Origin of the sequence: Micromonospora sp. L32, assembly GCF_052068055.1 — a bacterium.
Lineage (GTDB): Bacteria > Actinomycetota > Actinomycetes > Mycobacteriales > Micromonosporaceae > Micromonospora > Micromonospora purpureochromogenes.
This window is the reverse complement of sequence record NZ_JBQHDD010000001.1, coordinates 671942-728838: the sequence shown is the minus strand read 5'-3', so window position 1 is coordinate 728838 and position 56897 is coordinate 671942. Positions and strand designations below refer to the sequence as shown.

47 protein-coding genes and 2 pseudogenes (2 of these 49 running past the window's edge) are annotated in these 56897 nt (G+C 72.4%); 26 read left to right on the top strand and 23 right to left on the bottom strand.

Annotation, left to right across the window (positions count from 1 at the left end; translation table 11 throughout):
• The 4 genes from ACTMTB_RS03580 to valS form a co-directional block, all read left to right on the top strand.
• Positions 1 to 590: the 3' end of an ABC transporter ATP-binding protein gene (locus ACTMTB_RS03580; RefSeq protein ID WP_441142413.1), read on the top strand. 1216 nt of this gene lie to the left of the window's left edge; the window shows 590 of its 1806 coding nt (coding positions 1217–1806); the start codon falls outside the window, past its left edge; its stop codon occupies positions 588 to 590.
• Positions 587 to 2461: an ABC transporter ATP-binding protein gene (locus tag ACTMTB_RS03575; protein WP_441142412.1), complete on the top strand. Its 1875-nt coding sequence runs from the start codon at positions 587 to 589 to the stop codon at positions 2459 to 2461. Before ACTMTB_RS03580 ends, ACTMTB_RS03575 begins: the two co-directional genes overlap by 4 nt.
• Positions 2462 to 2654: 193 nt before the next feature.
• Entirely contained in the window at positions 2655 to 4199 is a 1545-nt protein-coding gene (locus ACTMTB_RS03570; protein ID WP_441142411.1) for a trypsin-like serine protease, read from the top strand.
• A gap of 55 nt (positions 4200 to 4254) precedes the next feature.
• The gene (gene valS / locus ACTMTB_RS03565) at positions 4255 to 6819 is read left to right on the top strand and encodes a valine--tRNA ligase (protein ID WP_441142410.1); all 2565 of its coding nucleotides are present in this window, start codon (positions 4255 to 4257) and stop codon (positions 6817 to 6819) included.
• A 52-nt stretch (positions 6820 to 6871) separates the two neighbouring features.
• On the opposite strand, the gene ACTMTB_RS03560 is transcribed toward valS, so the two are convergent.
• Genes ACTMTB_RS03560 through ACTMTB_RS03545 form a run of 4 tightly spaced genes read right to left on the bottom strand, consistent with a single transcriptional unit; the run spans position 6872 to position 10326 of the window.
• Positions 6872 to 7582, bottom strand: coding sequence for an ABC transporter permease subunit (locus ACTMTB_RS03560; RefSeq protein WP_441142409.1), 711 nt, complete (start codon positions 7580 to 7582; stop codon positions 6872 to 6874).
• The gene (locus tag ACTMTB_RS03555) at positions 7582 to 8541 is read right to left on the bottom strand and encodes an ABC transporter ATP-binding protein (RefSeq protein WP_441142408.1); all 960 of its coding nucleotides are present in this window, start codon (positions 8539 to 8541) and stop codon (positions 7582 to 7584) included. The genes ACTMTB_RS03560 and ACTMTB_RS03555 overlap by 1 nt, the downstream gene beginning before the upstream one ends.
• Entirely contained in the window at positions 8538 to 9419 is an 882-nt protein-coding gene (locus ACTMTB_RS03550) for an ABC transporter permease (protein WP_441142407.1), read from the bottom strand. The genes ACTMTB_RS03555 and ACTMTB_RS03550 overlap by 4 nt, the downstream gene beginning before the upstream one ends.
• Positions 9412 to 10326: an ABC transporter ATP-binding protein gene (locus tag ACTMTB_RS03545; protein ID WP_210779485.1), complete on the bottom strand. Its 915-nt coding sequence runs from the start codon at positions 10324 to 10326 to the stop codon at positions 9412 to 9414. Before ACTMTB_RS03545 ends, ACTMTB_RS03550 begins: the two co-directional genes overlap by 8 nt.
• A 177-nt stretch (positions 10327 to 10503) precedes the next feature.
• Between ACTMTB_RS03545 and ACTMTB_RS03540 the strand changes: the two genes are divergently transcribed.
• The 4 genes from ACTMTB_RS03540 (at position 10504) to galT (ending at position 14698) form a co-directional block, all read left to right on the top strand.
• Positions 10504 to 11082: a DM13 domain-containing protein gene (locus tag ACTMTB_RS03540; protein ID WP_441142406.1), complete on the top strand. Its 579-nt coding sequence runs from the start codon at positions 10504 to 10506 to the stop codon at positions 11080 to 11082.
• A gap of 97 nt (positions 11083 to 11179) precedes the next feature.
• Positions 11180 to 12709 carry an adenylyl-sulfate kinase gene (cysC, locus tag ACTMTB_RS03535; protein WP_441142405.1) on the top strand — a complete coding sequence of 510 codons (1530 nt, stop codon included), beginning with the start codon at positions 11180 to 11182 and terminating at the stop codon, positions 12707 to 12709.
• 109 nt (positions 12710 to 12818) lie between these two features.
• Entirely contained in the window at positions 12819 to 13625 is an 807-nt protein-coding gene (locus tag ACTMTB_RS03530) for a DeoR/GlpR family DNA-binding transcription regulator (RefSeq protein ID WP_441142404.1), read from the top strand.
• The gene (gene galT / locus ACTMTB_RS03525; RefSeq protein WP_441142403.1) at positions 13622 to 14698 is read left to right on the top strand and encodes a galactose-1-phosphate uridylyltransferase; all 1077 of its coding nucleotides are present in this window, start codon (positions 13622 to 13624) and stop codon (positions 14696 to 14698) included. Before ACTMTB_RS03530 ends, galT begins: the two co-directional genes overlap by 4 nt.
• A gap of 386 nt (positions 14699 to 15084) precedes the next feature.
• Here the strand turns inward: galT and ACTMTB_RS03520 are convergent, their stop codons facing one another.
• On the bottom strand, positions 15085 to 16302 hold the full coding sequence (locus ACTMTB_RS03520; RefSeq protein WP_441142402.1) for an NADP-dependent isocitrate dehydrogenase: 1218 nt from the start codon (positions 16300 to 16302) through the stop codon (positions 15085 to 15087).
• 135 nt (positions 16303 to 16437) lie between these two features.
• Here ACTMTB_RS03520 and ACTMTB_RS03515 point away from each other — a divergent pair, with 135 nt between their 5' ends.
• A complete protein-coding gene (locus ACTMTB_RS03515; RefSeq protein WP_441142401.1) occupies positions 16438 to 17244 on the top strand; it encodes an MBL fold metallo-hydrolase in 807 nt (268 codons plus the stop codon).
• A gap of 234 nt (positions 17245 to 17478) precedes the next feature.
• On the opposite strand, the gene ACTMTB_RS03510 is transcribed toward ACTMTB_RS03515, so the two are convergent.
• Both ACTMTB_RS03510 and ACTMTB_RS03505 read right to left on the bottom strand, forming a co-directional pair.
• Entirely contained in the window at positions 17479 to 18429 is a 951-nt protein-coding gene (locus tag ACTMTB_RS03510; protein WP_154942076.1) for a malate dehydrogenase, read from the bottom strand.
• Between the two features lie 101 nt (positions 18430 to 18530).
• Entirely contained in the window at positions 18531 to 19391 is an 861-nt protein-coding gene (locus ACTMTB_RS03505; RefSeq protein ID WP_441142400.1) for a bifunctional methylenetetrahydrofolate dehydrogenase/methenyltetrahydrofolate cyclohydrolase, read from the bottom strand.
• Positions 19392 to 19805: 414 nt separating this feature from the next.
• Between ACTMTB_RS03505 and ACTMTB_RS03500 the strand changes: the two genes are divergently transcribed.
• The 5 genes from ACTMTB_RS03500 to ACTMTB_RS03480 all read left to right on the top strand — a co-directional run bounded on the left by ACTMTB_RS03500 (position 19806) and on the right by ACTMTB_RS03480 (position 25437).
• Positions 19806 to 21410 carry a peptide ABC transporter substrate-binding protein gene (locus ACTMTB_RS03500; RefSeq protein ID WP_441142399.1) on the top strand — a complete coding sequence of 535 codons (1605 nt, stop codon included), beginning with the start codon at positions 19806 to 19808 and terminating at the stop codon, positions 21408 to 21410.
• 79 nt (positions 21411 to 21489) lie between these two features.
• Complete coding sequence (locus tag ACTMTB_RS03495) at positions 21490 to 22428, top strand: ABC transporter permease (protein WP_154941917.1); 939 nt, start codon at positions 21490 to 21492, stop codon at positions 22426 to 22428.
• A complete protein-coding gene (locus ACTMTB_RS03490) occupies positions 22421 to 23377 on the top strand; it encodes an ABC transporter permease (RefSeq protein WP_210779652.1) in 957 nt (318 codons plus the stop codon). The genes ACTMTB_RS03495 and ACTMTB_RS03490 overlap by 8 nt, the downstream gene beginning before the upstream one ends.
• Before the next feature lie 7 nt (positions 23378 to 23384).
• Complete coding sequence (locus tag ACTMTB_RS03485) at positions 23385 to 24422, top strand: ABC transporter ATP-binding protein (protein ID WP_210779651.1); 1038 nt, start codon at positions 23385 to 23387, stop codon at positions 24420 to 24422.
• Positions 24406 to 25437, top strand: coding sequence for an ABC transporter ATP-binding protein (locus tag ACTMTB_RS03480; protein WP_088960363.1), 1032 nt, complete (start codon positions 24406 to 24408; stop codon positions 25435 to 25437). The genes ACTMTB_RS03485 and ACTMTB_RS03480 overlap by 17 nt, the downstream gene beginning before the upstream one ends.
• Positions 25438 to 25589: 152 nt before the next feature.
• Here ACTMTB_RS03480 and purH read toward each other — a convergent pair whose 3' ends face one another.
• Together purH and purN are read right to left on the bottom strand one after the other, a co-directional pair.
• Complete coding sequence (gene purH, locus ACTMTB_RS03475; protein ID WP_441142398.1) at positions 25590 to 27161, bottom strand: bifunctional phosphoribosylaminoimidazolecarboxamide formyltransferase/IMP cyclohydrolase; 1572 nt, start codon at positions 27159 to 27161, stop codon at positions 25590 to 25592.
• A complete protein-coding gene (gene purN / locus ACTMTB_RS03470) occupies positions 27158 to 27778 on the bottom strand; it encodes a phosphoribosylglycinamide formyltransferase (protein ID WP_350799964.1) in 621 nt (206 codons plus the stop codon). Before purN ends, purH begins: the two co-directional genes overlap by 4 nt.
• A gap of 178 nt (positions 27779 to 27956) precedes the next feature.
• On the opposite strand from purN, the gene ACTMTB_RS03465 reads away from it, so the two are divergent.
• Both ACTMTB_RS03465 and ACTMTB_RS03460 read left to right on the top strand, forming a co-directional pair.
• Complete coding sequence (locus ACTMTB_RS03465; RefSeq protein WP_441142397.1) at positions 27957 to 28262, top strand: CD225/dispanin family protein; 306 nt, start codon at positions 27957 to 27959, stop codon at positions 28260 to 28262.
• Between the two features lie 26 nt (positions 28263 to 28288).
• Positions 28289 to 28927, top strand: coding sequence for a DUF4190 domain-containing protein (locus tag ACTMTB_RS03460; protein WP_441142396.1), 639 nt, complete (start codon positions 28289 to 28291; stop codon positions 28925 to 28927).
• A 229-nt stretch (positions 28928 to 29156) separates the two neighbouring features.
• Here ACTMTB_RS03460 and ACTMTB_RS03455 read toward each other — a convergent pair whose 3' ends face one another.
• The gene (locus tag ACTMTB_RS03455) at positions 29157 to 30575 is read right to left on the bottom strand and encodes a cell division protein PerM (RefSeq protein WP_441142395.1); all 1419 of its coding nucleotides are present in this window, start codon (positions 30573 to 30575) and stop codon (positions 29157 to 29159) included.
• Between the two features lie 156 nt (positions 30576 to 30731).
• Between ACTMTB_RS03455 and ACTMTB_RS03450 the strand changes: the two genes are divergently transcribed.
• Positions 30732 to 30995, top strand: coding sequence for a DUF4190 domain-containing protein (locus ACTMTB_RS03450; protein ID WP_154941910.1), 264 nt, complete (start codon positions 30732 to 30734; stop codon positions 30993 to 30995).
• A 108-nt stretch (positions 30996 to 31103) separates the two neighbouring features.
• Here the strand turns inward: ACTMTB_RS03450 and sucD are convergent, their stop codons facing one another.
• The 3 genes from sucD to ACTMTB_RS03435 all read right to left on the bottom strand — a co-directional run bounded on the left by sucD (position 31104) and on the right by ACTMTB_RS03435 (position 34119).
• Positions 31104 to 31991, bottom strand: a complete 888-nt coding sequence (gene sucD, locus ACTMTB_RS03445; RefSeq protein ID WP_441142394.1) for a succinate--CoA ligase subunit alpha — start codon at positions 31989 to 31991, stop codon at positions 31104 to 31106.
• 2 nt (positions 31992 to 31993) lie between these two features.
• Entirely contained in the window at positions 31994 to 33172 is a 1179-nt protein-coding gene (sucC, locus tag ACTMTB_RS03440; RefSeq protein WP_441142393.1) for an ADP-forming succinate--CoA ligase subunit beta, read from the bottom strand.
• Positions 33173 to 33714: 542 nt separating this feature from the next.
• Entirely contained in the window at positions 33715 to 34119 is a 405-nt protein-coding gene (locus ACTMTB_RS03435) for a cobalamin B12-binding domain-containing protein (RefSeq protein WP_154941907.1), read from the bottom strand.
• Positions 34120 to 34506: 387 nt separating this feature from the next.
• Here ACTMTB_RS03435 and ACTMTB_RS03430 point away from each other — a divergent pair, with 387 nt between their 5' ends.
• The 3 genes from ACTMTB_RS03430 to ACTMTB_RS03420 all read left to right on the top strand — a co-directional run bounded on the left by ACTMTB_RS03430 (position 34507) and on the right by ACTMTB_RS03420 (position 37124).
• A complete protein-coding gene (locus ACTMTB_RS03430) occupies positions 34507 to 35223 on the top strand; it encodes a M23 family metallopeptidase (protein ID WP_210778427.1) in 717 nt (238 codons plus the stop codon).
• 262 nt (positions 35224 to 35485) lie between these two features.
• Positions 35486 to 36259 (top strand): M23 family metallopeptidase, encoded by a 774-nt coding sequence (locus tag ACTMTB_RS03425; RefSeq protein ID WP_441142392.1) that lies wholly within the window; start codon positions 35486 to 35488, stop codon positions 36257 to 36259.
• Positions 36260 to 36377: 118 nt separating this feature from the next.
• The gene (locus ACTMTB_RS03420; protein ID WP_441142391.1) at positions 36378 to 37124 is read left to right on the top strand and encodes a hypothetical protein; all 747 of its coding nucleotides are present in this window, start codon (positions 36378 to 36380) and stop codon (positions 37122 to 37124) included.
• A 255-nt stretch (positions 37125 to 37379) separates the two neighbouring features.
• Here ACTMTB_RS03420 and pcrA read toward each other — a convergent pair whose 3' ends face one another.
• Positions 37380 to 39785, bottom strand: coding sequence for a DNA helicase PcrA (pcrA, locus tag ACTMTB_RS03415; protein WP_441142390.1), 2406 nt, complete (start codon positions 39783 to 39785; stop codon positions 37380 to 37382).
• 201 nt (positions 39786 to 39986) lie between these two features.
• On the opposite strand from pcrA, the gene ACTMTB_RS03410 reads away from it, so the two are divergent.
• Together ACTMTB_RS03410 and ACTMTB_RS03405 are read left to right on the top strand one after the other, a co-directional pair.
• Positions 39987 to 41840, top strand: coding sequence for a bifunctional metallophosphatase/5'-nucleotidase (locus ACTMTB_RS03410; protein WP_441142389.1), 1854 nt, complete (start codon positions 39987 to 39989; stop codon positions 41838 to 41840).
• Positions 41841 to 42101: 261 nt separating this feature from the next.
• A complete protein-coding gene (locus ACTMTB_RS03405; RefSeq protein ID WP_154941902.1) occupies positions 42102 to 42443 on the top strand; it encodes a chorismate mutase in 342 nt (113 codons plus the stop codon).
• A gap of 187 nt (positions 42444 to 42630) precedes the next feature.
• Here ACTMTB_RS03405 and ACTMTB_RS03400 read toward each other — a convergent pair whose 3' ends face one another.
• From ACTMTB_RS03400 to ACTMTB_RS03380, 5 genes are all read right to left on the bottom strand, one after another.
• Positions 42631 to 43644: an ABC transporter ATP-binding protein gene (locus ACTMTB_RS03400; protein WP_441142388.1), complete on the bottom strand. Its 1014-nt coding sequence runs from the start codon at positions 43642 to 43644 to the stop codon at positions 42631 to 42633.
• A complete protein-coding gene (locus ACTMTB_RS03395) occupies positions 43637 to 44665 on the bottom strand; it encodes an ABC transporter ATP-binding protein (protein ID WP_441142630.1) in 1029 nt (342 codons plus the stop codon). Before ACTMTB_RS03395 ends, ACTMTB_RS03400 begins: the two co-directional genes overlap by 8 nt.
• Before the next feature lie 26 nt (positions 44666 to 44691).
• Positions 44692 to 45666: an ABC transporter permease gene (locus ACTMTB_RS03390; protein WP_441142387.1), complete on the bottom strand. Its 975-nt coding sequence runs from the start codon at positions 45664 to 45666 to the stop codon at positions 44692 to 44694.
• Positions 45659 to 46585, bottom strand: coding sequence for an ABC transporter permease (locus tag ACTMTB_RS03385; RefSeq protein ID WP_441142386.1), 927 nt, complete (start codon positions 46583 to 46585; stop codon positions 45659 to 45661). The genes ACTMTB_RS03390 and ACTMTB_RS03385 overlap by 8 nt, the downstream gene beginning before the upstream one ends.
• A 146-nt stretch (positions 46586 to 46731) precedes the next feature.
• The gene (locus ACTMTB_RS03380) at positions 46732 to 48372 is read right to left on the bottom strand and encodes a peptide ABC transporter substrate-binding protein (protein WP_441142385.1); all 1641 of its coding nucleotides are present in this window, start codon (positions 48370 to 48372) and stop codon (positions 46732 to 46734) included.
• Positions 48373 to 48789: 417 nt separating this feature from the next.
• Between ACTMTB_RS03380 and ACTMTB_RS03375 the strand changes: the two are divergent.
• Positions 48790 to 48918, top strand: a pseudogene (locus ACTMTB_RS03375) (hypothetical protein); the annotation flags it as partial.
• A gap of 176 nt (positions 48919 to 49094) precedes the next feature.
• On the opposite strand, the gene ACTMTB_RS03370 reads toward ACTMTB_RS03375, so the two are convergent.
• The 3 genes from ACTMTB_RS03370 to ACTMTB_RS03360 form a co-directional block, all read right to left on the bottom strand.
• Positions 49095 to 50267, bottom strand: a complete 1173-nt coding sequence (locus tag ACTMTB_RS03370) for a thioester domain-containing protein (protein WP_441142384.1) — start codon at positions 50265 to 50267, stop codon at positions 49095 to 49097.
• A 183-nt stretch (positions 50268 to 50450) separates the two neighbouring features.
• Complete coding sequence (locus ACTMTB_RS03365) at positions 50451 to 51137, bottom strand: response regulator (RefSeq protein WP_210778416.1); 687 nt, start codon at positions 51135 to 51137, stop codon at positions 50451 to 50453.
• 2 nt (positions 51138 to 51139) lie between these two features.
• A complete protein-coding gene (locus ACTMTB_RS03360) occupies positions 51140 to 52333 on the bottom strand; it encodes a PspC domain-containing protein (protein WP_435819927.1) in 1194 nt (397 codons plus the stop codon).
• 243 nt (positions 52334 to 52576) lie between these two features.
• On the opposite strand from ACTMTB_RS03360, the gene ACTMTB_RS03355 reads away from it, so the two are divergent.
• The 3 genes and pseudogenes from ACTMTB_RS03355 (at position 52577) to ACTMTB_RS03345 (ending at position 56416) form a co-directional block, all read left to right on the top strand.
• Positions 52577 to 54166 (top strand): PspC domain-containing protein, encoded by a 1590-nt coding sequence (locus ACTMTB_RS03355; protein WP_441142383.1) that lies wholly within the window; start codon positions 52577 to 52579, stop codon positions 54164 to 54166.
• Positions 54163 to 54402, top strand: a pseudogene (locus tag ACTMTB_RS03350) (hypothetical protein); the annotation flags it as partial. The gene ACTMTB_RS03355 and the pseudogene ACTMTB_RS03350, both read left to right, overlap by 4 nt.
• Before the next feature lie 766 nt (positions 54403 to 55168).
• Positions 55169 to 56416 (top strand): phosphatidylserine decarboxylase, encoded by a 1248-nt coding sequence (locus ACTMTB_RS03345; protein ID WP_441142382.1) that lies wholly within the window; start codon positions 55169 to 55171, stop codon positions 56414 to 56416.
• 58 nt (positions 56417 to 56474) lie between these two features.
• Here ACTMTB_RS03345 and ACTMTB_RS03340 read toward each other — a convergent pair whose 3' ends face one another.
• On the bottom strand, positions 56475 to 56897 hold the 3' portion of the coding sequence (locus ACTMTB_RS03340; protein WP_441142628.1) for a CDP-alcohol phosphatidyltransferase family protein. It continues 408 nt past the right edge of the window; only the last 423 of its 831 coding nucleotides appear in the window; the start codon falls outside the window, past its right edge; the stop codon is at positions 56475 to 56477.

The window sequence follows — 56897 nt, the reverse complement described above, 5'->3', positions numbered from 1 at the left end:
TGCACGAGGTGACCGGCGGGCGGATCACGCTGGACGGGCACGACCTGCGCGACCTGCGGCTGGCCTCGCTGCGCCGGCTGGTCGGGGTGGCCTTCGAGGAGCCGACGTTGTTCTCCATGTCGGTCTGGGAGAACCTCACCCTGGGCCGCCCCGACGCCGACGAGGAGGAGGTCCGGGCCGCGCTGGCGCTGGCCCAGGCCGAGTTCGCGTACGACCTGCCGTGGGGGCTGGCGACCCGGGTCGGCGAGCAGGGACTGTCGCTCTCCGGCGGGCAGCGGCAACGGCTCGCGCTGGCCCGGGCGGTGCTCGGCCGGCCCGCGCTGCTCGTGCTGGACGACCCGCTCTCCGCCCTCGACGTGCACACCGAGGCGCTGGTCGAGGCGGCGCTGAGACGGGTGCTGCGGGACACCACCGCGCTGCTGGTGGTGCACCGCCCGTCGACCGTCGCGCTGGCCGACCGGGTGGCGCTGCTCGACGGGGGCCGGATCGTCGCGGTGGGGCGGCACTCCGAGCTGCTCGCCACCGTGCCGGCGTACCGGGCGGTGCTCTCCGCGGAGCCGAACTCCGCGCCCGGTCTGGTGCACTCATGACACTCCGGCTGCCCCGGCAGCGGGCCGAGCCACCCGAGGAGTCCCGCTGGCGGGGGTTGGCCACCGACCCGGACGCCGACCGCAGCCGCGCCGAGGACACCGCACCCGAGGCGGTGGCCCACCTGCGCGCCCGCAGCCGGGCGCTGCTGGGCGAGCTGCTGCGCCCGCACCGGGGCCGGCTGGGCCTGGCGGTGGGCCTGCTGCTGGCGCAGAACGCGGCCGCCATGTCCGGGCCGTACCTGGTCATGCTCGGCATCGACCGGGCCATCGCGCCGCTGCGGGCCGGCGACGCGCGCCCGCTGGCCGCCGTCGCCGGCGCCTTCGTGGTCGCGGCCGTGACCGAGTACGCGGCCCGGCGCGGCTTCCTCACCCTCTCCGCGCGGATCGGCCAGGCCGTCCTGCTGGAGCTGCGCCGGCGGGTGTACGGGCACTTCCTGCGCCTCTCCGTCGGCTTCCACGAGCGCTACACCTCCGGCCGGGTGGTGTCCCGGCTGACCAGCGACCTGGAGTCCATCGCCGAGCTGGTCGACGGCGGCATCGACAGCCTGGTGACCGCCGCACTGTCGGTGCTCTCCGTGGCCGCCATCCTGCTCTGGCTGGACCTGCCGCTGGCCGCGGTCACCCTGCTCGCCTTCCCGTTCCTCTACCTGCTGTCGCGCTGGTTCGCCCGCGCGTCCGCCGACGCGTACCGGCGCAGCCGGGAGGCGGTGGCGCTGGTCATCGTGCACTTCGTGGAGTCGCTGCGGGGCATCCGCGCCGTGCAGGCGTACCGGCGGGAACCGCGCAACCAGCAGATCTTCGGGGCGGTCAACGACGGGTACCGGCGGGCCAACCTGCGGGCGTTCCGGCTGATCGCCACCTACTCGCCGGGGATCAAGGTGATCGGCAACGTCACCGTCGCGGTGGTGCTCGGGTACGGCGGCTGGCGGGTGCTCGGCGGCGCGACGGAGGTGGGGGTGCTCGCCGCCTTCCTGCTCTACCTGCGCCGCTTCTTCGAGCCGATGCAGGAGCTGAGCCAGTTCTACAACTCGTTGCAGTCGGCGACGGCGGCGCTGGAGAAGCTGGCCGGGGTGCTCGACGAGCGGCCCGGCGTACCCGAACCGGCACAGCCGGTGCCGCTGCCCACCGGGCCGGGGCGCGGGGCGGTGGCGTTCCGGTCGGTCTCCTTCGGCTACCGGCCGGGCACGCCGATCCTGGTCGGGCTGGACCTGCGGGTGCCGGCCGGGCAGACGGTCGCGCTGATCGGGCCGACCGGGGCGGGCAAGTCCACCGTCGCCAAGCTGCTGGCCCGCTTTCACGACCCGGACAGCGGCGCCGTCGAGCTGGACGGGATCGACCTGCGCGACCTGGCCGACCCGGAACTGCGCCGCGCGGTGGTGCTGGTGACCCAGGAGAACCACCTGTTCAGCGACACGGTGGCGGAGAACATCCGGTTCGGCCGCCCCGGCGCCGACGACGCGGCGGTGCAGGCCGCCGCGCGGGCGATCGGCGCGCACGACTTCATCGCCGCGCTCGGAGACGGGTACGCCACCGAGGTGCACCGGCGCGGCGGCCGGCTCTCCGCCGGGCAGCGGCAGCTCGTCGCGTTCGCCCGGGCGTTCCTGGCCGACCCGCGGGTGCTGATCCTCGACGAGGCGACCTCGTCGCTGGACGTGCCGACCGAGCGGCTGGTGCAGCGGGCGCTCGCCACCGTGCTGCGCGACCGCACCGCGCTGGTGATCGCGCACCGGCTCTCCACGGTCGAGACCGCCGACCGGGTGCTGGTCCTCGACGGGGGTCGGGTGGTGGAGGACGGACCGCCCGCGCGGCTCGCCGCCGCCGGTGGCCGGTACGCCGCCCTGCACCGGCAGTGGCGCGACTCGCTGGTCTGAACCGCCGGTCCCCGGGCGCTGTCGCGACGACGCGGGCAACCCGGGGACCCGTCCCCCGGCTAGACTGCCGGGCGTCGATCGGCCCGGCGATCGCCCGAGGGCGACGCCCGGTGGGACCGGTCAGGCACAGCCGAACACACGGGGAGGTTGCGGCGTGCGGATCCGACGACGAGTGGTTGTCGCGGCGGCATTGGTGATCAGCACGGTGGGCGCGGCGACGGTCGCGCTGACCAGGGAGGGCGACGCCGGTGCCACACCGACCGCCGTCTCGGCGGCCGGCGACCTGTCGGCGACGGCCGGTGCCGCCCCGGCGGACACGCCGCCCAGCGCGGACAGCGGCATCGGCAGTCGAGCCGGGGCGACGCGCTCCACGTCGGACGCCCGACCGGTCACCGCGGTCGGGCGGCCCGCCGGGGAGGTGGCGAAGGACGCGCCGGCCTCGGTGGCCTACCTGAGCGACCGCTACCGGGTCAGCCAGGACGAGGCGGCCCGCCGGGTCGCTCTCCAGGAACTTTCCGCGCCGCTCGCGGCCACCCTCGCCGCGAGGTACCCCGCCGAGTACGCCGGCATGTGGCTGGACCAGGCCGGCGGCGGCGTCCTCACCATCGCGGCCACCGACCCGGCCCCGGTCGCGAAGGCGGTCACCGGGGTGCCGGACGCCGCCCACGTGAAGGTCGTCCCGGTGCGCCACTCGCTGCGCGAGCTCACCGAGGCGGCGACCCGCGTGGCCGGCGCGCTCGGTGCGACCGCGGGCACCGACGTGGTGGTCGACGAGCAGGCCAACGAGGTCCTGGTCCTCACCGGCGGCGCGGTCGCGGCGGACGACGCCCGACTGGCCGGCGCGCTCGAGTCCGCCGGGGTGCCGGCCCGGACCCGGCAGCTCCCGCCCTCGATCGAGAAGGCGCCGTGCGACCCGCGCTACTGCGCCCAGGCGCCGATGCGCGGCGGCATCCGGCTGGACGTGCCCCGCGACGACGACACGGTCGGCGGCTGCACCAGCGGCTTCAACCTGCGGGCGCGGTCCGGGCGGTACTACGTGCTGACCGCCGGGCACTGCGTGGTCGGCGGGCGGCACACAGAGCTCGACCGGACCTGGCACCAGTTCCTCGGACCGAAGGTGCCGGTCGGCGTGGAGTCCACCAGCCCGGTGCTCGCCGAGAACAACACTACCTACGACTACGCGGTGATCCCGTACCAGAACGGCGCGATCGACCGGTGGGCGTACCCGCGGCGGAGCGGCGGCGACCAGGCCAGCCTGGTCAACTACTGGTGCGTGACGGACAACCCGGCCTGCGCCACCAAGGGCAGCCGCGACGTGAAGATCACCGGGTACACCCCCTACAGCGCGGTGCAGGTCGGCTGGGTCGTCTGCGCGACCGGCTCGGCCTACACCCCCAAGGCGGGCGAGGTGTACGTCGACTCGGGGGCGGGCGAGGGTTACGTTCCGGGTACCCGCTGCGGCACGGTCACCAGCAAGACCAACGGCCGTATCAACGTGCGGGTCTGCGCCCGCCCCGGTGACAGCGGCGGCCCGCTCTTCACCGAGTCGGACGGCCGGGCGCTCGGCATCCTGAACGACGGGGACCCGGGCAGCGGCGCCTGCACGAACCCGAACGAGCAGAACTACTACATGCCGGTCTCCACCATCCTGGACCGGGTGAACGCCAACACCGGCCTCGGCATCCAGCTCGCCACCCGCGGCCCGCTGCTCAACCCGATCGGCTCCTCGAACCGTTAGGCGACACCCCGGATAAGCCGTGGGCAGGGCGACGTGGGCTGCCTACGATCGACCGATGACTGATACGGCGAGGACGGCCCGCGCCGGCGTCCCCGAGCGTCCGACCCTGGACGGGCTCGAGGAGACCTGGGCGCGCCACTGGCAGGAGGAGGGCACGTACGCGTTCGACCGCTCGAAGGAGCGGTCGGACGTGTACGCGATCGACACCCCGCCGCCGACCGTATCGGGCGAGCTGCACATGGGGCACGTCTTCTCGTACACGCACACCGACATGGTGGCCCGCTTCCAGCGGATGCGCGGCCGGACGGTCTTCTACCCGATGGGCTGGGACGACAACGGCCTGCCCACCGAGCGCCGGGTGCAGAACGTCTACGGGGTGCGCTGCGACCCGTCGCTGCCGTACGACCCGCACTGGCAACCGCCGGCGACGCCGGTGAGCGAGGAGCGGCGCAAGGACCCGACACCGATCGACCGGCGCAACTTCGTGGCACTGTGCGAGCGGCTGACCGCCGCCGACGAGCAGGTCTTCGAGGCGCTGTGGCGGCGGCTCGGGCTGTCGGTGGACTGGTCGCTGACGTACACGACGATCGGGCGGGTGGCGCGGGCGACGAGCCAGCGGGCGTTCCTGCGCAACCTGGCCCGGGGCGAGGCGTACCAGGCGGAGGCGCCGACGCTCTGGGACGTCGGCTTCGCCACCGCGGTGGCCCAGGCGGAGCTGGAGGACCGGGAGCGGCCCGGGGCGTACCACCGGCTCCGGTTCACCGGGCCGGGCGGGCGCGAGGTGCTGATCGACACCACCCGCCCGGAGCTGCTGCCGGCCTGTGTGGCGCTGGTCTGCCACCCCGACGACGAGCGATACGCGGACCTGGTGGGCAGCTCGGTGCGTAGCCCGGTCTTCGCGGTCGAGGTGCCGGTGCGCGCGCATCCGGTGGCGGACCCGGCCAAGGGCACCGGCATCGCCATGGTCTGCACCTTCGGCGACCTGACGGACGTGACCTGGTGGCGGGAGCTGCAGCTGGACACCCGGGTGGTGATCGGCCGGGACGGCCGGCTGCTGCCGGAGCCGCCGCACGGGGTGCCGGCCGAGCCGTACGCCGCCCTGGCCGGGCAGACCGTCAACGGGGCCCGGCGGACCATGGTGCAGCTGCTGGCCGACGCCGGTGACCTGGTCGGCGAGCCGCGCGCGATCACCCACCCGGTGAAGTTCTACGAGCGCGGCGACCGGCCACTGGAGATCGTCTCGACCCGCCAGTGGTACCTGCGCAACGGCGGGCGGGACGCCGGCCTGCGGGAGCAGCTGCTGGCCCGGGGCGGCGAGCTGCGCTGGGTGCCGGAGCACATGAAGCACCGGTACGACCACTGGGTGGGCGGGCTGACCGGTGACTGGCTGGTCAGTCGGCAGCGCTTCTTCGGGGTGCCGGTGCCGGTGTGGTACCGGCTCGACGACGTTGGCGAGCCGGACTTGTCCCACCCTCTCACACCGGACGAGGCGATGTTGCCGGTCGATCCGTCCAGCGATCCGGCGCCCGGTTTCGAGGAGTCGCAGCGCGGGCTGCCGGGTGGCTTCGTCGGCGACCCGGACGTGCTGGACACCTGGGCGACCTCCTCGCTGACCCCGCAGATCGTCGGCGGGTGGGAGACCGACCCGGACCTGTTCAGCCGGGTCTTCCCGATGGACCTGCGCCCGCAGGGGCAGGAGATCATCCGGACCTGGCTCTTCTCCACTGTGGTCCGTGCCCACCTGGAGCACGGCGTGCTGCCCTGGCGGGACGCGGTGCTCTCCGGCTGGATCCTCGACCCGGACCGGAAGAAGATGTCCAAGTCCAAGGGGAACGTGGTCACCCCGATGGCGCTGCTGGAGCAGCACGGCTCCGACGCGGTGCGGTACTGGGCGGCCAACGGCAAGCCCGGCATGGACCTGGCCTTCGACCCGGCGCAGATCAAGGTGGGCCGGCGGCTCGCCACCAAACTGCTCAACGCCTCCCGGTTCGCCCTGGGGCTGGGCGCCGCGGACGCGTTGCGCGCCCCGGCGACCGCGCCGCTGGACACCGCCATGCTCGCCGAACTCTCCGGCGTGGTCGCCGCCGCGACCTCCGCCTTCGACTCGTACGACCACACGGCGGCGCTCCAGGTCACCGAGGCGTTCTTCTGGCGGTTCTGCGACGACTACATCGAGTTGGTGAAGGAGCGCGCCTACGGCTCCGGGCCGGGTGCCGAGTCGGCACGGGCGGCGCTGGCCACCGCGCTGTCGGTGCAGTTGCGGCTCTTCGCCCCGGTGCTGCCGTACGTGGCCGAGGAGGTCTGGTCCTGGTGGCGGTACGGCTCGGTGCACCGGGCCACCTGGCCGACCACCTACGAGGTGGGGCGGGCGGTCGAGGGCACCGCCGACCCGCACCTGCTGCGGCTGGCCGGGGACGCGCTCGGCCAGGTGCGCCGGGCCAAGTCGGAACGGAAGCTGTCGATGAAGGCGGAGGTGCCGCTGGCCGAGGCGCTCGGCCCCGCCGCCCTGCTGGAGCAGCTCACCCTCATCGCCGACGACCTCCGCGCCGCCGGCCGCATCGCCAAACTCGACCTGCTCCCCGACCGCACCCCCGAACTCGTCATCGCCTGCGCCTTCTAACCCCCACCGCCCCGCCCCGCTTCGCTTCGGCGGGGCGGGGCGGTGCGGGCGGTCAGCTGGTTTCGCCGGCCATGGAGAAGGAGCGGAGGCGGTCGATCGCCAGGACGGTGAAGCCGACCGCGACGACGCCGGTCAGCACCGCCGCGACGGGGACGGAGACGGTGGCCGACAGCAGGTCGGTGGGGGCCATCCGGTCGGCCATGGCGACCACCCACTGCTGGACCGAGAGCACCTTCGTGCCGCTGACGAAGTTGCCCAGCAGCCCCTCCCAGATCAGCACGTAGACCAGCCCGAGCAGGACCGGCCGCCGGGTGAGCAGGCTCAGCGCCAGGAACAGCGCCGAGTACGCCAGCGCGCCGAGCGCCGAGGCGGCGGCGAGGGCCAGCCCGAGGCGTACCGAATCGGCGAGCACGCCCGCGACGAAGAGCGGCACGGCGACGGTGGTCGCGCTGACCACGGCGGCCACCGCCAGCTTCGGCAGCACGATCTGCCAGCGCGGCAGCGGCTTGGTGAGGATGTGCACCACGGTGCCGTCGTCGATCTCGGCGCCCAGCACGCCGGTGCCCACGATCAGGGCGACCACCGGCAGCACCACGGCCAGGCCGAGGCCGACCAGCACCGGCGGCCCCCAGTCACCCGGCTGGACCCCGAGCGACCGGCAGAGCATCGCCAGCCCGAGCAGCAGGAGCGGCAACGGCAGCAGGATCAGGAAGCGACGCCGGCCGAACAGCCCGCGCGCGGTGATCCAGGAAACGGTCGACATCAGGCCTCCACCAGGTAGGAGAAGACGCTCTCCAGGGACTCGTCCTCGGGCAGCAACTGCCGGACCCGGACGCCGTGGGCCAGCGCGATCTTCGGCAGCGCCCGGGTGAAGGCGCCGTAGTCGCCGGCCTTGACGGTCAGGCCGGTGCGGTCCAGCTCGACGCCGGTGACCGAGGGCTCGGCCATCAGCGCGACCGCCAACCCCCGGTCGTCGGTGGAGCGGACGGTGAACACGTGCGGCCGGTTGGTCATCAGCCGGCGAATGGTCCGGAAGTCCCCGGAGGCGGCGAGCCGGCCGGCCACCATCACCTGCACGGTGCCGGAGACCTGCTCGACCTCCTCCAGGATGTGCGAGCTGAACAGGATCGTCCGGCCCGCGTCGCCGAGGGAGTGCAGCAGCCCCATCATGTGCAGCCGCTGGCGCGGGTCCATCCCGTTGAACGGCTCGTCGAGCAGCAGCACCTGCGGGTCGTGCACCAGCGCCGCGGCGACCCGGGCGCGCTGCCGCATGCCCTTCGAGTACGTCCCGATCCGCCGGTCCTGGGCCCCCTCCAGCTCGACCAGGGCGATCGCCCGTCGGGCTGCCGCCGCCGGGTCGGGCAGCCGGTGCAGCTTCGCGCTGGCCAGCACGAACTCGTACGCGGTGAGGAAGGTGTGCACCGCCTCCCGCTCGCTGACCAGCCCGAGCCGGCGGTAGACCTCCGGGTGGCGCCAGGTCGGCTCGCCGTCCAGGGTCACCGCGCCCCGGGACGGGGCGAGGAAGCCGGCCATCATGTGCAGCAGGGTCGTCTTGCCGGCGCCGTTCGGGCCGAGCAGGCCGGTGACCCCGGGGCCCAGCCGCATGGTGATGTCGTTGACCGCCACCACGTTGCCGTACCAGCGGGACACCCCGGCCAGGTCGAGGGTGCTGGTGGCGGTGGTCGGGACGCTCGCCGTGGGATCGGCGCTGATCGTGGTCATCGGGCGGCCACCTTCCGGTATCGCAGCAGCAGCAGGGCGACGCAGCCGGCGACCAGCAGCATGGCGGCGAGGGCGTAGACCGGGCCGAAGCCGCCGATGTCCGGTCCACCCTGGTCCTCGGAGACCAGCAGGTCGCCCAGCGACCAGATGCCGACCCCCTGCACGATGGTCGACGGCGAGCCGAGTCCGGCCAGCTCGTTGACGGTGCGGGAGGGCAGGATGGACAGGGTGCCGACGATCGGGGTGGTCATCAGGAAGACCGCCACGATCCCGCCGGCCGCGAACGCCCGCTTGCCGGTGAGCGAGGCGACCAGCAGGCCGACCGAGGCGAAGACGACCGCCCAGAGGCCCGCGTAGAGCAGCCCCGGCAGCAGGTCGAGCAGCTCGTTCCAGACGCCGCGCATCCCGTCGCCGGTGGTGAACGCCGCGCCGAGGAACATCACCAGCTGCGGCGCGCCGAGCAGCAGCCAGAGCGCGCTGACCAGGGCCAGCAGCTTCGCCAGGGCGTAGTCGCCGCGCGGCAGCGGCCGGGAGAAGTACAGCGGCAGCACGCCGCTGCGCAGGTCCCGGGAGACCAGTTCCGGCGCGGCCACCGCGGCGAAGAAGATGACCAGCCAGCTCATCGAGTCGGCGAACTGGGCGTACGTCATCACCACCTCGCCGATCTGGCTGCGGACCGCGGTGGCGCCGGCGGCCACCAGGGTGACGATGCCGACCACCAACCAGGGGAAGATCTTGGCCTTGGCGCTGCGGCCCAGCCCGAAGGCGGTCCGCAGACCGTGCAGGTAGAGCGCGCCGAAGACGTGCCGGCGGCCGAGGCGGGGGCCGGTGTAGCGCTGGTAGCCGATGTCGTGGATGACGCCGGTCGGCTCAGACATGACTGGGCTCCCTCGTGGCGAAGAGTTCGGCCACCCGGTGCCGCCGCTGGTCGAGCCGGTGCAGCGGCAGGTCCAGCTCGGCGACCGCGCCGAGGATCAGGTCGTAGGTGGCCTCGTCGGCGAGCGGGACGAGCAGCATCCGCCCGTCCCGGCTGACCGGCAGGTCGAGCGCGGCGAGCCGGGTGGCCAGTTCCTCCGTACCCTCGCTGACCTCGACGGCGAGCACGTCGGTGGCGGAGGTCATGGCGGCGATCGGGCCGGCCCGCAGCAGCCGCCCGCCGTCGATGGCGACCAGCGTGTCGCAGATCCGCTCCACCTCGCCGAGCAGGTGCGAGCAGACCAGCACGGAGATGCCGAACTCGGTGCCGATCCGGTGCACCAGCGCGAGCATGTCGTCCCGGCCGGCCGGGTCGAGGCCGTTGGTCGGCTCGTCGAGCAGCAGCAGGTCCGGGTCGTGCACCAGGGCCTGGGCCAGCTTGACCCGCTGCTTCATGCCGGTCGAGTAGCCGCCGACCGGCCGGTAGCGCTCCTCGTAGAGGCCGACGTGCCGCAGCGCCTCGGACGCCCGCTCGCGGGCCGTCGTCCGGGGCAGGCCGCTGATCCGGCCGAGGTGGGTGACCAGCTCGGCGGCGGTGAGGTCGGGCGGCAGCGCGTCGTGCTCGGGCATGTAACCCACCCGGGCCCGTACGGCCGCCGGGTCGGTGGTCGGGTCGAGGCCGAGGACGGAGACCCGGCCGCTGGTCGGGGCGAGCAGGCCCAGCAGGATCTTGATGAGGGTCGACTTGCCGGCGCCGTTCGCGCCCACCAGGCCGATGATCCCGGGCTCCACCGCGACGGTCAGGTCGGCCAACGCGGTGATCCGACCCCCGTACGTCTTGGTCAGCGACTCGGTCGCTATGAGTGTCACGCCCGTCAGCGTAGGAAGCCGACGCCCGTGGGGGTATCAGGAATCGCCCGGGGTCGTCCCTGAGAACCCGTCCGGGGGACACGCCAGATTCCGCGCCTCGGGCGCGAGCGGCCGGTAAGGGTTTCGTAACCCGGCGGCGCGATGACCGGGGCGGCCCGGCCCGGCAGACTGGACGACGTGGTCACTCGCCTGCTGCGTACTCCGCTGACCTGGGCCGTCGTCGTCGTGCTCGCCGCCGGGGCGGCCGTCGGGCTGTGGTGGTTCCAGCCCTGGAAGGCGGTCACCGACACCCGGGTCGCCGAGCGGCTGTCCGACGTGGACGTGGCCGCCACGCCGTCGGTCGGTCCCACGCCCACGGGGGGCGCGGGACCGACCGGGCCGACGCCGACCCCGGCGGGGCCGACGCTGCTCAGCCGGGGAGAGTTCGTCACCCACGAGCACGACACCTCGGGCGCCGCCCGGGTCGTCCGCGCCGGCGACGGGCGGCACCGGCTGGAACTGGTGGGCCTGGCCACCTCCAACGGCCCCGACCTGCGGGTCTGGCTGACCGACCAGCCGGTACGCGCCGGCCGGGCCGGCTGGGACGTCTTCGACGACGGCCGGTGGGTCGAGCTGGGCCGGCTCAAGGGCAACCGTGGCGACCAGGCGTACGACATCCCGCCGGGCACGGATCTGGCCGGGCTGACCAGCGTGTCCATCTGGTGCAAGCGGTTCGCGGTCTCGTTCGGGGCCGCCCCGCTCACCCCGACCGGTTGAGCCGTTCCCAACCGCCCGGGCGGCAGTGGAGTGGCGCTCTCGACCGATCGCCGGTCGGCTGCGAAACTGTGTGCCGGTCAGCGAGTGAGGGGTACGGATGAGCAACGGGTGGGTGCTGCCCGACGAGGTGCTTCGGGACGCGCCGGCGTACACGCCGCGCCCGGGTGAGCTGGCCGATCTGGAGCTGTTGCTGACCGGGGCGTACGCGCCGCTGGTCGGCTTCATGACCCGCGCCGACCTGGCCTCGCTGCAGCGTCGCGGCCGGCTCGCCGACGGCACGCCGTGGCCGGTGCCGGTGACCCTCCAGGTGCCGGCGGCGCTGGCCGCCGGGCTGGACCCGACCGACCCGGGACGCCGCACGGTGGTGCTCAGCGACGGCGAGGGCGCACCGGTCGCCGCGCTGGAGGTCGCCGACGTCTGGGCGGCCCGCGAGGGCGTGGCCGGGGTGGGCGGCCCGGTCCGCCGGCTCGGCGACGGCGGGCACGGCCCGTTCCAGCGGCTGCGCCGCAACCCGGAGGAGGTTCGGGCGCTGCTGCCCCCGGGCCGGGTGCTCGGCGTGATCGCCGACCGGCCCCTGCACCGGCCGCAGCTGGCGCAGATCGCGCACGCCGCCCGTACCCTGGGCGCCCACCTGCTGGTGATGATCCCGGTGGGTGAGGGCGGCTCCGGCGGCGTGCCGCCGGAGGCCCTGGTGCGCAGCGTCTTCGCCGCCCGCGACCGGATGCCCCCGGCGACCCTGGTCGCGGTGCCGATGCCGCGCGGTCGCGACGAGATCGGCGACGCCCTGCTGCGGGCCCGGATCTCCGCCGCGTACGGGGTGACCCACCTGCTCTCCACCGGCGAGATGCTCTCCGGCGCCGGCCTGCGGGTGCTGGTCCCCCGCGAGCTGGCCTACGACAACCGGGACGGGCAGTGGCGCTGGCGGGAGGACATCCCGCCGCGCAACCGGCGGCTGGCGCTGCGCCAGGAGGAGATCGACGACCTGCTGGACCGGGGCTTCCCGCTGCCCGAGTGGCACACCCCGCCGGCGGTGGCGAAGGAGCTGAGTCGGGCCCGCCCGCCGCGGCGGCACCGGGGCCTGGTGGTCTTCCTGACCGGCCTGTCCGGCTCCGGCAAGTCGACCATCGCCCGCGGGCTGGCGGACGTGCTGCGGGAGCAGGGCGACCGGACGGTGACCCTGCTCGACGGCGACGTGGTGCGCCGGGAACTGTCGGCGGGGCTCGGTTTCAGCCGGGCGGACCGGGACGCCAACGTCCGCCGGATCGGCTGGGTGGCCGCCGAGGTCGCCCGGCACCGGGGGGTGGGCATCTGCTGCCCGATCGCCCCGTACGCCCAGGCGCGGGCGACCGCCCGGGAGATGGCGCTGGCGGCCGGGGCCGGTTTCGTGCTGGTCCACGTGGCCACCCCGCTGGAGGTCTGCGAGCGGCGTGACCGCAAGGGCCTGTACGCCCGGGCCCGGGCCGGCCTGCTCACCGGGATGACCGGCGTCGACGACCCGTACGAGGAGCCGACCGACGCCGAGATCGTGGTCGACACCACCGACCTGACCGTCGACGAGGCGGTCCTGTCGGTGATGAACCACCTCACCGAGACCGGCTGGGTGGAGCCCCGCCTCCAGTCCGCCTGATTCCCGCCAGGGTCACCTTCCGTCGCTGCCCCCTGCGCGCTAGTGTTCATCTTTGTTGGAACACGTTTGAGCGCGTGTGAGAGTGCGCGGGAGCCGGAGGTACGGACGGATGCTGGCGCGGCAGCGGCAGGCGGCCATCCTCGACCGGGTCCGCACCACCGGCGGCGTCCGCGTCACCGAGCTGGCGGCGGAGTTCGGCGTCTCCGACATGACGATCCGACGTGACCTGGAGACGCTGCACGAGCAGGGCCTGCTGGCCAAGGTGCACGGCGGCGCCACCGTCCCCGGCCCCAGCTCCACCGACGAGCCGGGCTTCCACGCCAAGTCGGTGCGGCAGCTCGCGGAGAAGGCCGCCATCGCCGGCCGGGCCGCCGAGCTGGTCCGCCCCGGCGCGGCGGTCGCGCTGTCGGCCGGCACCACCACCGCCGAGCTGGCCCGCCGCCTGGTCGAGGTGCCCGGGCTGACCGTGGTGACCAACTCGCTGCCGGTGGCCGAGATCCTGCACGCGCAGGGCCGCACCGACCAGACCGTGGTGCTCACCGGTGGGGTGCGCACCCCGTCCGACGCGCTGGTCGGCCCACTTGCCGTGGAGGCGATCCGCTCGCTGCACCTGGACCTGCTCTTCCTCGGCGTACACGGGATCACCGAGCGGGCCGGCTTCACCACGCCGAACCTGATGGAGGCGGAGACCGACCGGGCCCTGGTGGCCGCCGCCGACCGGTTGGTGGTGCTGGCCGACCACACCAAGTGGGGCACCGTGGGCATCTCCTCGATCGTCGGCCTCACCGCGGCCGACGTGCTGGTCACCGACGACCGGCTGGCTCCCGAGGCGCGCCGGGTACTGGACGAGAAGGTGGGAGAGCTGGTGGTCGTGGCGAGCACGGGCCGGGCGACGACGGAGAGGACGGCGCGGTGAAGCGTACGGCGATCGAACTGGCGGACGGCCGCGAGCTGATCTACTTCGACGAACGGGACGACGCGGTCCGCGACCAGCCGGACCGGCGCGAGCTGCCCCCTCCCCCGCCCGCCTCCCAGCTGCGGTACGACCCGCTGACCGACGAGTGGGTGGCGGTGGCGGTGCACCGGCAGACCCGCACCTTCCTCCCCCCGGCCGACCAGTGCCCGCTCTGCCCCACCCGGGGCGACCGGCTCAGCGAGATTCCGGCCCCCGACTACGACGTGGCCGTGTTCGAGAACCGGTTCCCCTCGCTGAGCCAGCGGGTGGCCGACGAGCCGGCCGAGATCACCCCGTTCACCCCGGTACGCCCGGGCCGGGGCCGCTGCGAGGTGGTCTGCTTCACCGACGACCACAACGCCTCGTTCGCCGGCCTGCCGCCGCGCCGGGTGCGCACCGTGCTGGACGCGCTCGCCGACCGGACCGTGGCCCTCGCCGAGCTGGCCGGCGTCGAGCAGGTGTTCTGCTTCGAGAACCGGGGCGTGGAGATCGGGGTGACCCTGCACCACCCGCACGGGCAGATCTACGCGTACCCCTTCGTCACGCCGCGGACCCGGTCGCTGCTGGCCGCCGCCCGCCGGCACGCCGAGCGCACCGGCGGGGGCAACCTCTACGCCGACGTGCTCGCCGCCGAGCGGGCCGCCGGCGACCGGGTGGTCACCAGCAACGAGCACTGGACGGCGTACGTCCCGGCGGCGGCCCGCTGGCCGTTCGAGGTGCACGTGGCGCCGCACCGGCCGGTGCCCGACATCCCGGCGTTGACCGACGCCGAGCGGGACGCGTTCGGCCCGCTCTACCTGGACGTGCTGCGCCGCTTCGACGGGCTCTTCGACCTGCCGATGCCGTACATCGCGGCCTGGCACCAGGCGCCGGTGCGGATCGACCGGGAGCTGGGTCACCTGCACCTTCAGCTGTTCAGCATCCGGCGGGCCAAGGACAAGCTGAAGTACCTGGCCGGCTCGGAGTCCGGCATGGGCGTCTTCATCAACGACATCGCGCCCGAGCGGGCCGCGGAGCTGCTCCGCGCCGCCTGACCCCGGCCCGCGTCCGGGCGGCGAGTGCGGCAGCGCCCGGGGAACAGGGCGCGGGGGGCCCGGGACAGGGCCCCCCGCAGGGAAGGGACGGCTGGCTGTGCGCGACAGCCGGGAAGGTTGGCTGATCGGCACTCGTGCCGCGAGGCGACCGCGGTCAACCTTCCTGGACGAGACTGGCATCACGTCCACCCACTTCAACGACCCACGCCCACCCCGGTGACGTCGGGGGCTGCGGCCACGGATTGATCGCCACCGTTTGCGGCGTGTCGCGCGATCCGCTCGCTCGGACACCGCGACTCGCCGCGAACCGCGCGACGGCCGGGCCCCGGGTACGACGGAGCCCGCCGGCGGAGGCCGGCGGGCTCGGTCGGTGACGCGTACGAGGATCAGGCGGAGAGCTTGCGCGCCAGGTTCTCGTCGAGCGCGTTCATGAACTCGTCGGTGGTCAGCCACGGGGCGTCCCGCGAGATGAGCAGCGAGAGGTCCTTGGTCATCTGGCCGCCCTCGACGGTGTCCACGATGACCTGCTCCAGGGTGTTGGCGAACTCGGTGACCGCCGGGGTGCCGTCCAGCTTGCCCCGGTGGGCCAGGCCCCGGGTCCAGGCGTAGATCGACGCGATCGGGTTGGTCGACGTCTTCTCGCCCTTCTGCCACTGCCGGTAGTGCCGGGTGACCGTGCCGTGCGCGGCCTCGGCCTCGACGGTACGGCCGTCCGGGGAGAGCAGGACCGAGGTCATCAGGCCGAGGGAGCCGAAGCCCTGCGCGACGGTGTCCGACTGCACGTCACCGTCGTAGTTCTTGCAGGCCCAGACGTAGCCGCCCTCCCACTTGAGCGCGGCGGCGACCATGTCGTCGATCAGCCGGTGCTCGTAGGTGATGCCGGCGGCCTCGAACTCGGCCTTGAACTCGTTCTCGAACACCTCGGCGAAGATGTCCTTGAACCGGCCGTCGTACGCCTTGAGGATGGTGTTCTTGGTGGACAGGTAGACCGGGTAGTTGCGGTCCAGGCCGTACCGGAACGAGGCCCGGGCGAAGTCCCGGATCGACTCGTCGAAGTTGTACATGCCCATGGCGATGCCGCCGCCGGGGAAGTTGGCGACCTCCATCTCCATCGGGGCGGAGCCGTCGGCCGGGGTGTAGGTGACGGTCACCTTGCCGGGGCCGGGGACGACGAAGTCGGTGGCCTTGTACTGGTCACCGTGGGCGTGCCGGCCGATGATGATCGGCTTGGTCCAGCCGGGGACGAGCCGCGGCACGTTGGACATGATGATCGGCTCGCGGAAGACGACGCCGCCGAGGATGTTGCGGATGGTGCCGTTCGGCGACCGCCACATCTTCTTCAGGCCGAACTCCTCCACCCGGGCCTCGTCCGGGGTGATGGTCGCGCACTTGACGCCGACGCCGTGCTCCTTGATGGCGTTGGCGGCGTCGACGGTGACCTGGTCGTTCGTCTCGTCGCGGTGCTGGATCGAGAGGTCGTAGTAGTGCAGGTCGACGTCGAGGTAGGGCAGGATCAGCTGCTCACGGATCTGCTTCCAGATGATCCGGGTCATCTCGTCGCCGTCGAGCTCCACGACCGGGTTGTTTACCTTGATCTTCGCCATCGACCGGCGCTCCTCTCGGGGGACACGTGCTCAAGCAGTACGAGCGTACTGGAAACGGGCCGGCACCCCCCAGCCGGCCTCGGTCGGCCGGATAACCGGATGCCCGGCACGGGAGTTCACTGGCACCATCGCCCGATGCCACTGAGCCGCACCCTCGGGTCTATCACGGTCACCGCGCTCACCGACGGCGAGGGGGCGTTCTTCCAGCCCCGCACCGAGGCGTTCCCCGACGCCACCGCGGCGCACTGGCGCGAGGCGGACCGGCGCGACCCCACCTCGGTCACCGCGGACGGCCGCTGGTGGCTGCCGTTCCGCAGCTTCGCGGTGCGCGCCGGCGACGGGCCGGTCACGCTGGTCGACGCCGGCATCGGACCGGCCGGCTCGCCCGCCGCGAGCTGGGCCCCGGTGCCGGGGCGGCTCCCCGCCGAACTGGCCGCCGCCGGCATCGACCCCGCCGACGTGCGCACCGTCGTCCTCACCCACCTGCACAGCGACCACATCGGCTGGGCGGTCACCGGTACGCCCGGCCGCCCGTACTTCCCGCACGCCGACTACCTGGTGCAGCGGGCCGAGCTGGACGCGATGGAGACGATCAACCCGGAGCTGCCGGCCGGTCTGGTCGCGCCGTTGCGCGCCGCCGGCCAGCTCCGGGTGGTCGACGGCGACACCCCGCTCACCCCGGGGGTACGCCTGCTGAGCACGCCCGGGCACACCCCCGGCCACCAGTCGGTGCTCATCGACTCCGGCGACGAGCGCCTCCTGCTCACCGGCGACCTCCTGGTGCACGCCGTCCAACTCGTCGACCCCGACCTGGCCTACGCCCACGAGGAGGACCCGGCAACGGCCCGCGAGTCACGGGTCGCGCTGCTGCGCGCCCTGACCACCCACGGCCCGGTGGTCCTGGCCACCCCCCACCTCGGCACCCCCTTCACCACGCTGTAACCGCCCCCGCCCCCAGCCGCCGCCCCCACGCCCCGACGTGTTGATCAAGAAGTTTGCGTCAAAAATCGGCTCCCGTAAGGGCCAAAACTTCTTGATCACCGGGCGGCGGGTGGCAAGTGGAGGGGGCGGTGCGGGGTGCGGCCGGGCCGGCCGGGCCGGGCCGGGCCCTGCCCCGCGGACGCGGAGAGGGCACGCCGGCGGTGCCGGCGTGCCCTCTCGGGGGTCCTGGTCGGGTCACATGTTGGCGACGTCGGCCTGCTTGGCGCGGACGGCCTCGGCGGCCTCCTTCAGGCTGGCCAGCTCGTCGGCGTCCAGGTCGGTCTCGACGACCCGCTTGACGCCCTCGGCGCCGATCTCGGCCTCGACACCCAGGTAGACGCCGGCGATGCCGTACTCGCCGTCGACCCAGGCGCAGACCGGCATGACCTCGCCGGAGTCCTCCGCGACGGCCTTGGCCATCCGGGCGGCGGCGGCCGACGGGGCGTAGTACGCCGAGCCGGTCTTCAGCAGCGCCACCACCTCGGCGCCACCGTTGCGGGTCTTGACGACCAGCTCCTCGATCTGCTCGGCCGGCATCGCGTCGCGCAGCGGCTTGCCGTTCACCGTGCTCTTCGACGGCACCGGGACCATGGTGTCGCCGTGCGAGCCGAGGGTCAGGGTCTTGACCGACTTCACCGGCACCTGGAGGGCCTCGGCGACGAAGTTGGTGAACCGGGCGGTGTCGAGCATGCCGGCCTGGCCGAGCACCCGGTTCTTCGGGAACTGGGTGGCGAGCTGGGCCAGCGCGGTCATCTCGTCCAGCGGGTTGGAGACCACGATGACGACCGCGTTCGGGGCGTACTTGGCGACGTTCTCGGACACCTGGCGGACGATCTTGGCGTTCGTCTCCAGCAGGTCCATCCGGCTCATGCCCGGCTTGCGCGGGAGGCCGGCGGTGATGACGACGACGTCCGAGCCCTCGATGGCCTCGTAGCCCTCGCCGTTCGGGCCGGTGGTGACGCCGACGACCTTGGTCTCGAAGCCCTCGACCGCGCGGGACTGGTTGAGGTCCAGCGCGAGACCCGCCGGCTTGCCCTCCACGATGTCGGTGATCACGACGGTGTCGAAGACGTCGTACTCGGCCAGGCGCTGTGCGGTGGTGGAGCCGTAGAAGCCGGCCCCGACGACAGTGACCTTCTTACCCATGGTCGTCCCACTCCCTGCTACCAGTCGGTTTTCCGGACCGTATCAGCCATCCTGGCACCGATCAGGGCAGGGGCGGACAGTTATGACACCGATGGGCGTCCTCAGCCCCGCTCGGCCCGTTCCACCACGTTGGTGAGCAGCATGGCGCGGGTCATCGGCCCGACACCACCGGGCATCGGGACCACCTTGCCGGCCGCCTCGGCCACCTCCGGGTCCACGTCTCCGGTGTACCGGCCCTTGCCGTCCGCGCCGATCACCCGGGTGATGCCGACATCGACCACGGTCGCGCCCGGGGTGATCATGTCGGCGGTGAGCAGCCCGGGTACGCCCGCGGCGACGATCACGATGTCGACGGCGCGGGTGTGCGAGGCGAGGTCGAGGGTGCCGGTGTGGCACAGGGTCACGGTGGCGTTCTCGCTGCGCCGGGTGAGCAGCAGCCCCAGCGGGCGGCCGACGGTGTTGCCCCGGCCGACCACGGCGACCGTCGCGCCGCGCAGCGGTACGTCGTGCCGGCGGAGCAGCTCGACGATCCCGCGCGGGGTGCAGGGCAGCGGGGCGTCGTAGCCGAGCACCAGCCGGCCGAGGTTGACCGGGTGCAGGCCGTCGGCGTCCTTGTCCGGGTCGATCATCTCCAGCACGCGCTGGGTGTCCAGGTGGGCCGGGAGCGGCAGCTGGACGATGTAGCCGTGACAGGCCGGATCGGCGTTCAGCTCGGCGAGGACCGCGTCGACCTGCTGCTGGGTGGCGTCGGCGGGCAGCTCGCGGCGGATGGAGGCGATCCCGACCTCGGCGCAGTCCCGGTGCTTGCCGTTGACGTACGCCTGGGAGCCCGGGTCGGCCCCGACCAGGACGGTGCCGAGGCCCGGGGTGATGCCCCGCTCCGCGAGTGCCTTGACCCGCGTCCGCAACTCGTCCTTGATCTCCGCCGCGGTCGCCTTGCCGTCCAGGATCGTCGCCGTCACGTCCAGATCGTCTCACGGCGACAGCCGCAGGTTGGGACGACGACCAACCGTGACTTTCCGTTAGGTGGCTCTAATCACCCAGAGTGACCATGTGTGGAGTCGACCACAGCTCGGGACGGACAGCCGATCAGGAAACCGCACAGAGCGGACGGCGGGCCGGCAACCACGCAGGGCGGCCCGGAGCGCGCCCCCGGGCGCGGGGCGCCGGCCTCGAAACCGACATTGAACAGCAGCTTCACCGCACCGCTCATAGCAGAGGGGTGGAAGGGCGACAAGACGAGGGCGGGCTTTCCGTTACTGGTTCGCAACGCTCTCGTTGCCGAACAGCCAGCCGCGACCTACCGTTGCCCAACGTTGCGCAGCGTTACCCAGCACCGGGCCAGACTGCGCAGCGTGAGGAGATGAGGAGACTCAATGCGAGTTCGTAGGCTTGCCGCCTGGACCGCTCTCCCGCTCGCGGTGACGCTTGGCCTGGTGGCCTGCGGCTCGGGCGGCGACGGCGGATCAGGGCAGAGCGACCCCAACGCGGCCGTGCGGATCGAGATCGCCGAGCCGCAGCACCTGGTGCCCACCAACACCAACGAGACCAGTGGTTCGCAGGTGCTCGCCGCCCTGTTCAGCCCGCTGGTCGACTACGACGAGGCCAACAAGCCGTACGAGGTGGCGGCCGAGTCGGTGACGTCGTCGGACAACAAGGTCTGGACGATCAAGCTGAAGGACGGCTACACCTTCCACAACGGCGAGAAGGTCACGGCCGAGAACTACATCGACGCCTGGAACTACGGCGCTTACGCCCCCAACGGCCAGAACTCGAGCTATTTCTTCGAGAAGGTCGCCGGCTACGCGGACCTGCAGGGCGAGAAGCCGGCCGCGAAGACACTGTCCGGGCTGAAGAAGGTCGACGACCTCACCTTCACCGTGACGTTGGCCGAGCCGTACAGCGAGTTCAAGACGATGCTCGGCTACACGGCCTTCTACCCGCTGCCGAAGGCGGCCTTCTCCGCCCCGGGCGTGCTGGCCGAGGGCTACGAGCAGGCGCCGGTCGGTCAGGGCCCGTTCAAGATCAAGGGCACCTGGCAGCACGACGCCAAGGTCGAGGTCGAGAAGTACGACGCCTTCCCCGGCCAGCAGCCGAAGGTGGCCGGCGTCGAGTTCCGGATCTACCAGCAGCCGACCGCGGCCTACGCGGACGTGCTGTCGGACAACCTGGACGTCATCAAGACCCTCCCGACCGAGAGCCTGTCGACGGCCGCCACCGACCTCGGTGACCGGTTCCAGCAGAGCCCGGCCTCGTCGCTGCAGGTGCTGGCGTTCCCGACGTTCCAGAAGGAATTCAGCAAGCCGGAGGTCCGCAAGGCGATCTCCATGGCGATCGACCGGGACGAGATCACCAAGTCGATCTTCAAGGACTCGCAGCAGCCGGCCCGTTCCTTCGTCTCGCCGGTCGTGGCCGGCTACCGGGAGAACACCATCGGCGCGGCGGGCGAGTTCGACCCGGCCAAGGCCAAGGCGATGTACCAGGCCGCGGGTGGCCCGTCCAAGATCGAGCTGTCGTACAACGGTGACGGCGGCCACAAGGACTGGATCGACGCGACCTGCAACCAGCTCAAGGCCAACCTGGGCGTGGAGTGCGTCGGCACCGCCGAGCCCAAGTTCGCGGACCTGCTGACCAAGCTCAAGGCGAAGCAGCCGGTCGGCCTGTTCCGGATGGGCTGGGTCATGGACTACCCGTCCATGGAGAACTACCTGGGCCCGCTGTACAGCACCAACGGTTCCTCGAACTACTACGGCTACAGCAACCCCGAGTTCGACAAGCTGCTGGCCGAGGGCGCCAAGGCGCCGAGCGAGGAAGAGGCGATCAAGAAGTACCAGGCGGCGGAGGACCTCCTGGCCGAGGACCTGCCGGTGATTCCGCTGCGGTACGGCCAGAACAACTTCGGGCACTCGACCAAGGTCAAGAACGTGGAGATGGATCTCTTCGACCGGGTCGACCTGCTGAAGATCGAGGCCGTCAAGTAAAAGCGCTGGTCGGGTCGGGCCACCGCGAGGTGGTCCGACCCACCACGCCCTTCGCCCCTTTTCAGAGAGACTTCACAGTATGTTCCGCTTTATTCTGCGGCGACTGCTCCAGATGGTCCTCGCCTTCTTCGGGACCACGCTGATCGTCTACGCACTGATGTTCGCCGGTCAGGGCGACCCGATCCAGGCGCTCGCCGGCGAGCGCCCGGTCACCGCCGCCCAGCGGGCATACCTGACAGAGAAGTTCCACCTCGACCAGACCGGGGTCGGCGGCTTCTTCTACCGCTACTTCGACTACATCAAGAACCTGCTCCAGGGTGACCTCGGGCAGTCGCTGACCGGCCGCCAGATCGGCGACATCCTCGCCGCCGCCTGGCCGGTGACGGTCAAGCTGGCGCTCATCGCGATGGCCGTGACGATCCTGTTCGGCGTCACCGCGGGCGTGCTCGCCGGCATCCGCCGGGCCAGCATCTTCGACAACTCGACGCTGGTGCTGACCCTGCTGGTGCTCGGCATCCCGACCATCGTGCTGGCCCCGCTGGCGCAGTACCTCCTCGGCGTCAAGTGGCAGCTCTTCCCGCCCACCGCCGGCGCCGAGCCCGACCTGTACGCGCTGCTGCTCCCCGGCATCGTGCTCGGCTCGCTCTCGCTGGCCACCGCGCTGCGGCTGACCCGGACCTCGGTGGCGGAGAACCTGCGCGCCGACTACGTCCGGACGGCCCGGTCGAAGGGCCTGGTCAAGCGGCGGATCGTCAGCGTGCACGTGCTGCGCAACTCGCTCATCCCGGTGGTCACCTTCCTCGGCGTCGAGCTGGGCAACCTGATGAGCGGCGCGATCATCACCGAGGGCGTGTTCAACATCCCCGGCGTCGGCTTCAACCTGTTCCGCGGCATCCGCACCGAGGACGGCCCGCTGGTGGTGGGCATCGTCAGCGTGCTCGTCGTGGTCTACCTCCTGTCCAACCTGGTGGTGGACGTCCTGTACGCCGTACTCGACCCGAGGATCCGCTATGAGTGACTTCGAGACCGTGGCGGCCACGGAGAACCAGGCCGCGCGGCGGGGCGTGTCCGGCGAGCCCGGAGCGCCCAACCAGATCGGCGCGCCGCAGAAGGCCCGCAGCCTGGCCGGTGACGCCTGGCGCGACCTGCGCCGCAATCCGATCTTCTGGATCAGCCTCACCCTGGTCGTGGTGGTCGCCGCGATGGCCGCCGTACCCTCGCTCTTCACCGCCAACGACCCGCGCGACTGCCTGCTCTCCCGGCAGCACGACGGGGCGTCCGGCGGGGCCATCTTCGGGTACGACTTCCAGGGCTGCGACACGTACGCCCGGGCGGTCTACGGCGCCCGCGCCTCGCTGCTGGTCGGCGCGCTCTCCGCGCTGATCACCGGCATCATCGCGCTGGTCATCGGCATGCTGGCCGGTTACTTCGGCCGCTGGGTCGACGCGGTGCTCTCCCGCGTGATCGACATCGTGCTCGGCATCCCGCTGCTGCTCGCCGCGATCGTGCTGCTCAAGCGGGTGAGCACCAGCAGCGACAACGTCCGGCTGTTCGCGGTGATCTTCGTGCTGGCGGTGCTCGGCTGGACCACCGCCGCCCGGGTGGTCCGCTCCTCGGTGATCACCGCCAAGGAGCAGGACTACGTGGCGGCGGCCCGGATGCTCGGCGCCGGCAACGGCCGGATCATGTGGCGGCACATCCTGCCGAACGCGCTCGCCCCGGCGATCGTGGTGCTCACCATCGCGCTCGGCTCGTTCATCGCCGCCGAGGCGACGCTGAGCTTCCTCGGCATCGGTCTCAAGGCCCCGACCATCTCGTGGGGCATCGACATCGACGCCGGCCGGGTGCACATGCGCGAGTCGGCGACGCCGCTGGTCGTCCCGTCCGCCTTCCTCGCGCTGACCGTCCTCGCCTTCATCATGCTGGGCGACGCCATCCGCGACGCCTTCGACCCGAAGCTCCGGTGAGAACCTCATGACCCAGTCCGCTGTCCACCCGACGCCGGCCTCCCCCACGCCCGAGGGCGGCCACCTGCTCGACATCCGGGACCTGCACGTCGAGTTCCGGACGAGCGAGGGCGTCGCCAAGGTGATCAACGGCGTCTCCTACCACCTGGACGCCGGCGAGACCCTCGCGGTGCTCGGCGAGTCCGGCTCCGGCAAGTCGGTCACCGCCCAGGCGATCATGGGCATCCTCGACACGCCGCCGGCGGTGATCCGCTCCGGTCAGATCCTCTACCAGGGTCGGGACCTGCTGAAGCAGTCGGAGGAGCAGCGCCGCCAGGTGCGGGGCAAGGAGATCGCGATGATCTTCCAGGACGCCCTCTCCGCGCTGAACCCGGTCTTCGGAGTCGGCTGGCAGATCGGCGAGACGCTGCGCCAGCGCGAGGGGATGTCCAAGGCGGACGCCCGCCGGCGCGCGGTCGAGCTGATGGACCTGGTCCGGATCCCGGCCGCGGCGAAGCGCCTGGGCGACTACCCGCACCAGTTCTCCGGCGGCATGCGGCAGCGCGTCATGATCGCGATGGCGCTGGCGATGAACCCGAAGGTGCTGATCGCCGACGAGCCCACCACCGCGCTGGACGTCACCGTGCAGGCCCAGATCATGGACCTGCTGGCCGACCTGCGCCGGGACCTCAACATGGCGATGATCCTGATCACCCACGACCTCGGCGTGGTCGCCGGCGTCGCGGACCGGATCGCGGTCATGTACGCCGGTCGGATCGTCGAGCACGCCGACGTCCGGTCGCTGTACCGGTCGCCCGCCCACCCGTACACCAAGGGTCTGCTGGAGTCGATCCCGCGCATGGACGTGCGCGGCCAGGAGTTGTCGACGATCAAGGGGCTGCCGCCGAACCTGATGCGGATCCCCTCCGGCTGCCCGTTCCACCCCCGGTGCCCGTACGTGCAGCAGGTCTGCGTGGACGTGGTGCCACACGACCTGGTCCTCGGCGACGGCCGGACCAGCGCGTGCCACTTCGCGCAGGAGGTCCGAGATGACAGCGCCCGCTAGCCCGACCAAGGTCCGCGGCGAGACCATCCTCTCCGTCGACAACCTGGTCAAGCACTTCCCGATCACCCAGGGCGTGCTGTTCCAGAAGCAGACCGGCGCGGTCCGGGCCGTCGACGGGGTGAGCTTCGAGCTGCGCCGGGGCGAGACCCTGGGCATCGTGGGCGAGTCCGGCTGCGGCAAGTCCACGCTGGCCCGACTGCTGATGCGGCTGGAGACGCCCACGTCCGGCGGGGCCACCCTGGAGGGGAAGGATCTGTTCAAGGCCTCCGGGGCCGAGCTACGCCGGCTGCGGCGCAACATGCAGATGGTGATGCAGGACCCGTACACCTCGCTCAACCCGCGGATGACGGTCGGCGACATCATCGGCGAGCCGTTCGACATCCACCCGGAGGCGGCGCCGAAGGGCAGCAAGCAGCGGCGGGTGCAGGAGCTGCTGGACGTGGTCGGGCTCAACCCGGAGCACGTCAACCGCTACCCGCACCAGTTCTCCGGCGGCCAGCGCCAGCGCATCGGCATCGCCCGGGCGCTCGCCCTGCGGCCCGAGGTGATCGTCTGCGACGAGCCGGTCTCCGCGCTGGACGTCTCGATCCAGGCGCAGGTGATCAACCTACTGGAGCAGCTCCAGGACGAGTTCGGGCTCTCGTACATCTTCATCGCGCACGACCTGTCGGTGGTCCGGCACATCTCGGACCGGGTCGCGGTGATGTACCTCGGCAAGATCGTGGAGATCGGCACCGAGGACGAGATCTACGAGCGGGCCACCCACCCGTACACCCAGGCGCTGCTCTCGGCGGTGCCGGTGCCGGACCCGGACGTCCGCAACGACCGGACCATCATCCGGCTCACCGGTGACGTGCCGAGCCCGGCCGATCCGCCGTCCGGCTGCCGCTTCCGTACCCGCTGCTGGAAGGCCCAGGAGGTCTGCGCCCGCGAGGAACCCCTGTCGGTCTCCCGCGCCGCCGACCCCCACCCGTCCGCCTGCCACTTCGCCGAACTCCGCCCGTCCCTCCCCTGACCCACCCACGGTTCCCGCCGTCGATCATGAAGTTGTTGTCTCGACACGCCGCGGTACCGGACAACAACTTCATGATCGACAGGTTCAGGGCGGGGGCGGCGTCCGCCCGCGGCGGACCGCCGGGGGCCGCGTGGCCCCCGGCGGTGTCGTCGTCAGTGGAAGAAGTGCCGCGTGCCGGTGAGGTACATGGTCACGCCGGCCTCCTTGCACGCGGCGATGACCTCCTCGTCGCGGATGGAGCCGCCGGGCTGCACGATCGCGCGTACCCCCGCCTCGATGAGGATCTTCGGGCCGTCGGCGAACGGGAAGAACGCGTCCGAGGCGCAGACCGCGTCGCGGGCCCGCTCGGCGCCGGCCCGGTCGACCGCCAACCGTGCCGAGTCCACCCGGTTGACCTGCCCCATGCCGACCCCGACCGTGGCGCCGTCCTTGGCCAGCAGGATCGCGTTGCTCTTCACCGCGCGGACCGCCCGCCAGGCGAAGGCCAGGTCCCGCAGGGTGGCCTCGTCGGCCGGGTCGCCGGTGGCCAGCCGCCAGTTCGCCGGATCGTCGCCCTCGGCGTCGACCTTGTCCCGCAGCTGCACCAGGACACCGCCGGTGACCTGCCGCCACTCCGCCGGCAGCGGGTCGAAGGCCGGGGCGTGCAGCAGCCGGATGTTCTTCTTGGCCTGCAGGATCTCCGCCGCGCCCTCGTCGTACCCGGGGGCGACCACGACCTCGGTGAAGATCTCGGCCACCTGCCGGGCCATCTCCACGCTGACCGGCCGGTTGACGGCGATCACCCCGCCGTACGCCGACACCGGGTCACAGGCGTGCGCCCGGCGGTGCGCCTCGGCCACGTCCGCGCCGACCGCGATGCCGCACGGGTTGGCGTGCTTGATGATCGCCACCGCCGGCTGGTCGGTGAAGTCGTTCGCGGCCCGCCAGGCCGCGTCGGCGTCGACGTAGTTGTTGTAGGACATCTCCTTGCCGTGCAGCTGCTCGGCCTGGGCCAGGCCGGCGGGGCTGGACGGGTCGGCGTAGACGGCCGCCGCCTGGTGCGGGTTCTCCCCGTAGCGCAGCACCGCCCGGCGGCGCAGGCTCAGCCCGGCGAACTGCGGCCACCCGTCGGCGGCCGGAGCCAGCGTGGTGGCGAACCACTCGGCCACGGCGACGTCGTAGTCGGCGATGTCGGCGAAGGCGCGGGCGGCGAGCGCCCGACGCTGCGCCAGCGTGAAGCCACCGTCGGCGAGGGCGGCCACCAGGGCCGGGTACGCCGCCGGGTCGGTCACCACCGCGACCGACGCGTGGTTCTTGGCGGCGGCCCGGACCATCGCCGGCCCGCCGATGTCGATCTGCTCCACGCACTCGTCCTGGCTCGCGCCGGAGGCGACCGTGGCCTGGAACGGGTAGAGGTTGGAGACCAGCAGGTCGATCCCGGCGATGCCGTGCTCGTCGAGCTGGGCGGCGTGGGTGTCCTTGCGCAGGTCGGCCAGGAGACCCCCGTGGATCTTCGGGTGCAGGGTCTTCACCCGGCCGTCGAGGATCTCCGGAAAGCCGGTCACCTGCTCGACCGGGGTCACCGGCACCCCCGCGCCCGAGATGGTGGACGCGGTGCTGCCGGTCGAGACGATCTCCACCCCGGCGTCGTGCAGGGCCCGGGCCAGCTCGACCAGGCCGCTCTTGTCGTAGACGCTGACCAGTGCCCGCCTGATCGGGCGACGCTCGTCCTGAGTGGAACTCACGGGACCGTGACCTTTCTTCCGGTGATCGTCCAACCTTCGCGGACCAGCCGACCGACCTGCTCGACGAGCTGGCGCCGCTCGGCCTCCTTGATGCGCTCGGTGAGCGTCTCCACGTCGTCGTCGTCGCGTACCGGCACGGCGACCTGCGCGACGATCGGGCCGGTGTCCATCCCGGCGTCGACGAAGAAGAGCGTGGCCCCGGTGACCTTGACGCCGTAGGCGAGCGCGTCCCGGGGGCCGTGGATGCCGGGGAACGCCGGCAGCAGGGTGTTGTGCGTGTTCAGGTAGCGGTCACCGAAGGCGGCCAGGAAGTGCGGCCCGACCAGCTTCAGGAAGCCGGCCGAGATCACCAGGTCGGGTCGGTGCTCGGCGACGTGCGCGGTGAGCGCGAGGTCCCAGTCCTCCCGCGACGGGTGGTCCTTGACCCGGTCGACGAAGGTCGGCACCCCGGCGGCGGCGGCCCGGTCCAGGCCGGCGATCCCGTCGCGGTCGGCGCCGACGGCCACCACCCGGGCCCCGTACGCGGGGTCGGTGGTGGCGTCGAGCAGCGCCTGGAGGTTGCTGCCGGAGCCGGAGACGAGGACGACGAGGCGGGCGACGGACGCGGGCTCGGTCACGCGGCCACCCTATCGGGCAGGTCAGGACTCCCAACGATCGGGCAGCGGCGATTCGGGTGATCACGCGAGTGGCACGTACGCGATACGCTGCCCGTCGCTCGGTGGCTGCCGTCCGGCCCGCCGCCGCACCCTTCACACAAGATCAGGCACGGACAGTGCCGACGGAGCGAGGAGCACCATGCAGCCCGGTTACCCCAACCCCGCGCAGCAGCCGCCGATCAACAACAACATGACGATGTCCATCGTGGCCATCTTCTTCTTCTGGCCGCTGGCCATCCCGGCCATCATCAACGCCTCCAAGGTCAACCCGCTGCTGCAGCAGGGTGACTACGCGGGCGCCCAGGCGGCGGCGAACGAGTCGAAGAAGTGGTCGAAGTGGGCCATCATCATCGGCGCCGTCTGGCTCGTGATCGTCCTGCTGTGCTGCCTCGCCGGTGGTCTGGCCGGGATCATGGGCTCCGACACCAGCGCCAGCAGCTACTGACGATCATCGACTGAGGAGCATCCGCCATGCAGCCCGGACCCCCCGGTCAGGACCCGTACGGCCAGCAGCCCCCGCACGACCCGTACGGCCAGCCCGCCTCCGGGCAGCCCTACGGGCAGCCGTACGGGCAGCCGCAGGACCCGTACGCACCGCCCCCGCAGGCGCCGTACGGGCAGCAGCCGCACGATCCGTACGCCCCGCCGCCGCAGGCCCCGTACGGCCAGCAGCCCACCTCGGGCCAGCCGTACGGGCAGCCGGTCTCCGGTGACCCCTACGGCCAGCCCACCTCGGGCCAGCCCTACGGGGCGCCGGGCCAGCCGTACGGGCAGCAGCCCTACCAGGATCCGTACGGCCAGCAGCCCTACGGCATGCCGGCGTACCCGAACGCGGGCTACCCGCAGCCCCAGGGCCAGCAGAACACGCTGGGCCTGGTGTCGATGATCCTGGGCATCGTCTCCATCCCGATGGTCTGCTGCTACCTCGGCATCCCGCTGGGCATCGCCGCGGTGGTCACCGGGTGGCTGGGCCGGCAGAAGGCGGCCCAGGGGCTGGCCAGCAACGGCGGTCAGGCCCTCGCGGGTCTGATCTGCGGCGGAATCGGTCTGGCGCTCGGGCTGCTGCAGATCGTGGCGCTCGCCGCCAACATCTCCTTGCCGAACTCCTGAGCCGACACCCGGAAGGGGCGTCCCGGATCTCCGGGGCGCCCCTTCCGTCGTCCCGGCCCCGCGCGCGCCGGTCGTTGTGGGGACACGTCGCACGCGGCAGCAGCCGGGTGAGCGGCCCAAGCGCGGGTGAGCGGCCCGGGCGTGGGTCAGCGGGTCAGGCGCGGGAGGCCCGGGCGGGTCGGGTGTGGCCGCGCGGCCAGCAGCCGGGTGAGCGGGCCGGATCGGCGGGTCAGGCGCGGGGTGCCGGGCGGGCGAGCACCCGGGCGGCGGCGGCCCCGAGCAGCGCGCCGACCGTGACCACCGCGGTGGAGACGGCGGCCACCTGCCAGGGAACCGGGCCGATCTCGGCCAGCCGGCCACCGCCGAGCGGGCCGCCGGAGGCCGCGGCGGCGAGGCCGGCGAGCAGGCCGACCACCGGGCCGGCGAGCGCCGCCGGGCCGAGCAGGGCAGCCCAGTCCGGCACCGCGCGCTCGTCCGCGTCGCGGAGCAGCCGCCGGGCGAGCAGCCAGCCCGCGGCCATCCCGGCCAGCACCGGCACCGCGAGCAGCGCCGCCCCGAACCCGTCGACCGGGCCGCTGGGCAGCCCGGCGAGCAGGGGTACGGCCGGCAGCGCGCCCACCGAGACCTCGCTGGTGCGTACCGCCGTGCCGGCGCCGACGGCGAAGCCGGGCCCGAGCAGGTACGCGGTCGACCAGATCGTGGCGTTCGGCGCGTAGGCGAGGCTGACCAGGGTGATGCCGGCCTGCCCGGCCACCCCGGTCCGGTACGCGCCGATCATGTCGGCGGCGTCGCCCCCGCCGGTCGCCACCGCCAACCCGGCCGCGCCGGCCCCCGCGCCGAGCAGCAGCAGCCCGGCGACCAACCCGGTGCGCACCCCGTCGCGCAGCGCCGCCGGCGCGCGCTCGGCGAGCAGGCCGGCCACGCCGGTGGTGCGCAGTGCCCCGACCAGCGCGGCGAGCGCGCCGAAGACCGCGTGGGTGACGCCGGCGCGGACCGGGGAGACCCGCAGGTCGTCGGTGCTCACCAGCACCGCGGCGAGGGCGCCGAACAGCCCGTACCCGAGGCCGACCGCGACCGCGGCGGTGAGTGCCTGGCGGGGCGAACGCCCGCCCCGCGCGCCCATCGCCCGGCTGGTGTGCACGCCGGCCCGGGTCAGCCGCCAGAACGCGAGCCCGGAGAGCAGCAGCGGGACCAGGCCGAGCGGGCCGGCGGTGGTCTGCAGCGGCACCCCGTGGCCGAGCAGCCAGCCGGACAGCCCGGCGCGCAGCGCACCAGCGACGGAGCCGGCGTCCTCGCTGATCTGGGCCAGCGCCAGCACCAGGGCGACCGGCAGGTACGACGTGAGCGCCGCCCAGCCTGCGGCGACCCCGGCGGCGACGACGAGCGGCGCCCGCCCCCGGCCCGACTCCGGCCGGCGGGGCGCGGGCACCCGGCCACCCGACGCGGGCCGGCCCCCGGGCCGGTCGTGCTCCCGGCGGGCGTCCTCCCGGCGGGCGTCCTCCCGGCGGGCGTCCTTCCGGCGGGCGTCGTCGGTCCGGCGGCCGTCGTCGGTCCGGCGGGTGCCGGCCGGGCGGGCATCGTCCCGGCGGGCGTCGGCGCGGACGCCGGCGGCGGGACGGCGAGGCTGATCAGGGGTGACCGGGGACATCGGGTCTACTCTGGCACGCCGCGCGGGCGGCGGCTGCCCGGCGGCCCCACCTGGCCCCGGCGAGTTCCGTGATCCACCGGTTTCCGGGCCGGAATCCGGTCTAGCCTCGGCGCAGGACGCGACTGCAGTCGCGGCATGAAGCGCTGGGAGGAAGCCGTGAACGCTCCGTACCCGCCGCCCCCACCGCCGCCGGCGGCCGGCAAGGACCGCACCACGCTGTGGGGCGTGCTCGGCATCGTCCTGGGCCTGATCTGCTGCGGCATCCTCGGCATCGTCTTCGGTTACCTGTCGATCCGCGACGCGAAGCGCTACGGCCAGTCCCCGGTGCTCGGCTACCTGGCGATCGCCTTCGGCGTGCTCAACATCATCGGTACCGCGATCTGGCGGGCCAGCGGGACGTACCCGCTCTGGGACGACTGAGGGGGCCGACCGTCGCCGGCCGACCCCCTCGGTGTCTCACCCGTCCGCCCAGCGGCGGACGGTGCTGCTGACGGCCGCTCAGCGGCCCACGGTGCTGCTACCGGCCGCTCAGCGGCCGGCCATGATCTCCCGCATCAGCTTGGCGGTCTCGGTCGGCGTCTTGCCGACCTTGACGCCGACGGCCTCCAGGGCCGCCTGCTTCGCCTCGGCGGTGCCCGCCGAGCCGGAGATGATCGCGCCGGCGTGCCCCATGGTCTTGCCGGGGGGCGCGGTGAAGCCGGCGATGTAGCCGACCACCGGCTTGGTGACGTTGGCCTTGATGAACTCGGCGGCCCGCTCCTCGGCGTCGCCGCCGATCTCACCGATCATCACGATGGCGTCGGTCTCCGGGTCGGCCTCGAACGCGGCGAGGGCGTCGATGTGGGTGGTCCCGATGATCGGGTCACCGCCGATGCCGACGCAGGTGGAGAAGCCGATGTCGCGCAGCTCGTACATCATCTGGTAGGTCAGCGTGCCGCTCTTGCTGACCAGGCCGATCCGGCCGGAGCCGGTGATGTCGGCCGGGATGATGCCGGCGTTGGAGGCGCCCGGCGAGGCGATGCCGGGGCAGTTCGGCCCGATGATCCGGGTCCGCTCGCCCCTGCTCACGTTGTACGCCCAGAAGGCGGCGGTGTCGTGCACCGGGACGCCCTCGGTGATCACCACGGCCAGCGGGATCTCGGCGTCGATCGCCTCGACCACGGCGCCCTTGGTGAACTGCGGCGGCACGAAGATGACCGTGACGTCGGCCCCGGTCTCCTTCATCGCGTCCGCGACGGAGGCGAAGACCGGCAGCTCGGTGCCGTCGAAGTCGACCGTCTGGCCCGCCTTGCGCGGGTTGACGCCGCCGACCACGTTGGTGCCCGCGGCGAGCATCCGCCGGGTGTGCTTGGAACCCTCGGAACCGGTCATCCCCTGGACGATGACCTTCGAGTCCTTGGTCAGCCAGATAGCCATCGTCAGACCCCCGCAGCTGCCAGCTCGGCGGCCCGCTCGGCCGCGCCGTCCATGGTGTCGACCCGCTGGATCAGCGGGTTGTTCGCGCCGTCGAGGATCGCCCGACCGGCCTCCGCGTTGTTGCCGTCGAGACGGACGACGAGCGGCTTGGTGGCCTTCTCGCCCCGCTGCTCCAGCAGGGCCAGCGCCTGCACGATGCCGTTGGCGACCGCGTCGCAGGCGGTGATGCCGCCGAAGACGTTGACGAAGACGCTCTTCACCGACGGGTCGGAGAGCACGATCTCCAGGCCGTTGGCCATCACCTCGGCGCTCGCGCCACCGCCGATGTCGAGGAAGTTCGCCGGCTTGACGTTGCCGTGCCGCTCGCCCGCGTAGGCGACCACGTCGAGCGTGGACATGACCAGGCCCGCGCCGTTGCCGATGATGCCGACCTCGCCGTCGAGCTTGACGTAGTTGAGGTCCTTCTCCTTGGCGGCCTGCTCCAGCGGGTCCACCGCGGCCTGGTCGACCAGGGCCTCGTGGTCCGGGTGCCGGAACCCGGCGTTCTCGTCGAGGGTGATCTTGGCGTCGAGCAGCAGCAGCTTGCCCTCGCCCGTCTTGGCCAGCGGGTTCACCTCGACCAGCGTGGCGTCCTCGGCGACGAAGGCCTTCCACAGGCCCACCGCGACCTCGACGACCTGGTCGGCGACCTTGGCCGGGAAGCCGGCGGCGTCGACGATCTCGCGGGCCTTCGCCTCGTCCACGCCCTTGACGGCGTCGATCGGGGCCTTGACCACCTTGTCGGGGGTCTCGGCGGCGACCTGCTCGATGTCCATGCCGCCGGCGACGCTGGCGATGCAGAGGAAGGTGCGGTTCGCCCGGTCGAGCAGGTACGAGAAGTAGTACTCCTCGGCCACGTCCGCGGTCACGGTGATCATGACCTTGTGGACGGTGTGACCCTTGATGTCCATGCCGAGGATGTCGGTGGCGCGGGCCACCGTCTCCTCCGCGCCCTCGGCCAGCTTGACGCCGCCGGCCTTGCCTCGGCCGCCGACCTTCACCTGCGCCTTGACGACCACCCGACCGCCGAGGCGTTCGGCGATCGCGCGGGCCTCCTCCGGGGTAGTGGCGACGCCGCCGGCGAGCACGGGCAACCCGTGCCGCTCGAACAGGTCCCGCCCCTGGTACTCGTACAGGTCCACGATTGCGCGTCCCGTCCCGTCTCCGCGGCGCGCCGTCGCGCCGCCACCAGCGTTGTGGAAACTCCGTTGACGCCCGTCATCAGTTGAAACGGGCCATCGGCCGCAGCCTAGCGAGATGAGCACCAGCGGCAACCGAGCGGGTGCGCGGTGTGCGGTAATGCACAGCGCGCCGCCCGCGACTCGCCGGTGCGCGGGCCCGGCCGGCAACCGCCGCGAAGGATGTCGCCGACGACGCGTAACCCCCTGGTGGGGGCATCGTTGAGTCTGATGTCGGAGCGCTGATTCAGCGCGAGGACGGGAACGGCCGATGCCCTGTCGGTCGAGGGGTGGCGGCGGGGCATCGTGCATAGAAGGGCCGGGCGTGTGAGGGGTGCGTCCGGCCCTTCCCCCGTGCCCGGATCCGGCCGGCCCTCCCCAGCGTCGCCGGCAGCTCCCGACCCACTCCAGGTACGCGACTCCGGCGGCATCCACCGGATACCGCCGGAGTGCGCGAGACGGAGTCGACCAGGGTGCCGGGCGCGGGCCCGGCGGTTGCGCAGTCGTCAGGCGACGGACTGGGCCACGTTCCCCCGGACCCACTCGACGATCGACTGGGTCGTCGCGCCCGGGGTGAAGATCTTCGCCACGCCGAGCTGCTGCAGCTCGGGGATGTCGGCGTCCGGGATGATGCCGCCGCCGAAGACGACGATGTCCCGGGCGTCCCGCTCGGCGAGCAGCTCCAGCACCCGCCGGAAGAGCGTCATGTGCGCCCCGGAGAGTACGGAGAGGCCGACGGCGTCGGCGTCCTCCTGAATGGCGGTCTCCACGATCTGCTCCGGCGTCTGGTGCAGGCCGGTGTAGATGACCTCCATGCCGGCGTCGCGCAGGGCACGCGCGACCACCTTGGCCCCACGGTCGTGGCCGTCGAGGCCCGGCTTCGCGACGACGACCCGAATACGAGAGCTCATCAGCGCACACCTTTCACGGGCTCCGCGGCTATCACCTGAACGAACGGTAACCCGCCCGGTCGGGGGCGGGAAATCCGGGCCGTACCCCTACCGTCCGGCCGCCCCCCGAGAAAGCCGGACGCCTCCGCCGAACGGTCACTCTGCGCGACGAACGGGCAGTAACGGGGACGGCCGTCCGGCGTACCGAGCTATGACAATGATGGACGGAAAGGGACAGAAAGACTCACCGATTCGGCGGTTCCGCTTGTGACCGGCGCGGCGGAGGGCTAACGTGTCCACGGTTGTCATCAGGTCCACCGACGGGTGACGACGCGACCAACGGACGTTCGACCGAGCTTCACCGAACGGCCGGAGATCGCATCGGATCCCCGACAACGGAGGGTGTGCGTGCGCCAGCGCCTGTCGTCTGAGCCCGATAGATATCGCGGCCGCCGTCGCGTACCCACTCCCCCGCGCAGCCGCTACGCGGCAGTCGTCACCACCGCGTTCGTCGGTGCCGGCATCGTCGCGCTGGGCGCGAACGCGCTCCCCGACGCCAAGAGCGTGAGCCCGTCGGTCCTCGACGAGCTCAAGCAGGCCTCGATCACCAGCCAGGACGCGGCGGCCCGCGCCGACGCCGCCGACCGCGCCTCCCGCGACACCAACCGCGACGCCGAGGTCAACGCCGGCGACCAGGACCCGTGGCTGCTGCCCCTGCAGGGCTACGACTTCAACTCCCCGTACGGGATGCGCTGGGGCAAGCTGCATACCGGCATCGACCTGGTCGCCGCCGAGGGCACCCCCTACGTCGCCATCCACTCCGGCACCGTCACCAAGGCCGGCTGGTTCGGCGGGTACGGCTACGCCGTGATCGTCCAGCACGCCGACGGCAGTGAGGCCATCTACGGCCACTCCTCCTCCGTGAACGTCAAGGAGGGGCAGCAGGTCAAGGCGGGCGACCAGCTCGGTCTGGTCGGCAACACCGGCCACTCGTACGGCTCCCACCTGCACCTGGAGATCCATGTCAAGGGCGAGCCGCGGGACCCGGTGCCGTGGCTCCAGGAGCGCGGAGTGGACATCAAGCTGCAAGTCGAGGCTTATTACAGCGAGGTAGCGGCTTCCTGACGCTCCGTATCGCCTGATGACCGCCCGGATCAACCGATCCGGGCGGTTTTTCGTGCGCGGAAGTCTGCTGGGTCACAGTCAGGACTGTGAGCGATGCCACCGTCGCCCAAGATCAGGTATCGGGCCAGAGACGGCCATTCCGCCACAATGGCGGACAGTTGCCCCGCCGGTCGCTGGCGACCCTGCGGTACCCGTACCCACCGCGGACCCGGTCGACACCCAGGATGGGTTGTCCCCAGCCCCCTGAGTGTGAAGGTCAGCCGTGCAGGAAGACACCCCCGCCCAGAACGAGATGACCGTGGCCGCCCCGGGCCGGCACCGGCTGCGGAAGCGGCGCGGCGGGCACGCTCTCGTCGTCGGCGCGGTCGCGCTGGTCGGCCTCGGCCTCGCCGGCGCCTCCACCATCGCGTTCGACCGCGACGACGCCCCCGCCCCCACCGCCGTCTCGCTGGACGCCGCGTCCCGCGCCGAGGACGCCGCCCGCGCCGACCGTTCCGCCCGTGAGTCCGCCTCCCCGGCCACCCCGTCGGCCAGCCCGACCACCGCCGGCCCGACCGCCAGCCCGTCGGCCACGCCGACGAGGAAGGCGACCCCGAAGCCGAAGCCCACGCCGACGAGGACGGCCAAGCCGAAGCCGTCCTGGGTCATCCCGATGAAGGGCGCGGAGATCACGTCCTGCTACGGGCAGCGGTGGGGCACCCTGCACGCCGGCATCGACTTCGCGATGCCCGCCGGCACGCCGGTCCGTGCCGCCTTCGGCGGCACCGTGGAGAAGGCCGGCGACGTCGGCGACGGCTACGGCATCTCGGTCGTGGTCAACCACGGCAACGGCTACCTGACCCACTACGCGCACCTGAGCACAGCCAAGGTCGGCGTCGGCGAGAAGGTCGGCGCCGGGGAGACCCTCGGCCTGGAAGGCTCCACCGGCGACTCCACCGGCCCGCACCTGCACTTCGAGGTGCACCAGGGTCAGATGTGGAACCAGATCGACCCGGCGCCGTTCCTGCGCGCCCGGGGCATCGACGTGGGCTGCTGAACCGCTGTAGTCGCCAGGTGGTGGGGACGGTCACCGGCAGTCGGCCCCGCCGGGCCCTCCGTTCACACTGGTCGCCCGAGAACCGTCAGAGCTCGCAAGCGACTGCTACCTTCGCGCCATGTCGGAGCAGCAGCCTCGGGTGCCGTCGGCCGTGGAGGCCCGGGGTGACAGTGCCGGTCCGACCGGGTGGCGGCCGCGCGCGGTCAGACTCACCATGGCCATCCGCCGCGCGCTGCCGCTGGTGGGCGTCCTCACCGCGGGCATGCTGGTGGGGGCCGTGGCCGGCAGCGCACTGCTGAATCCGGACTGGTTCCTGCTGGGCTTCCTCGTCGGCATGTTCGTCTCGCTGGGCGGCATCTATGTGATCTCCGGCCGCGACCTGCGTTTCGGCTGGGGATTCACCGCTGTGGGTCTCGCGATCCTGGTCAACGTCGCGTTCCTGCACGGCGCCTCGAAGGTGGTCCTCGAGCTTCGGGGCGAGCCGATCCGCGCGACGGTGGCCGCGGTGCGCGACGGATTCGAAGGCAAGGGCGAGCCCACCCGCCGGTTCCGGCTGGTGGAGGCCGGCGGTGTCCCGATCCGGGGCGAGCTGACGTTGTCGCGCGACGTCGAGCTGGGGGTGGGCGACGAGGTGAGCGTGCTGCGAGACGCCGCCGGCCTGGCGCACCCCGTCCCAGCCGACGAACAGGTGGCGGGCAGTACCGGCGCGATGGTGTTCTTCTGGCTGCTGGTGGCAGTGCCGGCCCTGATCTCGGGGCGGCCGCCGCGGTATCCGTCGGGCGCCGCCGCCAATCCCGGCCAGAGCCGCGTTGTCGAGACGGCCCGCCGCCGCAAGCGCGACCGCCCGCGCTCCAAGCGGCGATGACCCCGCAACACGGCCACGTCCGCCGATCGCCTCGCCGCCCGCCAGTTATCGTCACCGCCACGGGCACGGCAACCCGACCCGGATCAGGACCGCTGCGGGGCCCGTGAGAGAAGTCGGGCGATCCGCCGATGAGAATGGCCGGGCGAGTTCCTGGTCAGCGCCCGGACCACCGACATTTCGCCGAACACCCACAGCCGCGGACGACGCGAGCAGGGGCCGGACCCGGGCGGTGCGCCGGGTCCGGCCCCTGCGTCGTCAGAGCTTGTCGATCGGGGCGTGCCGCAGCACCAGCCACATCGTCTGGTCCCCGAAGTCGATCTGCGCCCGGGCGCCCGGGCCGTGCCCCTCCACGGCGAGCACCCGACCGAGGCCGTACCGCTGGTGGTTGACCCGGTCCCCCGCCGCCACCTTGGGCCCCTGCGGCAGCTCGCTCGCGGTGGCCAGCCGACTGCCGTCCACCCCGAGCCGCTTCGCCAGCTCCGCCGCCTTCGGCGTACCCCCGGCGAAGCCGCCGCGCGCGCCGGGCGCGCGGTCCGCGCGGCCACCGACGCCGCCGCCCCCGCCGGCCCACGAGGTGTACGACCCCTCGGTGCGCTCCCAGCGGACCAGCTCCGGCGGCAGCTCCTCCAGGAACCGCGACGGCGGGTTGTAGGCCGGCTGCCCCCAGGCCGAGCGGGTGACCGCCCGGGAGAGGTAGAGCCGCTGCCGGGCCCGGGTGATGCCCACGTACGCCAGCCGGCGCTCCTCCTCCAGCTCCCGGCTGTCGCCCAGCGAGCGCAGGTGCGGGAAGACGCCGTCCTCCAGGCCGGTCAGGAAGACCACCGGGAACTCCAGGCCCTTGGCCGTGTGCAGCGTCATCAGGGTGACCACGCCCTGGTGGTCCGGGTCGTCGGAGGGGATCTGGTCGGCGTCGGCGACCAGCGCCACCTGCTCCAGGAACCCGGCCACCGTGGCCCGCTCGCCCTCGGCGCCCAGCGCCTCGATCCGCTCGGTGTACTCCCGGGCGACGCTGACCAGTTCCTGGAGGTTGTCCACCCGGCCGGCGTCCTGCGGGTCGAGGCTCTCCTCCAGCTCGGTGAGGTAGCCCGAGCGGGTCAGCAGCGCCTCCAGCACCTCCTCCGGGGTGCCGGTCTCGGCCAGCTCCCGCGCGCCGTCGAGCAGCGCGACGAAGTCGGCGATGCCGTTGGCCGCGCGGGTGGAGATGCCCGGTGCCTCGCGGGCCCGGCGCAGCGCGGCGCCGAAGGAGATCCGGTCGCGGCTGGAGAGCGTCTCCACGCACGCCTCGGCGCGGTCGCCGATGCCCCGGCGCGGGGTGTTGAGCACCCGGCGCAGGCTGACCGTGTCGTCGTCGTTGACCACCGCGCGCAGGTAGGCCAGCGCGTCGCGGACCTCCTTGCGCTCGTAGAAGCGCACCCCGCCGACCACCTTGTAGGGCAGGCCGGCCCGGATGAACACCTCTTCGAAGACCCGGGACTGGGCGTTGGTGCGGTAGAAGACGGCGACGTCGCCGGGGCGGGTGTCGCCGGCGTCGACCAGCCGGTCGACCTCCCGGCCCACCCAGTCCGCCTCGGCGTGCTCGGTGTCGGCGACGTAGCCGACGATCTGCTCGCCGGCTCCGGCGTCGCTCCACAGCCGCTTGGGCTTGCGGGAGGTGTTCCGGTCGATGACCGCGTTGGCGGCGTTGAGGATGGTCTGGGTGGAGCGGTAGTTCTGCTCCAGCAGGATCGTCCGGGCGTCGGTGAAGTCCCGCTCGAACTCCAGGATGTTGCGGATGGTCGCGCCCCGGAACGCGTAGATCGACTGGTCGGCGTCGCCCACCACGCAGAGCTCGGCCGGCTCGATCCCCTCGGTGCCGGAGACCAGCTCCTTGATCAGCGTGTACTGCGCGTGGTTGGTGTCCTGGTACTCGTCGACCAGGACGTGCCGGAACCGGCGGCGGTAGCTCTCGGCGACGTGCGGGTGCGACTGGAGCAGGTGCACCGTCGTCATGATCAGGTCGTCGAAGTCCAGCGCGTGGGCCTCGCGCAGCCGGCGCTGGTAGAGCGTGTACGCCTCGGCCAGCGCCCGCTCGTTGGGGCCCTTGGCCCGGGCGGCGAACGCCTCCGGATCGACCAGCTCGTTCTTCAGGTTGGACACCTGGGCGGCCAGTCCGCGCGCCGGGTAACGCTTGGGGTCGAGGTCCAGCTCCCGGGTGACCAGCTGCATCAGTCGGCGCGAGTCGTCGGCGTCGTAGATCGAGAAGGTGGACTTGAGCCCGGCGTGCTCGTGCTCGGCGCGCAGGATCCGCACGCAGGCGGAGTGAAACGTCGACACCCACATCAGCCGGGCCCGCGGGCCGACCAGATGGGAGACCCGCTCCTTCATCTCGCCGGCGGCCTTGTTGGTGAAGGTGATCGCGATGATCTCGCCGGGGTGCACGTCCCGCGCGGCGAGCAGGTACGCGATCCGGTGGGTGAGCACCCGGGTCTTGCCGGAGCCGGCGCCGGCCACGATCAGCAGCGGGGAGCCGGCGTGGGTCACCGCGTCCCGCTGGGGGCCGTTGAGCCCCTCGACCAGGGCCTGCGGATCGAGGTGCGCGGCGGAGGACCCGGGCCGGCGCGCCGGCGGGCGGGCAGGCTCGGGCGCGGGCGGGGACGCGGGGATGTCGAAGAGAGGATGCATCGCACGGCGAGTCTATGCCGCCGGCCGGACACTTCCCGTCCGCGCACGCCCCGGCGCGACGGCGCGGTCACGGGGGCCCGGCCGGTCGGCGCGCTGAGACGAACCTGTCACGGCGTCACCCCTGGCGCCTTCGTCCCCGAAGCGCAACGATGACCGTGAAAACCCCGACTACTCCCCCGTACACGACTTGGGAGAACCACCATGACTCCACCGCGCTCGCGCGGTCGGGCCCTGCTGCGTCACCTCGCCGCACCGGCCCTCGCGCTGGCCGTCGTGGCCAGCCTGCCCGCCACCGGACGGCCCGGACCGCAACCGGCCGCCACCGACCCGACGGCCGGCCTGGCCCCGGTCGCCGTCTCCTACGCCACGCCCACCGGCGGCGAGGTCAAGGGCAACTTCCTGAGCTACAACGACTTCCACGGCGCCATCGACCCGCCCGGCGGCAGCGGAGCCGCGGTCAACGGCACCCCCGCCGGCGGCGTGGAATACCTGGCGACCTGGCTGAAGAAGCTGCGCGCCGACGCCGCGGCCGAGGGCCGCCGCACCACCACCGTCGGCGCCGGCGACCTGATCGGCGCCACGCCGCTGGTCAGCGCGGCCTTCCACGACGAGCCGACCATCGAGCTGATGGACGAGGTCGGGCTGGAGATCAGCTCGGTCGGCAACCACGAGTTCGACGAGGGCGTCGCCGAGCTGATCCGGATCAACAAGGGCGGTTGCCACCCGGTCGACGGCTGCCAGGACTCGGACGGCTTCGCCGGCGCGAAGTTCACCTACCTCGCCGCCAACACCCTCGACCGGAAGACCGGCCTGCCGATCCTGCCCCCGGTGGACGTGAAGTTCGTCGACGGCGTGCCGGTCGGCTTCGTCGGCGTGACCCTGGAGGGCACCCCGGGCATCGTGAACCCGGCCGGCATCGCCTCAGTGCGGTTCGCCGACGAGGTCCGGACCGCCAACAAGTGGGGCGGGCTGCTCAAGCTCTTCGGCATCCGGGCGATGGTGCTGCTGGTGCACGAGGGCGGCGCCCAGTCGCCGCCGCCGACCGCCCCGGGCGTCTCGGACTGCGCCAACTTCTCCGGCCCGATCGTCGACATCGTCCGCGGCCTGCGGCCGGAGTTCGGCCTGGTGGTCTCCGGGCACACCCACCGCTTCTACTCCTGCTCGCTGCCGAACTCCTCGGGCGCGCAGAGCGTGGTCACCAGCGCCGGCAGCAACGGGCAGCTGATCACCGACATCGACTACTCGCTGGACCGGCGCACCGGCCGGTTCACCGGCATCTCCGCCCGCAACGTGGTGGTGGAGAACGGCGTTCGCAACCCGGACGGCAGCTGGCAGCAGAGCGCCCCCGGCGTCTACGTCCGCAACCCCGAGCTGGTCGACGCGGGCGCCAAGGCGCTGGCCGACAAGTACCGGGCCGCGGTCGCCCCGATCGCCAACCGGGTGGTGGGCAGGATCAGCGCGGACATCGTCCGGGACGCCAGGCCCAACGGCGAGAGCCCGCTCGGTGACGTGATCGCCGACGCGCAGCTCGCGTACACGAAGGGCGACGGGGCGCAGCTGGCGCTGATGAACCCCGGCGGCGTCCGGGCCTCGCTGTCGTATGCGGCGTCGGCCGGCGGCGAGGCGCCGGGCGAGGTGACCTACGGCGAGGCGTTCACCGTCCAGCCGTTCAACAACCTGGTGGTCACCCAGACGCTGACCGGCGCGCAGCTCAAGAGCGTGCTGGAGCAGCAGTTCGTCGGCTACCAGGGGCAGACCACCCAGCGGATCCTCCAGGTCTCCGCCGGGCTGACCTACTCCTACGACAGCACCGCCCCGGCCGGCTCGCGGATCAGCGCACTGGCGCTGAACGGCGTCCCGGTGGAACCGGCGGCCGGCTACCGGGTCACCACCAACGACTTCCTCGCCAACGGCGGGGACGGGTTCACCGCGCTGACGGCGGGCACCGGCCGCACCACCGCCCCCGGCTTCGACGTGGACGCGCTGGTGGCCTACCTGGGCGCGGGCGCGCCGGTGGTCCCGGGCCCGGCCGACCGGATCACCCGGCTGGGCTGAGCGGACGTCGCCCGGCCCCGGCGTCGGGGCCGGGCGACCTTCCCAACTGTTGGCGGAATCCTTGCGCGGCCGTACCCGCGGTCGGCATACTCGACTCCGTGTTCGGTCAGCGCTTCTACTTTTACTACGGCACCGGGAGTCCGGCAGCCGTGGGTCGCGCCTGATCAACCAGACCTACGAAAAGCCCCGGGCTCCTGGAGTCCGGGGCTTTTCGCGTTCCGGGTTCCCGACACCGGGCACGACGTCAGAGAGGTACGACCGATGATGACAGACGTGGCGGAACAGAGCGGCAACACGGCACGCTCCCGGGCGGGCGACGGCCGGAACGCGGCACCCGGGTTCGGCACCGACGAGCCCGCGGCGGCGGCCCGGATCGCAGCCATCCGGGAGCGCATCGACGAGATCGACCGGACGCTGATCGGGCTGTGGCAGGAGCGGGCGGAGCTCTCCCAGCAGGTCGGCGCCACCCGGATGGCCTCCGGCGGCACCCGGCTGGTGCTGTCCCGGGAGCGGGAGATCCTGGAGCGGTTCCGGCAGGCGCTCGGCGCCGACGGCACCCAGTTGGCCCTGCTGCTGCTGCGCGCCGGCCGCGGACCGCTGTGACGGGTGCCGCCGGTCCGGGAGCCGGGCGGGACGCCCGGCCCGTTGTCCTGCGGCGTACCCTCTGGCGGCCCTGAGCGACAGCACGGCCCGGGCCGTTCGCGGGCGCCCGGCCCGGCGGCGGTCGGGCCCGGATACGACGAACCGCCTGCCGGCGTCACGCGGACGCCGGCAGGCGGTTCGGGGAGTCTCACACCTCGTGCGTGGCGACGATCTCCCGCTTCTCGGCGAAGTGGCAGGCGCTCGGGTGGTCCGAGCCCTGCCGGATCTGCAGCAGCGGCGGCTGCTCGGCGCAGATGTCCTGCGCCTTCCAGCACCGGGTGCGGAACCGGCAGCCCGAGGGCGGCGACACCGGGGACGGGACGTCACCGGTGAGCCGGATGATCGCCTTGTTGTTCCGCAGCGTCGGGTCCGGCACCGGCACCGCCGACAGCAGCGCCTGGGTGTACGGGTGGGTGGGCCCCTCGTAGATCTCGTCCTCGGTGCCGATCTCCACGATCTTGCCGAGGTACATCACCGCGACCCGGTCGGAGAGGTGACGCACCACCGACAGGTCGTGCGCGATGAACACGTACGACAGGCCGAGCTCGTTCTGGAGCTTCTCCAGCAGGTTCATCACCTGCGCCTGGATCGAGACGTCCAGGGCCGAGACGGGCTCGTCGCAGATGATCACCTCGGGCCGCAGGGCGAGCGCCCGGGCGATGCCGATGCGCTGGCGCTGACCGCCGGAGAACTGGTGCGGGTACCGGTTGATGTGCTCCGGGTTGAGGCCCACCAGGTCGAGCAGTTCCTTGACCTTGTCCCGGCGGCTGCCCTTCGGCGCCACCTCCGGGTGGATCTCGAACGGCTCGCCGATCAGGTCACCGACCGTCATCCGCGGGTTCAGCGAGGTGTACGGGTCCTGCATGACCAGCTGGATCTGCCGGCGCAGCCGACGCAGCGCGCCGCCGGACAGCTTGGAGATGTCCTGGCCCTTGAAGAGCACGCTGCCGGCGGTCGGCTTCTCCAGGTTCATCAGCACCCGGCTCAGCGTCGACTTGCCGCAGCCAGACTCGCCGACCACGCCCAGGGTCTCACCGGCCCGCAGGTCGAAGGAGACGCCGTCGACGGCCTTGACGTGACCGATGGTCTTCTTGAACACCACACCGCGGGTGACGGGGTAGTGCTTGACCAGGTCGCGTACCTCGAGGATGTTCTCAGACACGGTTCACCAGCTCCTCGGCGAAGTGGCAGGCGCTGGCCCGACCGGCGCCGATCTGCAGCAACGGGGGGAGCTTCTCGCGGCACACCGGCTGGGCCATGGCGCAGCGCGGGTTGAACGGGCAGCCCGGCGGGATGTTCATCAGGTTCGGCGGGAGGCCCTTGATCGTGCGGAGCTGCTGGCCCTTCTCGTCCAGGCGGGGGATCGAGTCGAGCAGGCCGAGGGTGTACGGGTGCCCCGGCTTCGCGTACAGGTCGTACACGTCGGCTTCCTCGACGATCCGGCCGGCGTACATGACCGCGATCCGGTCCGCGACGTCGGCGACCACGCCGAGGTCGTGGGTGATCAGGATCATGCCCATCCGCCGCTCCCGCTGGAGCTCGCCGAGCAGGTCCATGATCTGGGCCTGCACGGTCACGTCCAGCGCGGTGGTCGGCTCGTCGGCGATCAGCACCTCGGGGTCGAGCGCCAGCGACATCGCGATCATCGCGCGCTGCCGCATACCGCCGGAGAACTGGTGCGGGTAGTTGCTGAACCGGCCCTTGGCGTTCGGGATCTTGACCTGGTCGAGCATCTCGATCGCGCGCTTCTTGGCGTCCGCGCGGCTCATGCCGCGCCGGATCCGGAACTGCTCGGCGATCTGGAACCCGACGGTGAAGACCGGGTTCAGCGCGGAGAGCGAGTCCTGGAAGATCATCGCGATGCCCTCGCCACGGATGCGGCGGCGCTCCTCGGCGGACATCTTGAGCATGTCCTTGCCGTGGAAGCGGACCTGACCGCCGGTGACGAAGCCCGGCGGCATGTCGAGGATGCCCATGATGGTCTGCGCGGTGACGCTCTTGCCGGAGCCGGACTCGCCGAGCACGGCGAGGGTCTCCCCCGCGTCGACGTGGTAGGTGACCCCGTTGATGACCTTGGCGACGCCGTCCCGGGTGCGGAACTCCACCCGCAGGTCGTCGACCTCGAGCAGCCGGCCCGAGGGGCGGCCGGATCCGTCGGCGCCCGGCGCGGTCTGCTCGGACACGAGAATGTCGGACAACTCAGTCTCCCCTATCGGAGCTTCGGGTCGAGGGCCTCGCGGACGGCCTCACCGAGCATGACGAAGCTCAGCACGGCAGTGACGAGGAACGCGGAGGGGAAGAAGAGCAGGTACGGCGACGGCCGCAGGTACTGCTGCGCTTCGTTGACCATGATTCCCCAGGAGACCACCGGGCTCTTCAGGCCGATGCCCAGGAAGGAGAGCGTGGCCTCGGCGCCGATGAACGAGCCGACCATGATCGTCCCGTACACCAGCAGCGGCGCCAGGCAGTTCGGCAGCAGGTGCTTGAGGATGATCCGGCTGGTGCTGGCGCCCATGGCCCGCGCCGCCACGATGTAGTCGGCCTCCTTGTTGGCGAGCACCGAGGAGCGCATCAGCCGCATGACCACCGGCCAGCCCAGGAGGACCAGCGACGCGATGACCAAGCCCTTGATCTCCCACGCGCTGTTGTCGCTGCCGGCGCCGTTGAAGGTGGTCAGGATGACGATGGCGCCGAGCACGAACGGCAGGCCGAAGAAGATGTCGGCGATCCGGGAGAGCACGGCGTCCACCCAGCCACCCCGGTAACCGGCGATGACGCCCATCGTCCCGCCGATCAGCATGACGCCGAGCACGGAGAGCAGCGACACCACGATCGACGCGTTGGCACCGTAGATCACCCGGGCGAAGACGTCACGGCCCTGCACGTCGTAGCCGAACCAGGCGTCGCCCGACGGCTCCACCCGGCTGCGCGACAGCGCGCCGTTGTACGGGTCACCGTCGGTGAACAGCGACGGGAAGAGCGCCATCAGCACGAAGATCACGATGAACGTGGCGGAGATCCAGAACAGCGGCTTGCGCCGCAGGTCCCGCCAGGCGTCGCCGAGCAGACCGCGAGGCTTCTCCTTGCGGGTCCCCTCCGGCTGGCCCGGGGTCGCCGGCACCATCTCGGTCGGGTTCTCCGGTCGGGGGGTGCTGACGATGGAGGCGGTGGAAGGGTCACTCATAGCGAATCCTCGGGTCCAGGGTGGCGTAGAGCAGGTCCACCAGGAGGTTCATCAGGAGGTAGACGAGCACCAGGACCACCACGATGGAGACAACCGTAGCGCTCTCCTTGGTGACGATCGCCCGGAGGACCGCACGGCCGATGCCGTTGATGCTGAAAATGCCCTCGGTGATGATCGCGCCGCCCATCAGGGCGCCGAGGTCGGTGCCGAGCAGGGTCACCACCGGGATCAGCGAGTTGCGCAGCAGGTGGATGCCGACCACCCGGCGCATGGGCAGGCCCTTGGCGATCGCGGTCCGCACGTAGTCGGCGCGGCGGTTCTCCGCGATGCTGGTGCGCGCCACCCGGGCGACGTACGCCATGGACGCGCTACCGAGCACGAAGCCCGGGAGGATCAGTTCGCTAAAGCGCATCTCGCTGGAGACCGTCGGCTTGACGATCTCCCACTGCACGCCGAAGAGCCACTGGAGCACGAAGCCGATGACGAAGACCGGCAGCGCGATGAGGAACAGGGTGCTGACCAGGACCAGGTTGTCCAGGAAGCCGTTGCGCCGCAGGCCGGTGAGCACACCTGCGGTGAGGCCGATGACCGCCTCGATGAGCAGGGCGACCGCGGCGAGCTTGAGGGTGTTGGGATATGCCGTCGCGATGATGTCGTTGACCGAGCGCCCGGACCAGGTCGAGCCGAAGTCCCCCTGGAAGAGGTTCTTCATGTAGATGGCGTACTGCACGAAAAACGGCTCGTCCAGTTGGTACTTCTCGGTCATCATGGCGACGTAGTTGTCCGGGCAGCCCCGATCACCGCACTTGCCGGCGAACGGGTCACCGGGAACCGCCCAGACGAGCGCGTAGATCATTAACGTCGTCCCGATGAACACCGGTACGAGTTGGAGCAGCCGTCTCAACAGATAACGGCCCATGGGGTGGTCCTCCAGACAGGGGGCGCGTCGGACGGCCGACACGGATGGTGACAACGTGGCGAGGGAATGTTGTAACACCCCTCGCGGAACGGCCCCGGGTCGGGCTCACCGGTTGGCGAGCCCGACCCGGGGTCAGACCGTTCGGATCAGAGTTCGACAGAGGTGATGTCGAGCTCGCCGACGTTGGTCAGCTCCATCTTCTTGATCTTCTCCGAGTGGCCGGACTGCTGGCCACCGAAGTAGACCGGGACGGTCGGCACGTCGGCGTCGATCTTCGCCACGGCCTGCTCGAACAGCGCGTGCGAGGCCTCGAGGCTCGGGGCACCGCTGGCCTGCTTGGCCAGGGCGTCGACCTCGGGGTTGCTGTACAGACCGTCGTTCGAGGAACCACCGGTCACGTAGAGCGGGTTGACCCAGTTCTCGACGTCCGGGTAGTCCTGCTGCCAGCCGGCGCGGTACATGCCGTCCATCTTGTGGGCGTTGATGTTCTGGCGGAACACCGCGAAGGTCGGCACACCGGTGGCGACGGCGTCGATGCCCAGCGTGGTCTTGATCTGCTGCGCGACGGCCTCCATCCACTCCTTGTGGCTGGCGTCCGCGTTGTAGTAGAGCTTCAGCTGGCCCTTGAAGCCGCCAGCCTTGGCCAGCAGCTGCTTGGCCTGCTCCGGGTCGTACTTGCAAGCGGTGCAGTTGCCCGGCTTGGCGCCCGGGGTCAGCGGGTTGGCCCAGCTGTCGGCCGGCTTGCGGTTGCCGAAGAAGATCTTGTCGCTGATCTCCTGGCGGTTGATCGACAGCGAGATCGCCTTACGCAGGTCCGCGTTCTTGAAGCGGGCGTCGTAGATCGGGAAGGCGATGATGCCGGTCACCGGGGTGGTGGAGGAGATCGCCCGGTCGCCCAGGTCGTTCTTCCAGTTGTCACCCGCGAGCGAGGAGACCGGAACCTGCTGCATGAAGTCCAGGTTGTTCGAGACCAGGTCGCTGTAGGCGGCCGTGTCGTCCTGGTAGATCTTGACGTTGACGTCCTTGATCTTCATCTTGTCGCGCAGGGAGTACTCGTCGAACCGCGTCAGCTTGATCGCGACGTTGTTCTCCCAGGACACGAACTTGACCGGGCCGTTACCGATCGGCTTCTTGCCGAAGTCCTCCGCCTTGCCGGCGAAGAAGGCGTCCGGCAGCGGCATGAAGGTGCTGTAGCCGAGCTTGGTCGGGAACACGGCGGTCGGCGCGGCCAGCGTGACCTCGAAGTTCCAGTCGTCGACGACCTTCAGGCCGGACATGGTCTTCGACTTGGGCTCGGGGGCCTTCTTCGGGCCGTCCTCGTCCGGGTCGGTGGTGTTGACGTCCGCGAAGCCCGCGATGTCGGCGAAGAAGCTGGAGTTCTGCGCGCCGTTCGGCGAGTAGGCGCCCCAGTTCCAGGCGTCCACGAAGTTCTTGGCCTTGACGACGGTGCCGTCGTGGAACTTCGTGTTCTGCTTGATCTTGATCTTGTAGACCTTGGAGTCGGCCGTCTCGATCGACTCGGCCAGCGCGTTCTGCGGCGCGCCACCGTTGTTCGGGTACTCGACCAGGCCGGTGAACAGCCAGTCGATGATCTTGCCGCCACCGGTCTCGGTGGTGTTGGACGGAACCAGGGGGTTCTCCGGCTCCGTACCGTCGACGACGATGCTGCCGTCAGAACTCTTGGCGGCGGTCTCGCCGCCGTCGTCGTTGGTGGAGCAGCCGGACGCGATGAGCGCGAATGCCGCGCCCACGGCGATGGCGCCGCTCGCCCGCTTCGAGACTCTCATTCCGAGGGGCCTCCTCTTTCGTAACCTGGTTCCGTCGTGGGTTTCACGCACGCATGGGGGGTGACGCCGCCGGTGACCCCGTGTCGCAGGTCACCGGTACTACCGCAGAGAAATCGGGACACCCCAGGGGGACCGATCCGCCGGGCCACCGCACCACTGGAGCTCGACACCGCGCAGGCTCGACGGCCACGAACCGCACTGGTGGGCGGTGCCGTGGTCGGCGGGACGTACGGGGTGCCTCACGCCAGGGGTGAGGTGCTGCCACTGTGACACTCACCGGCCCATTACGTGAAGGTGCCGTTATCAAGACGTTAGTTGCCCGCCACGTTGCCGATACTTGAGAAAAGATCATGAAGTGCCCTGGTCGTACCGCTCTGAGCAGGTAAGACAGCAAGGCACCGCATCTCCGCACCACCCGTGGGCTCGGGGCTTGTGAGCTTTCCCGGCTCCGCTCCGGCGCTCTCCGAGGTCCACCGAGCGCTGGCCGTTTCTGCCCATCCGGATGATGTCGACTTCGGCTGTGCGGGCACCATAGCAGGCTGGGTGGAGGACGGTGTAGCGGTGACGTACCTGATCGTCACTCGCGCGACGCCGGCGGCTTCGACGCCACCGCCCGCGAGCGGATGCCCCGGTGGTGCGAGGCCGGGCCGCGCGCCCCGGCCGACCCGGAACGGACTCCGGCCCCGGCACCACAGGGTGCCGGGGCCGGAGGGGGTGGTTCGTCAGGCGGTGAAGCGGACCCTGCGGCGGCGGACCACCAGCAGGGCGACCGCACCCACGGCCAGCAGCAGCACGCCGGCGGCGGTCGCGGCCGCGATCGGCGAACCGGTCAGCGGCAGGTCGCCGCCGTTGCCGGCCGGCGAGGTGGACGGCGCCGGGCTCTCCCCCGGGGTCGACGGCGAGGGCGACTCGACCGGGGTCGACGGCGAGGGCGACGCCGACGGGGTGGTCGGGGACGCCGACGGGCTGGCGGGTGCGGCGGCGAAGCTCGCCGAGGCGTCGGCGGTGACCGTGGCGCCGGCGCTGCCGCCGAGGATCAGCTTCTGCTTCTCGTCCTTGCCGCCGGAGAAGAGGAAGACCCGGCCGAAGGAGACCGAGTCCTGGGCGGAAACGGTCACGGTGACCGAACCGGGATCGGTCGCGGTCAGCCAGAAGGCCCCGCCGTTGGTGGTCGTGGTGACCGGCTTGCCCTCGGCGTCGACGGCGGTGCCGCCGGAGACCTTCAGCGCGATCTCGCCGGCCGGACCCTTGACGGTGAACGGGCCGGCCTTGCCGCCGGCGGTGGCGGTGGCCTTCGCCGGGTCGATGGTCAGCTCGGCCTTCGGCTCCGGCTGGTCGGTCGCGTTCGCCACCAGGTAGTCGTAGATCTTCTTGATCACGCCGTACTCGGCGGCGTCGGTCAGGCCCTGCTCCCAGTCGCCCAGCTTGACGCCGTCACTGAAGTGCCAGACGGCGGTCTGGGTGCCGAAGTAGAGCAGGGTGTCGCGCCGCTTGTCGCCCAGCCCGGCCGGCAGCTCCGTCCCCGCCGCCTTGAGCAGCGCCGGCACCTCGGCGTTCGGGTAGCCGTGGGTGAGCACCCACTGCACCTTGCCGAGGTTCTCGACCTCCGACTGGCCCCAGGTGCCCTCGGTGTACTCACCGTCGCGGGCCACCGGCGTGTGGAAGTCGATGCAGAAGACCGGCACCGTGCCGTCCTTGAGCTCCAGCGCGAGCGCCGACGTCGACAGCTTCCGCTTGTCGAGCTTCAGCACCACGCCGGTGTCCTTCACCGCGCGCGCCACGCCGGTCGCCGGCGCCTCGGCGGCGGCCGGAGCGGCCGAGCCGAGCACCATCGCGCTGCCGGCGACGAGCGCCGTGGCGATTCCGGCCCAGCGTCGTCCCAGTTGTTTGAACATCAAAGTCGTACACCTCTCCCCAGGGGTGGGCCCGCATCCGGCGGGCCTGCACAGGTCGCCGTTCTCGCGGGGTTTCGCACCACCCGCACGCGAGAAAAACGCGACGGGGCATTATGCGACATGAGTGGATCTCTTGTCAGCCCCTGGGGTCGTTCGGTCCGATTGTGAGGATCGGCCCTGCCGTCACACCAGCCGGCGGTCCGCCGCCCAGCGGGACAGCTCGTACCGGTTGGACATCTGGAGCTTGCGCAGCACGTTGGACACGTGCGTCTCGACCGTCTTGATCGAGATGAACAGCTCCTTGGCGATCTCCTTGTACGCGTACCCCCGGGCCAGCAGGCGCAGCACCTCCCGCTCCCGGTTGGTGAGCTGGTCCAGCTCCGGGTCGGCGACCGGCGCGTCCGGCCGGGCCGCGAAGGCGTCCAGCACGAACCCGGCCAGCCGGGGGCTGAACACGGCGTCGCCGTCGGCCACCCGACGGATCGCGGCGGTCAGCTCGTCCGGCGAGATGGTCTTGGTGACGTAGCCCCGGGCACCCGCCCGGATCAACCCGATCACGTCCTCGGCGGCGTCGGACACGCTCAGCGCCAGGAACTTGACCTGCGGATGGGTACGCCGCATCGCGTCCAGCACCGCGCGGCCGCCGCCGTCGGGCATGTGCACGTCCAGCAGCACCACGTCGGGCTGGGTCGCGGCGATCCGGGTGAGCGCCTCGGCCACCGTGCTCGCCTCTCCCACCACCTCGACGTGCGCGCCCAGCTCGGCCCGTACGCCCGCCCGGAACATGGCGTGGTCGTCGACGAGGAAGACCCGCAGCCGCTCCACCCGGGCGTCCGCGCCCTCGACCGGTTCCATCGACTGCTCCGCCATGATCATTTGTCCCTCTCCGCCGTGGAGCCGTTGCCGGTGATCGGCAGGATCAACCGGACCTCGGTTCCCTCTCCCGGCCCGGACCGGATCTCCGCCCGGCCGCCGTGCCGCTTCATCCGCCCGACGATCGATCCTCGTACGCCGTGCCGGTGATCCTCCACCGTATCCGGGTCGAAGCCCTTGCCCCGGTCCCGCACGAAGACGCTCACCTGCTCCGGCTCGACCTCGGCGTAGAGCGACACGGTCTGCACCCCGGCGTGCCGGGCCGCGTTGACCAGCGCCTCCCTGGCCGCCGCCACCAGCGCGCCGACCCGCTCGTCGGTCTCCCGGTCGCCCACCACCACCGCCTCGACGGTGATCGCGAAGGTGTCCTCCACCTCGGCGGCGGCCTGCTCCAGCGCGGCGGCGAAGCGTTCGGTGGGCGAGCCGGTGGGCTTGTAGAGCCAGTTGCGCAGCGAGCGCTCCTGGCCCCGGGCCAGCCGCTGCACCGTCTTGACGTCGGTGGCGTTGCGCTGGATCAGGGCCAGGGTGTGCAGCACCTGGTCGTGGACCATGGCGGCCAGCTCGGCGCGTTCCTGCTCGCGGATGCGCCCCTCCCGCTCCGAGCGGAGCTGGTTGTACGTCCGCCACAGCACCGGCGCCGCGACCACACCGACGCCGGCCAGCCCGACCAGCGCGAAGATCACGCCGTTGACCACCGCGTCGAAGTTCTGCACCGGGGAGTAGACCGCCGCCACGCCGATGATGCCGACCGCGACCAGCACCCCGCCGCCGACGAAGCGGAGCACGAACGCCCGCCGGTCGCTCTCCTCGACCACCGCGCCGAGCCAGGGCACCGGGGAATCGCCCCACTGCCGGCGGCGCTCCGGCGCGGACTGGTGCCAGATCACGCCGGCGCCCACCGCGATGATCGCAACCAGCCAACCGGCGGTGCCGGTCGCGCCCACCGAGTCGAAGACCAGCACCTGCATCAGCAGCACGCCCAGCCCGATCAGCACGAACGGCAGCAGCTGCGACAGGTCCCGGCGGGGCGGCGCCGCGGTGTCGCCGGGACGCAGCGGGACCACCGCCCAGAAGGCGGCGTAGAGCAGCAGCCCCAGGCCGCTGAGGCCGAGCAGGACCATGAAGGCGACCCGTACCCGCAGCACCGGGATGCCGAGGTGGTCGGCGATGCCGGCGGCCACGCCGGCGGCCATCCGGTGCTCGGGTGCCCGGTAGAGGCGGGGCGGTGGGGTCGTCACGGTGCTGATCGGAGGCTCCCCTGTTCAGGCCCGGTGCGGCGCAGGTGCCGGGGTCGTCCGGCTCCGGTCCGATCGTCACACGGGGCGACGCCCGGCGACCACGGGGACGCCCCGGACATTCCCGCCCCCACGATCTCAGGGTGGGGTCAGGGTCGGGTCCGGAGGACGCTCGGGCGTCCGGCGCAGCAGGATCGGAGCATGACCGAGGAAGCTGCCCCGCCGCCCCGCCCGTGGGCGACCGAGCCGGAGAGTCCGCCGCCCACCACCACCGGCGCGCCGGGCCCGTGGGCGTCCGCCCACGGCGGCCAGACGCCACCCCCCGGGGGGTACGCTCCGCCGCCGTTCGGCGGCGCCGGCTTCACCTCACGGTACGGGCTGGTCCGGCCGCGGGAGGGCCGCTACCTGGCCGGGGTCTGCGCGGCGATCGGCCGGGCCACCAACACCGACCCGGTGCTCTGGCGGGTGATCCTCGCCGTGCTCGGCTTCTTCGGCGGCGTCGGCATCCTGCTCTACGTCGCGGCCCTGCTGGTCATCCCCGGCGAGGGCGACAGCGGCTCCCCGGTGGAGTCGATGCTCGGCCGGGGCCGGTCCAGCATGTCGCCGGTCACTGTCATCGTGCTGAGCATCCTGGTCGCGGTGAGCTTCGGCTTCATCGTCACGGACGCGTTCCGGGCCGTCCTGCTCGGCGCGGCGATCCTCATCGGCGGCGCGCTGCTGCTCAACCGGGACGGCCGCACCCCGCCCGCCGCCGTCCCCACCGAACCACCGGCCCCGGCCAGCGCCCCACCCGGCCCGGTGCCACCGGTCAGCTACCCCGCGCCCGGCCTCTTCACCCCGGCCCCGACCGGTCCGCTCGCCCCGACCGCACCGCTGCCGGTCACCGTGCCGGCGGAGCGCACCGCCGAGCAGGCCGCCTGGTCACCCGCGCCGCCGGCCGCACCGCCCGGCGCCCGGCCGGACGCCCGGACCGCCGCCTGGCCGGCCGCACCGGGAACGGCCGAGCCCGCGCCGGCCACCTGGCCGCCGGTCGCCGAGCCGACCGTCCCTGCGCCACCGGTGGGCGCGGCGGTGCCCGCCGGTGGCTACCGCCCGCCGTTCGCGCCGCGCGGGCCGTACGCCGGGCCGCCTTCGCCGCCCCCGCCCCCGCCGCCCCGGGTGAAGCCGCCGAAGCGGCCGCGCGAGCGGTCGGCGCTCGGCGCGGTGACCTTCTCGCTGATCTTCCTCGCCCTGGGCGTGGTGGCCATCCTGGACCTGCTGGGCGTCTTCCCGGTCGGCGCCGCGGCCTACTTCGCGGCGGCGCTGGCCACCATCGGCCTCGGGCTGCTGGTGGGCACCTGGTTCGGCCGGGCCCGCTGGCTGATCGCGCTGGGGCTGGTGACCGCGGCGGCGCTGGGGGTGGCCACGGTGGCCGAGTCCTACGACCGGATCCGCGGCGTGGACGGCAACGTCACCTGGGCCCCCACGGACGTCCGCGACCTGGCCACCCGCTACGAGAACAGCTTCGGCGACACCACGCTGGACCTGCGGGGGATCAACTTCGACAAGCGGACCACCGAGATCACCGTTGTGGTCAACTTCGGTGAGGCGACGATCGTGGTGCCGCCGAACGTCGACGTCACCACCGTGACCGACGTCAACGCCGGGGACGCCACGGTCTTCGGCCGGCGCACGGGCGGGCTGGACGGCCGTTCCCGGGAGAGCACCGACCTCGGCCCGGACGGGGCCGGTGGCGGCACGCTGCGCCTCAACGTCCACGTCAACGCCGGCAACCTGGAGGTGACCCGGTGAGGGTGCACCGCACGGACCTCGTCTCGCTCGCCTTCGGGCTGCTCTTCCTCGGGCTCTCCGTCTGGTGGCTGCTCGCCCAGATCCTCGGCCTCGCCCTGCCCCCGGTGGGTTGGTTCCTGGCCGGCGCGCTGGTGGTGATCGGGCTGCTCGGCCTGGTCGGCGCGCTGCGGTCGGGCCGGCACGACCGGGAGGCCCCGCCGGCCGCCGGGCCGGAGCCGACCGAGCCCGACCCGTCCGCCGCCGGCTGGTCGGCGCCGCCCGCCGGGCCGCGGGACGCCGCCGACGGGTTCCCCGGGCCGGCCGACACCGCGATCGCGGACCGGGAGCCGGCGCCGGTCCCCTTCGAGCCGGCCGACCTCCGGTACCCGCGGGACGACGAGGCCGTCCCCACCCGCTGGGAGACCACCGAGACCCCGGGCGCCGAGCGGGAGACGGCCGAGATCCACTACGCCGACCCGGGAACGGACGAGGACGTGCCCACCCGCCCACAGGTGACAGGGCAGGAGACGGCGGCGCTCGGAACGGCCGGAGAGCAGACCGCCGAGGTCCTGTTCGCCGGTCCGGACGACGCCACCGCCCCGGTGTGGGGACCGGACGGGACCGGTGACCGCTTCACCGAGCCGCAGACCCGGGCGATCGGGTCGGCCGGCGAGGCGGACGAGTGGCCCACGGCGGCGATCAGCGACCGGCCCGCCGAGGCGGTCGAGGACCGGGCGGCCGACGCGCCGGACGACCGGCCCCGCTGGTCGCCCGCCGAGCCGGTCAGCGGCCCGCCGGCCGGGGAACGCCGCGCGCCGGACTGACCGCGGCGGTGCGGTCGCAGCCGACGGACTCGTATGCTGGCCGGTGGAGATCCCGCCTCCGCCGGCCGGCCGCGCCGGCGGGCCTCGTCCGCGGCCGAGCGGTCCGGTCAGCGGTCCCGTCCGGGGCCGAGCGGACCAGGTCGCCCGTGGCGGTCCCGCCGCGACAGCCCGTCTCTACCTCGTCAGGAGCCCGTCCGACATGACCCAGTCCCCCGCCGAGCGCACCCCCGGCCGGTCCGGTCCGGTCCGCATCGGCGAGCGCGCCGCCCGTACCCTCGTCACCGAGCTGGCCCGGCGTAACGACCCGAAGGCCGCCCTCCTGGTCGACGCGTCCCCGGAGTCCGCGGTGCTCGCCGCGGCGATCGACGCGCTGCTGCCCGGCGACACGCTCACCGTCGTGCCGGCCGAGCCGGCCGGCGCCGGCGCGCTGCGCCAGCACGTGGCGGCCCAGGGTCGCTGGGTCGCCGACCGGGTACGCGTCGTCGACTCCCTCGCCGAGGCGGACGCCGCCGAGGTGGTCATCGCCGCCGAGCCGCTGACCGGCACCGCGGAGCAGGCCCGGACGACCGTCGACGGCCTGGTCAAGTACCTCAGCGAGGGCTCGGTGCTGAGCGTGGCCGCGCCGGTCTTCCGTACCGAGGGCGCCGCCGCCGAGCTGGACCGCCAGGGCGTGCTGCACGGGGTCGGCACCGACCTGGTGCTGCGCAACTCCCCGCCGGTACGCGTGCACCACCTGCGCTTCACCCCGGCCAGCCCCGCGCTCGCCGCCCGGCTGGCCCCCGCCCACCGGCCCTCCAGCGTGCCGCTGACCCGCGGCATGCACATCGACTCCAACGGCGTCGCCGCGGCCGGCATCGCCCTCGGGCTGGCCGCCGTGGCCCGCGTGGTCCGCCCGAAGTCCAAGCTCTGGCTGCTGCCGGCGCTGGCCGCCGGCCCGGTGGCCGCCTTCTTCCGGGACCCGGAGCGGGACGTCCCGGAGGACCCGTCGGCCGTGGTCGCGGCCGCCGACGGTCAGGTCCTCTCCGTGCAGCGGCTGCACGACGAGCGGTTCGGCGACGGCGAGTGGCTGCGGATCGCGGTCTTCCTGTCGGTGCTGGACGTCCACGTCAACCGCGCGCCGGTGCCCGGCAAGGTGGTGGACTACTTCGTCGCCGACGGCGGCTTCGTCAACGCGATGAAGCCGGACGCCGAGCACAACGTGGCCGCGTACACGGTGCTGGACACCGACCACGGCACGGTGGTGGTGGCGCAGCGCACCGGGCTGATCGCCCGGCGGATCGTGCAGCGGGCGCCGATCGGCGCGCTGCTGGCCCGGGGCGAGCGCTTCGGCCTGATCCGGTTCGGCTCGCGCACCGACGTCTACCTGCCGGCCGACGCGGCGGAGCCGCTGGTCGGGCCGGGCGACAAGGTGGTCGGCGGGTCCACGGTCATCGCCCGCTGGCGCTGACGGAACGCGAGAAGGGGCGCCGCGGTCGCGGCGCCCCTTCTGCGTACGTGCGGGTGGATCAGGCGGTGCGGCGCTGGTGCAGCCAGAGCAGCGGGCCGCTGACCAGGTAGCCCACCACCACCAGGGCGAAGGTGAGCCGGATGTCGACCAGCGCGCCGATCACCGGGGCCAGCCACAGCCACGGCGGCAGCTTGAGCAGCCGGGCGAGCTTCGCGTACGGGAAGCTGGAGACCATCGCGAAGGCCAGCAGCGCCACCCCGGCGATCTGCACCACGGCGGGCAGCGGCAGGCCGATCGCGACCGTGAGGGCGAGCACCGCCGCCGCCATGGTCGTCGGCACCCCGCAGAAGAACCGGCCGTCCTTCGGCGAGACGTTGAACCGGGCCAGCCGGATCGCGGCGCAGGCCGCGACGAGGGCCGCGGCCACCGCGGCGGCCGCCGTGGGGGCCGACCCGGCCAGCGAGGCGTAGACCACCACGGG

Excerpts from the sequence above, each read along its gene's own strand:
- ACTMTB_RS03480 (WP_088960363.1), top strand. The coding sequence starts at position 24,406 with ATGACAGCGCCCGCTAGCCCGACCAAGGTCCGCGGCGAGACCATCCTC.
- ACTMTB_RS03485 (WP_210779651.1), top strand. The coding sequence starts at position 23,385 with ATGACCCAGTCCGCTGTCCACCCGACGCCGGCCTCCCCCACGCCCGAG.
- ACTMTB_RS03500 (WP_441142399.1), top strand. The coding sequence starts at position 19,806 with ATGCGAGTTCGTAGGCTTGCCGCCTGGACCGCTCTCCCGCTCGCGGTG.
- ACTMTB_RS03460 (WP_441142396.1), top strand. The coding sequence starts at position 28,289 with ATGCAGCCCGGACCCCCCGGTCAGGACCCGTACGGCCAGCAGCCCCCG.
- ACTMTB_RS03435 (WP_154941907.1), bottom strand. The coding sequence starts at position 34,119 with ATGAGCTCTCGTATTCGGGTCGTCGTCGCGAAGCCGGGCCTCGACGGC.
- pcrA (WP_441142390.1), bottom strand. The coding sequence starts at position 39,785 with ATGCATCCTCTCTTCGACATCCCCGCGTCCCCGCCCGCGCCCGAGCCT.
- ACTMTB_RS03385 (WP_441142386.1), bottom strand. The coding sequence starts at position 46,585 with ATGGGCCGTTATCTGTTGAGACGGCTGCTCCAACTCGTACCGGTGTTC.
- ACTMTB_RS03465 (WP_441142397.1), top strand. The coding sequence starts at position 27,957 with ATGCAGCCCGGTTACCCCAACCCCGCGCAGCAGCCGCCGATCAACAAC.
- ACTMTB_RS03410 (WP_441142389.1), top strand. The coding sequence starts at position 39,987 with ATGACTCCACCGCGCTCGCGCGGTCGGGCCCTGCTGCGTCACCTCGCC.
- valS (WP_441142410.1), top strand. The coding sequence starts at position 4,255 with ATGACTGATACGGCGAGGACGGCCCGCGCCGGCGTCCCCGAGCGTCCG.
- ACTMTB_RS03550 (WP_441142407.1), bottom strand. The coding sequence starts at position 9,419 with ATGTCTGAGCCGACCGGCGTCATCCACGACATCGGCTACCAGCGCTAC.
- ACTMTB_RS03530 (WP_441142404.1), top strand. The coding sequence starts at position 12,819 with ATGCTGGCGCGGCAGCGGCAGGCGGCCATCCTCGACCGGGTCCGCACC.
- ACTMTB_RS03365 (WP_210778416.1), bottom strand. The coding sequence starts at position 51,137 with ATGGCGGAGCAGTCGATGGAACCGGTCGAGGGCGCGGACGCCCGGGTG.
- sucD (WP_441142394.1), bottom strand. The coding sequence starts at position 31,991 with ATGGCTATCTGGCTGACCAAGGACTCGAAGGTCATCGTCCAGGGGATG.
- ACTMTB_RS03555 (WP_441142408.1), bottom strand. The coding sequence starts at position 8,541 with ATGACCACGATCAGCGCCGATCCCACGGCGAGCGTCCCGACCACCGCC.
- ACTMTB_RS03405 (WP_154941902.1), top strand. The coding sequence starts at position 42,102 with ATGATGACAGACGTGGCGGAACAGAGCGGCAACACGGCACGCTCCCGG.
- ACTMTB_RS03455 (WP_441142395.1), bottom strand. The coding sequence starts at position 30,575 with ATGTCCCCGGTCACCCCTGATCAGCCTCGCCGTCCCGCCGCCGGCGTC.
- ACTMTB_RS03355 (WP_441142383.1), top strand. The coding sequence starts at position 52,577 with ATGACCGAGGAAGCTGCCCCGCCGCCCCGCCCGTGGGCGACCGAGCCG.
- ACTMTB_RS03495 (WP_154941917.1), top strand. The coding sequence starts at position 21,490 with ATGTTCCGCTTTATTCTGCGGCGACTGCTCCAGATGGTCCTCGCCTTC.
- ACTMTB_RS03420 (WP_441142391.1), top strand. The coding sequence starts at position 36,378 with ATGTCGGAGCAGCAGCCTCGGGTGCCGTCGGCCGTGGAGGCCCGGGGT.
- ACTMTB_RS03510 (WP_154942076.1), bottom strand. The coding sequence starts at position 18,429 with ATGGGTAAGAAGGTCACTGTCGTCGGGGCCGGCTTCTACGGCTCCACC.
- cysC (WP_441142405.1), top strand. The coding sequence starts at position 11,180 with ATGAGCAACGGGTGGGTGCTGCCCGACGAGGTGCTTCGGGACGCGCCG.
- ACTMTB_RS03370 (WP_441142384.1), bottom strand. The coding sequence starts at position 50,267 with ATGTTCAAACAACTGGGACGACGCTGGGCCGGAATCGCCACGGCGCTC.
- ACTMTB_RS03360 (WP_435819927.1), bottom strand. The coding sequence starts at position 52,333 with ATGGCCGCCGGCGTGGCCGCCGGCATCGCCGACCACCTCGGCATCCCG.
- ACTMTB_RS03575 (WP_441142412.1), top strand. The coding sequence starts at position 587 with ATGACACTCCGGCTGCCCCGGCAGCGGGCCGAGCCACCCGAGGAGTCC.
- ACTMTB_RS03380 (WP_441142385.1), bottom strand. The coding sequence starts at position 48,372 with ATGAGAGTCTCGAAGCGGGCGAGCGGCGCCATCGCCGTGGGCGCGGCA.
- ACTMTB_RS03515 (WP_441142401.1), top strand. The coding sequence starts at position 16,438 with ATGCCACTGAGCCGCACCCTCGGGTCTATCACGGTCACCGCGCTCACC.
- ACTMTB_RS03345 (WP_441142382.1), top strand. The coding sequence starts at position 55,169 with ATGACCCAGTCCCCCGCCGAGCGCACCCCCGGCCGGTCCGGTCCGGTC.
- ACTMTB_RS03520 (WP_441142402.1), bottom strand. The coding sequence starts at position 16,302 with ATGGCGAAGATCAAGGTAAACAACCCGGTCGTGGAGCTCGACGGCGAC.
- ACTMTB_RS03560 (WP_441142409.1), bottom strand. The coding sequence starts at position 7,582 with ATGTCGACCGTTTCCTGGATCACCGCGCGCGGGCTGTTCGGCCGGCGT.
- ACTMTB_RS03390 (WP_441142387.1), bottom strand. The coding sequence starts at position 45,666 with ATGAGTGACCCTTCCACCGCCTCCATCGTCAGCACCCCCCGACCGGAG.
- ACTMTB_RS03490 (WP_210779652.1), top strand. The coding sequence starts at position 22,421 with ATGAGTGACTTCGAGACCGTGGCGGCCACGGAGAACCAGGCCGCGCGG.